The 56,930-nt window shown below is 67.7% G+C and carries 52 protein-coding genes, 3 tRNA genes and 1 other RNA gene; 36 read left to right on the top strand and 20 right to left on the bottom strand.

Annotated elements, in window-relative coordinates; genetic code table 11:
* The first annotated feature begins 87 nt into the window (after positions 1-87).
* A complete protein-coding gene (gene leuA, locus E3T19_RS16870; RefSeq protein ID WP_134409403.1) occupies positions 88-1,854 on the top strand; it encodes a 2-isopropylmalate synthase in 1,767 nt (588 codons plus the stop codon).
* 78 nt (positions 1,855-1,932) lie between these two features.
* Here leuA and E3T19_RS16865 read toward each other — a convergent pair whose 3' ends face one another.
* Complete coding sequence (locus E3T19_RS16865) at positions 1,933-2,553, bottom strand: hypothetical protein (RefSeq protein WP_174776225.1); 621 nt, start codon at positions 2,551-2,553, stop codon at positions 1,933-1,935.
* Positions 2,554-2,751: 198 nt separating this feature from the next.
* Positions 2,752-3,414 (bottom strand): trimeric intracellular cation channel family protein, encoded by a 663-nt coding sequence (locus tag E3T19_RS16860; RefSeq protein WP_134409402.1) that lies wholly within the window; start codon positions 3,412-3,414, stop codon positions 2,752-2,754.
* A gap of 150 nt (positions 3,415-3,564) precedes the next feature.
* On the opposite strand from E3T19_RS16860, the gene recO reads away from it, so the two are divergent.
* The 14 genes from recO (at position 3,565) to E3T19_RS16790 (ending at position 19,158) form a co-directional block, all read left to right on the top strand.
* Positions 3,565-4,287: a DNA repair protein RecO gene (gene recO / locus E3T19_RS16855; protein WP_088457987.1), complete on the top strand. Its 723-nt coding sequence runs from the start codon at positions 3,565-3,567 to the stop codon at positions 4,285-4,287.
* On the top strand, positions 4,284-5,111 hold the full coding sequence (locus E3T19_RS16850; protein WP_134409401.1) for an isoprenyl transferase: 828 nt from the start codon (positions 4,284-4,286) through the stop codon (positions 5,109-5,111). Before recO ends, E3T19_RS16850 begins: the two co-directional genes overlap by 4 nt.
* Before the next feature lie 52 nt (positions 5,112-5,163).
* The gene (locus tag E3T19_RS16845) at positions 5,164-5,844 is read left to right on the top strand and encodes a DsbA family protein (RefSeq protein ID WP_103459745.1); all 681 of its coding nucleotides are present in this window, start codon (positions 5,164-5,166) and stop codon (positions 5,842-5,844) included.
* Positions 5,845-6,053: 209 nt separating this feature from the next.
* Positions 6,054-7,217, top strand: coding sequence for a tRNA dihydrouridine synthase DusB (dusB, locus tag E3T19_RS19445; protein WP_088456120.1), 1,164 nt, complete (start codon positions 6,054-6,056; stop codon positions 7,215-7,217).
* The gene (locus tag E3T19_RS16835; RefSeq protein ID WP_241980331.1) at positions 7,210-8,508 is read left to right on the top strand and encodes a deoxyguanosinetriphosphate triphosphohydrolase; all 1,299 of its coding nucleotides are present in this window, start codon (positions 7,210-7,212) and stop codon (positions 8,506-8,508) included. The genes dusB and E3T19_RS16835 overlap by 8 nt, the downstream gene beginning before the upstream one ends.
* Positions 8,496-10,355 (top strand): DNA primase, encoded by a 1,860-nt coding sequence (gene dnaG / locus E3T19_RS16830; protein ID WP_134409399.1) that lies wholly within the window; start codon positions 8,496-8,498, stop codon positions 10,353-10,355. The genes E3T19_RS16835 and dnaG overlap by 13 nt, the downstream gene beginning before the upstream one ends.
* 157 nt (positions 10,356-10,512) lie before the next feature.
* On the top strand, positions 10,513-12,141 hold the full coding sequence (locus E3T19_RS16825) for an ABC transporter substrate-binding protein (protein WP_088456123.1): 1,629 nt from the start codon (positions 10,513-10,515) through the stop codon (positions 12,139-12,141).
* A 91-nt stretch (positions 12,142-12,232) separates the two neighbouring features.
* On the top strand, positions 12,233-13,336 hold the full coding sequence (locus E3T19_RS16820; RefSeq protein ID WP_088456124.1) for an ABC transporter permease: 1,104 nt from the start codon (positions 12,233-12,235) through the stop codon (positions 13,334-13,336).
* A gap of 2 nt (positions 13,337-13,338) precedes the next feature.
* Positions 13,339-14,406, top strand: a complete 1,068-nt coding sequence (locus tag E3T19_RS16815; RefSeq protein WP_088456125.1) for an ABC transporter permease — start codon at positions 13,339-13,341, stop codon at positions 14,404-14,406.
* Entirely contained in the window at positions 14,403-16,112 is a 1,710-nt protein-coding gene (locus E3T19_RS16810; protein ID WP_134409398.1) for an ABC transporter ATP-binding protein, read from the top strand. The genes E3T19_RS16815 and E3T19_RS16810 overlap by 4 nt, the downstream gene beginning before the upstream one ends.
* Before the next feature lie 5 nt (positions 16,113-16,117).
* Entirely contained in the window at positions 16,118-17,047 is a 930-nt protein-coding gene (locus E3T19_RS16805) for an ATP-binding cassette domain-containing protein (protein ID WP_088456127.1), read from the top strand.
* On the top strand, positions 17,044-18,036 hold the full coding sequence (locus E3T19_RS16800; protein ID WP_134409397.1) for a D-isomer specific 2-hydroxyacid dehydrogenase family protein: 993 nt from the start codon (positions 17,044-17,046) through the stop codon (positions 18,034-18,036). Before E3T19_RS16805 ends, E3T19_RS16800 begins: the two co-directional genes overlap by 4 nt.
* Positions 18,037-18,121: 85 nt before the next feature.
* A tRNA-Asn gene (locus E3T19_RS16795) sits at positions 18,122-18,194 on the top strand.
* Positions 18,195-18,282: 88 nt separating this feature from the next.
* Positions 18,283-19,158 (top strand): sensor histidine kinase, encoded by an 876-nt coding sequence (locus tag E3T19_RS16790; protein ID WP_241980328.1) that lies wholly within the window; start codon positions 18,283-18,285, stop codon positions 19,156-19,158.
* Between the two features lie 21 nt (positions 19,159-19,179).
* Here the strand turns inward: E3T19_RS16790 and def are convergent, their stop codons facing one another.
* Positions 19,180-19,746, bottom strand: coding sequence for a peptide deformylase (def, locus tag E3T19_RS16785; RefSeq protein ID WP_103459751.1), 567 nt, complete (start codon positions 19,744-19,746; stop codon positions 19,180-19,182).
* Between the two features lie 40 nt (positions 19,747-19,786).
* Here def and E3T19_RS16780 point away from each other — a divergent pair, with 40 nt between their 5' ends.
* The 4 genes from E3T19_RS16780 to E3T19_RS16765 all read left to right on the top strand — a co-directional run bounded on the left by E3T19_RS16780 (position 19,787) and on the right by E3T19_RS16765 (position 24,026).
* Positions 19,787-20,701 (top strand): DMT family transporter, encoded by a 915-nt coding sequence (locus E3T19_RS16780; protein ID WP_088456131.1) that lies wholly within the window; start codon positions 19,787-19,789, stop codon positions 20,699-20,701.
* A gap of 201 nt (positions 20,702-20,902) precedes the next feature.
* Positions 20,903-22,153: a glycosyltransferase gene (locus tag E3T19_RS16775; RefSeq protein ID WP_088456132.1), complete on the top strand. Its 1,251-nt coding sequence runs from the start codon at positions 20,903-20,905 to the stop codon at positions 22,151-22,153.
* 34 nt (positions 22,154-22,187) lie between these two features.
* Positions 22,188-22,261: transfer RNA gene (locus E3T19_RS16770), tRNA-Ile, on the top strand.
* Between the two features lie 16 nt (positions 22,262-22,277).
* Entirely contained in the window at positions 22,278-24,026 is a 1,749-nt protein-coding gene (locus E3T19_RS16765; protein ID WP_134409395.1) for a bifunctional 3'-5' exonuclease/DNA polymerase, read from the top strand.
* A 1-nt stretch (position 24,027) separates the two neighbouring features.
* Here the strand turns inward: E3T19_RS16765 and E3T19_RS16760 are convergent, their stop codons facing one another.
* Positions 24,028-24,615, bottom strand: coding sequence for a PadR family transcriptional regulator (locus tag E3T19_RS16760; RefSeq protein ID WP_166788912.1), 588 nt, complete (start codon positions 24,613-24,615; stop codon positions 24,028-24,030).
* A gap of 212 nt (positions 24,616-24,827) precedes the next feature.
* On the opposite strand from E3T19_RS16760, the gene E3T19_RS16755 reads away from it, so the two are divergent.
* On the top strand, positions 24,828-25,349 hold the full coding sequence (locus tag E3T19_RS16755; RefSeq protein ID WP_088456135.1) for a DUF3145 domain-containing protein: 522 nt from the start codon (positions 24,828-24,830) through the stop codon (positions 25,347-25,349).
* 33 nt (positions 25,350-25,382) lie between these two features.
* Here E3T19_RS16755 and E3T19_RS16750 read toward each other — a convergent pair whose 3' ends face one another.
* The 6 genes from E3T19_RS16750 to aceE all read right to left on the bottom strand — a co-directional run bounded on the left by E3T19_RS16750 (position 25,383) and on the right by aceE (position 33,038).
* On the bottom strand, positions 25,383-26,618 hold the full coding sequence (locus E3T19_RS16750) for a beta-ketoacyl synthase (protein ID WP_103459755.1): 1,236 nt from the start codon (positions 26,616-26,618) through the stop codon (positions 25,383-25,385).
* Between the two features lie 126 nt (positions 26,619-26,744).
* A complete protein-coding gene (locus tag E3T19_RS16745) occupies positions 26,745-26,993 on the bottom strand; it encodes an acyl carrier protein (protein ID WP_022883990.1) in 249 nt (82 codons plus the stop codon).
* Between the two features lie 61 nt (positions 26,994-27,054).
* Positions 27,055-28,056, bottom strand: a complete 1,002-nt coding sequence (locus E3T19_RS16740; RefSeq protein ID WP_088456137.1) for a beta-ketoacyl-ACP synthase III — start codon at positions 28,054-28,056, stop codon at positions 27,055-27,057.
* A gap of 30 nt (positions 28,057-28,086) precedes the next feature.
* Entirely contained in the window at positions 28,087-29,007 is a 921-nt protein-coding gene (locus E3T19_RS16735) for an ACP S-malonyltransferase (RefSeq protein ID WP_088456138.1), read from the bottom strand.
* Positions 29,008-29,097: 90 nt separating this feature from the next.
* Positions 29,098-30,240, bottom strand: a complete 1,143-nt coding sequence (locus E3T19_RS16730) for a PucR family transcriptional regulator (RefSeq protein WP_370289680.1) — start codon at positions 30,238-30,240, stop codon at positions 29,098-29,100.
* A gap of 71 nt (positions 30,241-30,311) precedes the next feature.
* Positions 30,312-33,038: a pyruvate dehydrogenase (acetyl-transferring), homodimeric type gene (aceE, locus tag E3T19_RS16725; protein ID WP_088456140.1), complete on the bottom strand. Its 2,727-nt coding sequence runs from the start codon at positions 33,036-33,038 to the stop codon at positions 30,312-30,314.
* 241 nt (positions 33,039-33,279) lie between these two features.
* Here aceE and E3T19_RS16720 point away from each other — a divergent pair, with 241 nt between their 5' ends.
* The 4 genes from E3T19_RS16720 to E3T19_RS16705 all read left to right on the top strand — a co-directional run bounded on the left by E3T19_RS16720 (position 33,280) and on the right by E3T19_RS16705 (position 35,057).
* Positions 33,280-33,747 (top strand): peroxiredoxin, encoded by a 468-nt coding sequence (locus tag E3T19_RS16720; protein ID WP_088456141.1) that lies wholly within the window; start codon positions 33,280-33,282, stop codon positions 33,745-33,747.
* 63 nt (positions 33,748-33,810) lie between these two features.
* Positions 33,811-33,883 (top strand) — tRNA-Val (locus E3T19_RS16715).
* A gap of 45 nt (positions 33,884-33,928) precedes the next feature.
* Positions 33,929-34,639 (top strand): GAF and ANTAR domain-containing protein, encoded by a 711-nt coding sequence (locus E3T19_RS16710; protein WP_088456142.1) that lies wholly within the window; start codon positions 33,929-33,931, stop codon positions 34,637-34,639.
* 79 nt (positions 34,640-34,718) lie between these two features.
* Positions 34,719-35,057: a hypothetical protein gene (locus E3T19_RS16705; protein WP_133159863.1), complete on the top strand. Its 339-nt coding sequence runs from the start codon at positions 34,719-34,721 to the stop codon at positions 35,055-35,057.
* Positions 35,058-35,106: 49 nt separating this feature from the next.
* On the opposite strand, the gene E3T19_RS16700 is transcribed toward E3T19_RS16705, so the two are convergent.
* Both E3T19_RS16700 and E3T19_RS16695 read right to left on the bottom strand, forming a co-directional pair.
* Complete coding sequence (locus tag E3T19_RS16700) at positions 35,107-35,988, bottom strand: universal stress protein (protein WP_088456144.1); 882 nt, start codon at positions 35,986-35,988, stop codon at positions 35,107-35,109.
* Entirely contained in the window at positions 35,985-36,866 is an 882-nt protein-coding gene (locus E3T19_RS16695) for a universal stress protein (protein WP_103459760.1), read from the bottom strand. The genes E3T19_RS16700 and E3T19_RS16695 overlap by 4 nt, the downstream gene beginning before the upstream one ends.
* A gap of 140 nt (positions 36,867-37,006) precedes the next feature.
* On the opposite strand from E3T19_RS16695, the gene E3T19_RS16690 reads away from it, so the two are divergent.
* The 7 genes from E3T19_RS16690 to E3T19_RS16660 all read left to right on the top strand — a co-directional run bounded on the left by E3T19_RS16690 (position 37,007) and on the right by E3T19_RS16660 (position 42,411).
* On the top strand, positions 37,007-38,725 hold the full coding sequence (locus E3T19_RS16690) for a GAF domain-containing protein (protein ID WP_240632454.1): 1,719 nt from the start codon (positions 37,007-37,009) through the stop codon (positions 38,723-38,725).
* Positions 38,725-39,354, top strand: a complete 630-nt coding sequence (locus E3T19_RS16685) for a response regulator transcription factor (protein ID WP_088456147.1) — start codon at positions 38,725-38,727, stop codon at positions 39,352-39,354. Before E3T19_RS16690 ends, E3T19_RS16685 begins: the two co-directional genes overlap by 1 nt.
* A 7-nt stretch (positions 39,355-39,361) precedes the next feature.
* Positions 39,362-39,865 carry a DUF427 domain-containing protein gene (locus E3T19_RS16680; RefSeq protein ID WP_088456148.1) on the top strand — a complete coding sequence of 168 codons (504 nt, stop codon included), beginning with the start codon at positions 39,362-39,364 and terminating at the stop codon, positions 39,863-39,865.
* A 50-nt stretch (positions 39,866-39,915) separates the two neighbouring features.
* Complete coding sequence (locus E3T19_RS16675) at positions 39,916-40,737, top strand: Nif3-like dinuclear metal center hexameric protein (RefSeq protein ID WP_088456149.1); 822 nt, start codon at positions 39,916-39,918, stop codon at positions 40,735-40,737.
* Positions 40,734-41,528: a zinc ribbon domain-containing protein gene (locus E3T19_RS16670; protein ID WP_241980326.1), complete on the top strand. Its 795-nt coding sequence runs from the start codon at positions 40,734-40,736 to the stop codon at positions 41,526-41,528. Before E3T19_RS16675 ends, E3T19_RS16670 begins: the two co-directional genes overlap by 4 nt.
* 64 nt (positions 41,529-41,592) lie before the next feature.
* An RNA gene (gene rnpB, locus E3T19_RS16665) (RNase P RNA component class A) lies at positions 41,593-41,965 on the top strand.
* 77 nt (positions 41,966-42,042) lie between these two features.
* A complete protein-coding gene (locus tag E3T19_RS16660; protein ID WP_088456151.1) occupies positions 42,043-42,411 on the top strand; it encodes a TIGR02611 family protein in 369 nt (122 codons plus the stop codon).
* 25 nt (positions 42,412-42,436) lie between these two features.
* On the opposite strand, the gene ppgK is transcribed toward E3T19_RS16660, so the two are convergent.
* Positions 42,437-43,204 carry a polyphosphate--glucose phosphotransferase gene (gene ppgK, locus E3T19_RS16655; protein ID WP_134409394.1) on the bottom strand — a complete coding sequence of 256 codons (768 nt, stop codon included), beginning with the start codon at positions 43,202-43,204 and terminating at the stop codon, positions 42,437-42,439.
* A 4-nt stretch (positions 43,205-43,208) separates the two neighbouring features.
* Positions 43,209-44,087 (bottom strand): type I methionyl aminopeptidase, encoded by an 879-nt coding sequence (map, locus tag E3T19_RS16650; RefSeq protein WP_088456153.1) that lies wholly within the window; start codon positions 44,085-44,087, stop codon positions 43,209-43,211.
* 12 nt (positions 44,088-44,099) lie between these two features.
* Here map and E3T19_RS16645 point away from each other — a divergent pair, with 12 nt between their 5' ends.
* Positions 44,100-44,288, top strand: a complete 189-nt coding sequence (locus E3T19_RS16645; RefSeq protein ID WP_088456154.1) for an SPOR domain-containing protein — start codon at positions 44,100-44,102, stop codon at positions 44,286-44,288.
* Between the two features lie 22 nt (positions 44,289-44,310).
* On the opposite strand, the gene panB is transcribed toward E3T19_RS16645, so the two are convergent.
* A complete protein-coding gene (gene panB / locus E3T19_RS16640) occupies positions 44,311-45,183 on the bottom strand; it encodes a 3-methyl-2-oxobutanoate hydroxymethyltransferase (RefSeq protein ID WP_134409393.1) in 873 nt (290 codons plus the stop codon).
* Positions 45,184-45,298: 115 nt separating this feature from the next.
* Here panB and glnA (E3T19_RS16635) point away from each other — a divergent pair, with 115 nt between their 5' ends.
* The gene (glnA, locus tag E3T19_RS16635) at positions 45,299-46,636 is read left to right on the top strand and encodes a type I glutamate--ammonia ligase (RefSeq protein WP_066595282.1); all 1,338 of its coding nucleotides are present in this window, start codon (positions 45,299-45,301) and stop codon (positions 46,634-46,636) included.
* A gap of 26 nt (positions 46,637-46,662) precedes the next feature.
* Entirely contained in the window at positions 46,663-49,698 is a 3,036-nt protein-coding gene (locus tag E3T19_RS16630; RefSeq protein ID WP_134409392.1) for a bifunctional [glutamine synthetase] adenylyltransferase/[glutamine synthetase]-adenylyl-L-tyrosine phosphorylase, read from the top strand.
* Positions 49,699-49,768: 70 nt separating this feature from the next.
* Here E3T19_RS16630 and glnA (E3T19_RS16625) read toward each other — a convergent pair whose 3' ends face one another.
* Entirely contained in the window at positions 49,769-51,193 is a 1,425-nt protein-coding gene (gene glnA, locus E3T19_RS16625; protein WP_088456157.1) for a type I glutamate--ammonia ligase, read from the bottom strand.
* Positions 51,194-51,338: 145 nt separating this feature from the next.
* Between glnA (E3T19_RS16625) and E3T19_RS16620 the strand changes: the two genes are divergently transcribed.
* Positions 51,339-51,782: an RDD family protein gene (locus E3T19_RS16620; protein WP_240632456.1), complete on the top strand. Its 444-nt coding sequence runs from the start codon at positions 51,339-51,341 to the stop codon at positions 51,780-51,782.
* A 68-nt stretch (positions 51,783-51,850) separates the two neighbouring features.
* On the opposite strand, the gene E3T19_RS16615 is transcribed toward E3T19_RS16620, so the two are convergent.
* From E3T19_RS16615 to lipB, 3 genes are read right to left on the bottom strand one after another with little or no spacing between them, the layout of a single operon-like run.
* Entirely contained in the window at positions 51,851-52,561 is a 711-nt protein-coding gene (locus E3T19_RS16615; protein ID WP_088456159.1) for a DUF4191 domain-containing protein, read from the bottom strand.
* Positions 52,562-52,609: 48 nt separating this feature from the next.
* Positions 52,610-53,596 (bottom strand): lipoyl synthase, encoded by a 987-nt coding sequence (gene lipA, locus E3T19_RS16610; protein WP_088456160.1) that lies wholly within the window; start codon positions 53,594-53,596, stop codon positions 52,610-52,612.
* Positions 53,593-54,228 carry a lipoyl(octanoyl) transferase LipB gene (gene lipB, locus E3T19_RS16605; protein WP_088456161.1) on the bottom strand — a complete coding sequence of 212 codons (636 nt, stop codon included), beginning with the start codon at positions 54,226-54,228 and terminating at the stop codon, positions 53,593-53,595. The genes lipA and lipB overlap by 4 nt, the downstream gene beginning before the upstream one ends.
* Before the next feature lie 105 nt (positions 54,229-54,333).
* Between lipB and E3T19_RS16600 the strand changes: the two genes are divergently transcribed.
* Positions 54,334-55,884, top strand: coding sequence for a hypothetical protein (locus E3T19_RS16600; protein ID WP_134409391.1), 1,551 nt, complete (start codon positions 54,334-54,336; stop codon positions 55,882-55,884).
* A gap of 22 nt (positions 55,885-55,906) precedes the next feature.
* Here the strand turns inward: E3T19_RS16600 and sucB are convergent.
* Positions 55,907-56,930 (bottom strand): 2-oxoglutarate dehydrogenase, E2 component, dihydrolipoamide succinyltransferase (sucB, locus tag E3T19_RS16595; RefSeq protein WP_134409390.1); only part of this gene is annotated, 1,024 nt, incomplete at its 5' end.

Below are 56,930 nucleotides of genomic sequence, written 5' to 3'. Positions count from 1 at the left end.
AGCTGCCGCGACGAGTCCTAATCTGAGGCCTCACTCGTCGCGGAGTTTGTCGTCGGCTGACCACCACTCGCGAGGAGAGATTAGACCATGAAGAACAATCAGGCCGCATCGACTATGCCGGTACACAAGTACCGCCCGTATCAGGACCAGTTCAACGTCGACCTGCCGGACCGCACCTGGCCGGCCAACCGCATCACCGTCGCACCGCGCTGGTGCGCCGTCGACCTGCGAGACGGCAACCAGGCTCTCATCGACCCGATGAGCCCCGAACGCAAGCGCATCATGTTCGACCTGCTGGTGCGGATGGGCTACAAGGAGATCGAGGTCGGCTTCCCGTCGGCCAGCCAGACCGACTTCGACTTCGTCCGCAGTCTCATCGACGACGGCGCGATCCCCGACGACGTGACCATCCAGGTGCTCACCCAGGCTCGTGAGCACCTGATCCGTCGCACCTACGAGTCCATCGTCGGCGCCAAACAGGCCATCGTGCACCTGTACAACTCCACCAGTGTGCTGCAGCGCGAAGTCGTGTTCCGGGAGGACAAGCAGGGCATCATCGACCTGGCCCTGTTCGGCGCCCGCACCTGCCGGGCCCTCGAGGCCACGGTTCCCGACACCGCCGTGTACTACGAGTACTCGCCGGAGAGCTTCACGGGCACCGAGCTGGAGTTCGCCGTGGACATCTCCAACCAGGTGATCGAGATCTTCGAGCCCACCCCGGAGCGCAAGGTCATCATCAACCTGCCGGCCACCGTCGAGATGGCCACGCCCAACGTCTACGCCGACTCCATCGAGTGGATGAGCCGGCACCTGGCCCACCGCGAGAACGTCATCCTGTCGCTGCACCCGCACAACGACCGCGGCACCGCGATCGCGGCTGCGGAGCTGGGCTACCTCGCCGGCGCCGACCGTATCGAGGGCTGCCTGTTCGGCAACGGCGAACGCACCGGCAACGTCGACCTCGTCGCCCTGGGCATCAACCTGTTCACCCAGGGCATCGACCCGCAGATCGACTTCGGCAACATCGACGAGGTCAAGCGCACAGCGGAGTACTGCAACCAGCTGCCCGTTCCCGAACGCAGCCCCTGGGCGGGCGACCTGGTCTTCACCGCCTTCAGCGGCTCCCACCAGGACGCCATCAAGAAGGGCTTCGAGGCCATGGCCGCCGAAGCCGCCGAGACCGGGGCCAGCGTCGACGACCTGGTCTGGGCCGTACCGTACCTGCCGATCGACCCCAAGGACCTCGGCCGCAGCTACGAAGCGGTCATCAGGGTCAACTCGCAGTCCGGCAAGGGCGGCGTCGCCTACCTGCTCAAGACGGACCACCACCTCGACCTGCCGCGGAAGCTGCAGATCGAGTTCTCCGGCGTCGTGCAGGCCAAGACCGACACCGACGGCGGCGAGGTCACCAGTGATCAGATCTGGGACATTTTCAACGACGAGTACCTGCCCGCCAACCACACCAATCCGGATGCGAAGTGGGGCCGGTTCGAGTTGTTCTCCACCCGCACCTCCAGCGACCTGGCCGGCGCGGTAGACCTCACCGTCGACCTGCGCGATTCGGACGCCGTCGCCCCGGCCACGGCGACAGGCAACGGCCCGATCGCCGCGTTCCTGGGCATCATGGCGGACCGTGGCGTCACGATCACCCTGTACGACTACGTTGAGCACGCCATGGCCGCCGGCGGAGACGCCTCGGCCGCGGCGTACGTCGAGCTCGACGTGAACGGCAAGCGGTTCTGGGGCGTCGGCATCGACCCCGACATCTCGACGGCATCACTGAAGGCCGTCGTGTCGGCGGTCAACCGCGGCATCCGGGCCGAAGCGGGCGATCGGGAATTGGCGACCGTCTGACCTGCACGCGGATGGCCCCGGCTGCGACTCTCGTCGCGGCCGGGGCCATCCTGCGTACTGCGCCGTCCTGTGTCCGGCTCAGACCCGCATGGCCCGTCGGGCCTGGCTGGGTGTGAGCGGCTGAGGAACCGGCACTGGTTCGCCGTCCGGCTTGCCCAGCACCGCCGTGCAGTCATCGATCGCCTGCGCCAACAGTGCGTAGAGACGCTCATCGGTGTCGGGAATGCATGCCTCGGCGATGCCCTGCACCGTGATGCGGATGATCGACTCCGCGGTGCGGTCGGTGAACCGGGTACGAGACCACGACCCGACCGAACCCATGAACTCGCGCGCCCAGCGTTCGGTTTGCGGTGCCTTGTCGAATGCCGCACGTACCTGCTCTGACACATCGATCGGGGTGCCCTCCGACGACCGCGCCAGGTGACGCTGACAGTTGAGGATGCCCACGGCCAGGGCCCGCTGGTGATCGGCGCTGACCACCGGCAGACCGGCCGTCGCGGCCCGCAGGGCCACGACAAGACGGACCCGCTGGTCGTCGCCGCGCAGACCGATCACGGACGGGATCAGCATCATCAGGCGGGATCTGGCGTCATCGGAGGTGCAGTCGTTGACCATGCGTGCCAGCGAGGCCAGGACCGGATGTGTGCACGCTGGATGGTCGCTCCACGCCTCACCGGACAGGTGCGACGCGAATTCCATGAAGCACGCTCCGCTGCGTGGGGACTTGTGTTTGCCCCGGGAAAGGACAGGCAACAGCTCGGGCGCAGTGCCCTCGTATCGTTTCATGGAGTACCTCCCTGCGACGTGGTTGTGCCTCAATACTGACCCCAGATTGGGGGAAAGGCGAGGCCAAAACCGGTCCGGATGACAAATGCTCAGAAAACGCTCCGGAACGCGTCAGCGGTCAGCGGTGACGGTGGGCTCGGGGTGCGCCTGGGTGCGGCGCCGTGGCCAGAACCGCAACGGCTGGATCGAACCCCGCCGGCGCCAGTGCGGCCAACTGCCGATGGCCCGTTGCTGCGGCAGGGTCCAGCCGAATCGGGCTGCGAGGACCCGGATGACCGTGGTCGTGACCACGCAGATCATTGCCGCCGCGGTGATCGGCACCTCGAGCACCACAAGAGTGACCAGGAGCCCGCAGCCCACCAGAGCGGCGACGGCGTACAGCGAGCCGACGTGCATCACGGCGATGGGCACGTTCAGCATCATGTCTCGCAGCACGGACCCGCCCACAGCGGAGACCACCCCGACGAACAGGGCGGGAATCTCCGGCAGGCCGGCGGCGAGCGCCTTGGTGGTGCCGATCACGCCGAACAGGCCGATGGTCACGGCGTCCAGGGTGATGATCAGCGGGCCGAGCCGGTTGAACAGGCTCTGCAACAGCATGCCCAGCAGCGCGAACACCGCCGCGACGGGCAGGTACCAGTTGCTCAGCAGCGCGGCCGGCACCCCGCCGAGCAGGATGTCGCGCAGCAGGCCGCCGCCCAGGCCCACCGTGATGCCGATGATCGAGATGCCCAGCAGATCCATCCGGCGGTCGGTGAACCGGCCCGCGAACATCGCCCCTGGATCGCGCCGATGGCGACGGCGACGAGGTCGATCCAGAGCGGAATGGCGAAGAGGGGAGTGGGCACCGTCAATATCTACCACGGCCCGCATGACCTCCGGCGCGGGCGTCGGCATCCGTCCGCCGGAGTGGGAGAATTGACCGTGCCCGTTTACCGTGATGAAGCCGTCGTGCTGCGTACCCACAAGCTGGGCGAAGCCGACCGCATCATCACCCTGCTCACCCGCCAGCACGGCAAGGTGCGTGCTGTTGCCAAGGGCGTGCGCCGTACGGCGTCGAAATTCGGTGCCAGGCTCGAGCCGTTCATGGTCGTCGACGTGCAGCTCTATATCGGTCGCAGCCTCGACATTGTCAACCAGGCCGAATCGATCGGCTCGTACGGGGCCGTCATCACCGCCGATTACGGCAGCTACACCGCCGCGAGCGCCATGGTCGAAACCGCGGACAAGCTCACCGAATCCGAGGGATCGCTGCAGCAATACCTGCTTCTGGTGGGGGCGCTGCGGTCTCTGTCCAGGCACGAGCACGGCTCCGGCGCCACCCTCAACTCCTACCTGCTCCGGTCACTGTCCATGGCCGGCTGGGCGCCCAGCTTCCACGACTGCGCCCGCTGCGGCGCGCCGGGCCCGCATTCGGCTTTCGTGGCGCAGGTCGGCGGCATCGTCTGCGACAACTGCGCCGCCCCGGGTTCGCCCCGCCTCGACCCCGACACCATCGCCCTGCTCAGCGCACTGCTCACCGGAGACTGGGCCTTCACAGCCGATGCCTCTGACACCACCCACGCCCAGGCCACCGGGGTCGTCGCCGCATACACGCAGTGGCACCTCGGCCGCGGCCTCCGATCACTGGAGCACGTGCGCCCATGACGCCGAATCCCTTCCGTTCCTCCTCGAGCACCCCCTTCACCCACAAGGACGCGGTGCCGTTCAAGCCCGTCGACTGGACCGGGCTCTACCCGCCGGCGCTGCCCGCCAAGGCCGTGCCGGAACACGTGGCCGTGGTGATGGACGGCAACGGCCGTTGGGCCAACGCCAGGGGCCTGTCCAGGGTCGAGGGCCACAAGGCCGGTGAAGCATCACTGCTCGACGTGGTCGCCGGAGCCATCCAGATCGGCGTCAAGCACCTCAGCGTGTACGCGTTCTCCACCGAGAACTGGAAGCGCTCACCCGACGAGGTGCGCTTTCTGATGGGCTTCAACCGGGATGTCCTGCACCGCCGTCGCGACCAGCTCAACGACTGGGGCGTGCGGGTGCGCTGGGCCGGCCGGAAGCCCAAGCTGTGGGCCTCGGTGATCAACGAGCTGCAGTTCGCCGAGAAGCTCACCGCCGGCAACGACGTGCTGACCCTGACCATGTGCGTCAACTACGGCGGCCGCACCGAGATCGCGGATGCCGTGCGGGCCCTGGCCGAGGACGTCGCCGCGGGCCGGCTGAAGCCGTCCGGCATCACCGAGAAGTCCATCCAGCGGCACCTGTACACCGCCGACCTGCCCGACGTCGACCTGTTCGTACGCAGCTCCGGCGAGCAGCGCACCAGCAACTTCCTGCTCTGGCAGACCGCATACGCCGAGATGGTGTTCCTGGACACCCTCTGGCCCGACTTCACCCGCGTCGACCTCTGGCACGCCATCGAGCTGTACGCCGCCCGCAACCGCCGCTACGGCGGCGCCGTGGACACGCCCACCGCCTGACCGTTCCGGGTACGCGGGAATAACTGGAGGGTCTGCTCGAGTTAGCCTCCACGTGAGCGAAACCATCAAAGTAGACATCTGGTCCGACGTGCAGTGCCCCTGGTGCTATATCGGCAAGCGCAAGTTCGAGGCCGGCGTGGCCGCATTCGGCGACGACGTCGAGGTGGAGTACCACTCCTTCGAACTCGCCCCGGACACCCCCGTCGATTTCGCGGGCAGCCCGATCGATTACCTCAGCGAGCGCAAGGGCATCCCGGTGCCGCAGGTGCTCGAGATGCTGGAGCGGGTCACCGGCATCGCCGAGAGTGTCGGCCTGCACTACGACTACGACTCGGTGCACCAGACCAACACCATCAAGGCGCACGAGCTGCTGCACTACGCCAAGGCGCACGGTCTGCAGCTGGAGATGAAGGAGAGCCTGCTCAAGGCGTACTTCGTCGACGGCGGCCACGTCGGCCGCATCGAGGATCTCGCCGACCTCGCCGCCACGGTCGGCCTGGACCGCGCCGACGTGGTGCGCTCCCTCACCGAGAACGAGTACCTGGCCGCGGTCAAGGCCGATGTCGCCCAGGCCACCGAGTACGGCATCCAAGGGGTGCCCTTCTTCGTGATCGACGGCAAATACGGCATCTCCGGCGCACAGGACCCTGATACCTTTGCGCAAGCCCTCCGCCAGGTCCGCAGCGAGCGGACCGACACCGACACCCGCGCAACCGAGGAGACCCACGCATGAGCGAGACCACCACCGCGACCGACACTGCGACCACCCCGGTGCTGCGTCCGATCATCCAGCTGCTCGACCAGCCCGACGCCGGCGGATGCTGCGGCGGCGGGTCCTGCGGCATTTAGCCGTCCGACGTTTCAGCCCGGCCGTCCGACGGTTTTCCACCGTCGAACGAACGTGGCGTCCATGCCCGGCCAGGTCTGGGAGAATTGGATGAGATGAACACTCCCACTTCCACGATCAGCCCGGTGTCCCCGCTACGAATCGGCGACATCGAACTCGATGTGCCCGTGGTGCTGGCACCCATGGCCGGCATCACCAACACGGCGTTCCGCCGGCTCTGCCGCGAATACGGCGCCGGACTCTACGTGAGCGAGATGATCACCTCACGGGCGCTCGTTGAACGCACCCCGGAATCCATGCGGCTGATCACGCACCACGAGAGCGAGAAGACCCGCTCCATCCAGCTCTACGGTGTCGACCCGAAGACGGTCTCGGAGGCCGTCACCATGCTCGTCGCCGAGGACCGCGCCGACCACATCGACCTGAATTTCGGCTGCCCGGTGCCCAAGGTCACCCGCAAGGGCGGGGGAGCGGCGCTGCCGTGGAAGATCACCCTGTTCCGGGAGATCGTCGAGGCCGCCGTGACGGCCGCGGGGACGATCCCGCTGACCGTGAAAATGCGCAAGGGCATCGACTCCGACCACCTCACCTACCTCGAGGCCGGTCGCGTCGCCGAGGGCGCCGGCGTCGCCGCGATCGCGCTGCACGCCCGCACCGCCGCGGATTACTACTCCGGCCACGCCGACTGGGCCGCCATCAAGACCCTCAAGGACACCATCACCAGCGTGCCCGTGCTCGGCAACGGTGACATCTGGTCCGCCGCCGACGCTCTACGCATGATCGAGGAGACCGGGTGCGACGGCGTCGTCGTCGGCCGTGGCTGCCTGGGACGTCCGTGGTTGTTCGGCGACCTCGCGGCGGCCTTCCGCGGTGAAGTGCTCAAGGCCGAACCCTCCCTCGGCCAGGTCGCGGATGCGTTCCGCCGGCACGCCGAACTGCTCACCGAGTTCTTCGACAGCGAAGAACGGGCCTGCCGCGATGTGCGCAAGCACGTGGCCTGGTACTTCAAGGGCTACCCCGTCGGCGGTGACCTGCGCGCCAGCCTGGCCTCCGTCGTGTCGCTCGAGCAGCTGGACGAGCTCCTGGCGACCATGGACCCCGACCAGCCGTATCCCGGCATCGGGGCCGAGGGCCAGCGCGGCCGGGCCGGCAGCCCCAAGAAGACCTCCCTGCCCGAACGCTGGCTCGAGTCTCGCGACATCGTCGGCGCAGAGCGCAGCAATCTCACGGAGGGCGAGGGGGACACCAGCGGTGGTTAATCAGACCGGATACAGCGTTCACGACGAGGCCAGGTTCCGACCTGAAGAGCACGATTCCAGCCGCAGCGACTTCGCCCGCGACAGGGCCAGGCTGCTGCATTCCAGCGCCCTGCGCCGCCTGGCCGCGAAGACCCAGGTGCTCAGCCCTGCCGCCGGTCTGGACTTCGCCCGCAACCGCCTCACCCACTCGCTCGAGGTCGCGCAGATCGGCCGGGAGCTCGCCCTGCGCCTGGCCCTGGACCCCGACATCGTCGATACGGCGTGCCTGGCGCACGACATCGGGCATCCGCCGTTCGGTCACAACGGCGAGAAGGCCCTCAACACCTGGGCCGCCGACATCGGCGGCTTCGAGGGCAACGCGCAAACCCTGCGCCTGCTCAGCCGGCTCGAACCCAAGGTTTTCGGAGACAACGGCGCGAGCTTCGGACTCAACCTCACCCGCGCCAGCCTCGACGCCAGTTGCAAGTACCCGTGGGCAGCCGACTCCTCGGTCGCCGACCCGAGCGGACGCGCCAAATTCGGTTTCTACGAGGACGACCGCGCGGCCTTCGAATGGCTGCGCGACGGCGCACCGGAACGCCAGCTCTGCGTCGAGGCGGAGGTGATGGACCTCTCCGACGACATCGCCTACTCGGTGCACGACTTCGAGGACGCCGTGGTCAGCGGCTACCTCGACGTGGAACTGCTCAGCAGCCGCAGCGATCACGCCGCCCTGGTCACCTCGATGTACGAGTGGACCGGCGGGCAGTTCAGCCACGACGAACTCATCGCCGCCTTCGACAGGCTCGACGCCCTCGACGTGTGGCTGCACGGTTGGAACGCAGGCCGCCGGGACCAGGGCCGTCTGAAGAACCTGACCAGCCAGCTCATCGGCCGGTTCAGCGGCGCGGCCGTCTCGGCCACCAGAGCCGCCTACCCCGACCGACACCTCATCAGGTTCGCCGCCCACGTCGTGGTCCCGCGGGAGGTCCAGGCCGAGATCGGCGTGCTCAAGGGCATCGTCGCCGCGTTCGTCATGTCCACCCACGTGCGCCAGCCGATCTACATCGAGCAACGCGAAACACTCACCTACCTGGCGGACACGCTGTTGGCGACGGGCGACGAGCACCTGGACCCCGGCTTCCGGGAGGACTGGGTAGCTGCCGCGGACGACGCGGCCCGCAAACGCGTGATCGTCGACCAGGTGGCCAGCCTGACCGATCAGAGCGCGATCGCCCTGCAGCGCCGGTTGCACCTGACCCGTGAACCCGCCGGGATCACGCTTCGGACCGGTGCCGCATGGCAGGACTGATCCGGCAGGGCGACGTCGAAGAGGTCAAGTCCCGCACCAACATCGCCGACATCATCAGCGACTATGTCAGCCTCAAATCTGCCGGGGTCGGTTCGATGAAGGGCCTGTGCCCGTTCCACGACGAGCGCAGCCCCAGTTTCCACGTGCGTCCGCAGGTCGGGTTCTACCACTGCTTCGGCTGTGGAGAGAGCGGCGACGTCTACTCCTTCCTGCAGAAGATGGACCATGTCAGTTTCAGCGAGGCTGTGGAACGGTTGGCCGGCCGGGCCGGCATCGAACTGCACTACGAGGGTGGCGGCGCCGAGGCCCCTGACCACACCAACCGGGCGCGGCTGTACGCGGCCAACCAGGCCGCCGCCGAGTTCTTCATCGACAAGCTCGGCAGCCCGGGGGCCCAGGTGGGCCGCACCTTCCTCGGCGACCGTGGCTTTGATGCTCAGGCCGCCGAACGGTTCGGCGTCGGCTTCGCGCCGAAAAGCTGGGACGAGCTGACCAAACACCTGCGCGGCCGTGGTTTCAGCACCGAGGAACTCACCCTCTCCGGCCTGGTGTCAGCCGGGGACCGGGGGATCTACGACAGGTTCCGCGGCCGCCTGGTCTGGCCGATCCGTGACATCACCGGGCAGACCATCGGCTTCGGCGCCCGCAAGCTGCTCGAGGACGACAAAGGCCCCAAATACCTCAACACACCCGAAACCCCGATTTACCACAAGGCCCAGGTGCTGTACGGCCTGGACCTGGCCAAGCGTGACATCTCCCGCAACCACCAGGTGGTGGTCGTCGAGGGCTACACCGACGTCATGGCCTGCCACCTGGCCGGCGTGACCACGGCCGTGGCCACCTGCGGAACCTCGTTCGGTGTGGACCACATCAAGGTGCTGCGCCGGGTACTCGGCGACGACAGCGGTGTCGGGGAGGTCGTCTTCACTTTCGACCCCGATGCCGCGGGGCAGAAAGCCGCCGTGCGGGCCTTCGCCGAGGAGCAACGGTTCAGCGCCCAGACCTTCGTGGCCGTCGCCCCGGAAGGGCTCGACCCGTGCGACCTGCGGCTGCACCGCGGAGACGACGCCGTGCGTCGACTGGTCGACTCCAAAAAGCCGATGTTCGAGTTCATGATCCGCCAGCTTCTGGCCCAGTACAACCTCGACACCGTCGAAGGCCGGGTCTCCGCCCTGCGCGCGGCCGCCCCGGTGGTCAGCGACATCCGGGACCCGTCATTGCGACCGGGCTACACCCACGAACTCTCCCGCATGCTGGGAATGGACCTCGGTGAGGTGTCCCGCGCCGTCAGCTCGGCCCAGGCGCGGTCCCGCACCGCGCCCCTCGAGGCACCTCGCCGGGCGGGAGAACCGGCACCGGCCCCGCGCGAGCGCCCCTTCGCCCTCGCCGACCTGCCCCAGGACCCGGTCACCCGGATCGAGCGCGACGCGCTGATGGCGATGCTGCAGCATCCGACTCTCGTCGGGCTCGACCTCGTGCAGCGGGCGGTGTCGACCGGCATGACCAACAGCACCCTCGCCGTCGTCCGGGACGCCGTGGCCGCCGCCCTGCCGCACGCCGCGGCTCCGGACTGGCTGGAACGGGTCGTCGCAGAGACCCCGGCTCCGCTGGCGAACCTGGTCACCGAACTGGCGATGGCCCCGCTGCCTGAGCGCACCGAGCGCGAGGTCACCCGCTATGTGCGAGACATCACCATCGTGCTGATCGAGAAGGACCTGCTGCGGCAGAAGGCCGAACTGCTCGGCCGCCTGCAACGGGCCGATGCGACCAACCGTGAGGTCTACGTCGCGATTCAGCGCGAGCTCGTGCGGGTCGAAGCCGAACGGCGCAACCTCCGGGTCGAGTAGCCGGCTTATATTGCGGGTCTATTAAGATGCATTGCAGAATGGCCGTCTGACGCGCAGAGTGTGCTAATTCTTGGTTTACAGCAACGCATATCTGCGTCTGAGCGCAGATATTCGGTTTCACCAAGACACCCACACCTTGAGGAAGAGGCATTCGACTATGGCTTTTGAACCCACCAGGCGCGGCCGCGCCGTCGGCGTCACCGCCGGTCTCGCCGCCGCAGCACTCGTGCTCGCCGGCTGTGCAGGCTCCACCGCCGAGGAGGCGGGCGCCGCTCCGCTGACCATCGGCACCACCGACAAGGTCACCACCCTTGACCCGGCCGGCTCGTACGACAACGGCTCGTTCGCCGTGCAGAACCAGGTCTTCCCGTTCCTCATGAACACGCCGTACGGCAGCCCCGACGTCGAACCCGACATCGCGGTCTCCGCCGAGTTCACCGCGCCGACGCAGTACACGGTCACCCTCAAGCCCGACCTGGTCTGGGCCAACGGCAACAAGCTGACCTCGTCTGACGTCAAGTTCACCTTCGACCGTCAGTTGGCGATCGCCGCCGACAACGGCCCCTCCTCGCTGCTGTACAACCTGGAAAGCGTCGACACCCCGGACGACACCACCGTCGTGTTCAACCTGCTCGCCCCCGACGACCAGATCTTCCCCCAGATCCTGTCCAGCCCGGCCGGCCCGATCGTGGACGAAGAGTCATTCTCGGCCACCGAGCTCACCAGCGACGACGACATCGTCAAGGCCAATGCGTTCGCCGGACAGTACGTCATCACCAGCTACGACTTCAACAACCTCATCGGCTACAAGGCCAACCCCGACTATGAGGGTCTCCTGGGTGCGGCGAAGACCGACGTCGTGAACGTCAAGTACTTCGCCGACTCGTCCAACCTCAAGCTCGAGGTCCAGGAGGGCGGCATCGATGTGGCGTTCCGCAGCCTGTCCGCGACAGACATCGAAGACCTTCGCGGCAACGACAACGTCGAGGTCGTCGACGGACCCGGCGGCGAGATCCGCTACATCACCTTCAACTTCGACACCCAGCCGTTCGGCGCCACCACAGCCGACGCCGACGCGGCCAAGTCCCTCGCCGTTCGCCAGGCGGTTGCCGACCTCGTCGACCGTGAAGAGATCGCCGACCAGGTGTACAAGGGCACCTACACCCCGTTGTACTCCTACGTCCCGGCCGGCCTGACCGGTGCGACCGAGTCCCTCAAGGGCCTCTACGGCGACGGCAACGGCGCTCCGGATGCCGACAAGGCCAAGGCGACCCTCACGGCCGCCGGCGTCACCGAGCCCGTCGAGCTCAACCTGCAGTACAGCAACGACCACTACGGCCCCTCGTCCGGTGACGAATACGCGCTGATCAAGGACCAGCTGGAGTCCAGCGGCCTGTTCACGGTGAACCTGCAGACCACCGAGTGGGTGCAGTACTCCAAGGACCGTTCCAGCGACGTGTACCCCGCGTACCAGCTCGGTTGGTTCCCGGACTACTCCGACGCTGACAACTACCTGACGCCGTTCTTCCTCACGGAGAACTTCCTGAAGAACCACTACGTCGACCAGGAGGTCAACGACCTGATCTTGCAGCAGGCCGTGACGGTCGACCCCGCCGCGCGCACCGCGCTCCTCGAACAGATCCAGGACAAGGTCGCGGCCCAGCTGTCGACGGTGCCGCTGCTCCAGGGTGCGCAGGTCGCCGTGACCGGGACGACGGTCACGGGAGCCAGCGACACGCTCGACGCGTCGTTCAAGTTCCGTTACGCAGCCCTGGCCAAGGGCTAGGCTCGCAGGTTTCACCTAGCTAGACGACGGGGGCGTTCAGGCGACTACGCGCCGAACGCCCCCGTCTTTCGTTTGCATAAGTGAGGTAGGAATGACGACTGTAGCGACAACGCCAGCGGCCCCGGCGGCCGGGCGACAGCCCACCACGACGGCACCGAAGAAAAAGGGTTCCGGCGGCGGAATCATCCGCTACATCGTGATCCGCTTCCTGCTGATCTTCCCGACCATCTTCATCCTGGTGTCCATGGTGTTCTGGCTGATGCGCACCACGGGTGACCCGATCACCGCGGCTCTCGGTGGCCGGCTGAGCGCCGACCAGCTCGCCGAGCGGGTCGCCGCGGCCGGCTACGACAGGCCCATCCTGGTGCAGTACGTCGAATACCTCGGCCAGATTTTCACGGGCAACTTCGGCACCACGATCAGCACCAACCGGCCGGTCTCGGAGGTGCTCCTCACCTACGGCGCCGCCACAGCCGAGCTGGCGTTCTACGCCCTGCTGGTGGCCTTCATCGTCGGGATCCCGCTGGGCATGGTCGCCGCGTACTGGCGGGACAAGTCGCCGGATGCGTCCTTGCGAATCTTCGCAATCCTCTGCTACGCCACCCCGGTGTTCTTCTCCGGCCTGCTCTTCAAGCTCATTTTCGCCGTCTGGCTGAAGGTCCTGCCTGTCGCCGGCCGGGCCTCGACGAGCTCGGAGCTGCAGATGCAGCTGCTGCCGGGCAAAACCGGTCTGTACACCATCGACGCCATCCAGACCGGCAACCCGGCGATCCTGGTCGACGTCCTGACCCACGCGGTGCTGCCCGCCCTGGCCCTCGGTCTGCTGACCGCCGGGGTCTTCCTGCGCCTGGTCCGCACCAACGTGATCGGCACCCTGGGCACCGATTACGTGGACGCCGCCCGGTCCCGCGGGGTCAGCGAATTCAGGCTCGTGCGGAAGCACGCGTACCGGCCAGCACTGATTCCGATCATCACGGTGATCGGCCTCCAGATCGCCCTGCTCCTCGGCGGCGCCGTGCTGACCGAGACCACCTTCGAGTGGAAGGGGCTGGGTTTCATGCTTTCCGAATTCCTCCAGGCCAGAGACTTCGTCGCCGTCCAGGGCATCGTCGCCCTGCTCGCCGTCATCGTCGCCCTGTCCAACTTCATCGTGGACATCATCGCCGCGCTGATCGACCCGAGAGTGCGGTACTGATCATGACCCGGATCGATTCCCCGCCGCGCCGGCCCAGCCGCCTGGCCCGCCTGCCCATCATCCACCAGCTCCACCAGAGCGTCGGCCTGCAACGCGGGATGCTCGTGGCCGGCCTGGTCATCACGGCACTGTTCGTGCTCACCGCCATCCTGGCGCCACTCGTCGCGCCGTACGGCTACAGCCAGCTGCGCGGTCCGGACGGGGTCTTCGGCGCCCAGCAGCCGCCAGGTGGCGCACACCTGTTCGGCACCACCGTCGGCGGTTACGACGTGTTGTCCAGGGTGCTCTGGGGTGCCCAGACGGCCCTGTTCGTGATTGTGGTCGCCGTCCTGCTGTCGATCTTCGCCGGCGTGTTCCTGGGCCTGGTGTCCGGGTACTTCGGCGGCTGGCTCGACCGCGTGCTCGTCGTCGTCTGTGACGCCGTGTACGCCTTCCCATCGCTGCTGCTGGCCATCGTGATGTCCATCGTCATCTCCGGCGGCAAATCCGACCTCGTCGGCGGGGTCATGGCGGCAGCCATCTCGATCACCGTGGTGTTCATCCCGCAGTACTTCAGGGTGATCCGGGCCGAGACAGTGAGGATCAAATCCGAGGCCTACGTCGAATCCGCCCGGGTGCTGGGCTCCGGCAACATCCGGATCATGGTGCGGCACGTGTTGCGCAACGCCACCCGAACGCTGCCACTGATCTTCACTCTCAACTCCTCCGAGGCGATCCTCACCCTCGCCGGACTCGGCTTCCTCGGTTTCGGCATCGAACCGACCGCCGCATCCGAATGGGGCTACGACCTCAACAAGGCGATCTCCGACGTGTCCAGCGGCATCTGGTGGACCTCGTTGTTTCCCGGCCTCGCGATCGTGTTGGTGGTGATGGGCATCACCCTGGTCGGCGAGAGTCTCAACGACCTGGCCGACCCACGACTGCGCGGCCGCCGCGCGGTCGGCGCCAACGCCGGCCTGGTCGCCGAGACCTCCGTGGTCCCCGGCGGCACCCTGACCGCCGGCCCCGGCGGGCTCGGCGGGCTCGAAAGCGGCCCCCTCCACACCAACGACGGCGAGGCCACCTCATGAGCGATAACCGCACCGACCAGCAGACCGTCCTCAGGATCGCCGACCTCGGCGTGTCCTTCTCCACCGATGCCGGTGCCGTTCGCGCCGTCGACGGGGTCACCCTCAGCGTGCGTCGCGGCGAGGTCCTCGCCATCGTCGGCGAGAGCGGCAGCGGCAAGACCGTCACCGCCAAGACCATCCTCGGGCTGCTGCCGGAGACCGCGGTCTCCGAGGGCGCCGTGATCCTCACCAGCAGGGATGGGGCGAGTGAGAACAACGTCATCGCGCTCAGCCGCCAGCGCCTGCGCCAGGTGCGTGGCACCGACGTCTCCATGGTGTTCCAGGAGCCGTCCACGGCGCTGAACCCGGTATACACCGTCGGCTGGCAGATCATGGAGGGCATCAGGGCGCACGGCACCGTCAGCCGCGCCGACGCCAGGAAGAAGGCCATCGAGATCCTCGGCAGGGTCGGCATCCCCGACCCCGAGGTGCGGGTCAACTACTACCCGCATCAGTTCTCCGGCGGTCAGAAGCAGCGGGTGGTGATCGCCATGGCCCTGGTCCTCGAACCGGGCCTGATCGTCGCCGACGAACCCACGACCGCGCTCGACGTGACCGTGCAGGCCGAGATCCTCGACCTGCTCCGACGCTGCCGCGACGAGTTCGGGACCGCGATCGTGCTGATCACCCACAACATGGGTGTCGTGGCCGACCTCGCCGACAGGGTCGCGGTGATGTACCAGGGCAAGGTCGTCGAGGAAGCCGACGCTCAGACCCTCTTCAGCTCACCCCAGGATCCGTACACGCAGAAGCTCCTCGCAGCGGTGCCGTATGTGGGCCAGGGGGTCGTGCGGGCGGCGGAGCGGGCCGAGGCCCGTTCCCCGGAATGGGCCGCACAAACCCCCGTCGTCGTCGCGGACAACCTGCGCATCCAATACCCCGGCAGGCTCGGCCGGCCGGGCTTTGTGGCCGTGGACGGAGTGAGCTTCTCGATCCGCCCGGGCGAGGTGCTCGGCCTGGTGGGGGAGAGCGGGTCGGGTAAGACCACCATCGGCCGGGCCATCGCCGGCCTCACCAGGGTCACCGACGGGTCCCTCACCGTTCTCGGACACGAGATGAACGGATTCAAGGAGCGCCGGTTCAAGCACCTTCGCAGCGATATCGGCTTCGTGTTCCAGGACCCGGCCTCCAGCTTCAACCCGCTGCTCACCATTGCGGACTGCGTCGCCGAACCCCTCGTGGTACACGGCAGGGCCGCCAACCCCCGGTCCGCGCGAGCACGGGTCGACGAACTGCTCGAGGCCGTCCAGCTGCCGCGTGCCTTCGGTGACCGCTTCCCGCACGAGCTCAGCGGGGGTCAGCGCCAGCGGGCCAGCCTGGCCAGGGCCCTGGCGCTCGAACCTGCCCTGCTGATCGCGGACGAACCGACCTCAGCGCTGGACGTGTCTGTGCAGGCCAGGGTGCTGGAACTCTTCGCGGAGCTGCAGCGCGAATTCGGCTTCGCGGCCCTTTTCATCAGCCACGACCTCGCCGTTGTGGACATCCTCGCCGACCGGATCGCCGTGCTCTACCACGGTCGCCTGGTCGAGGAGGGCACCGGCGCCCAGGTGCTCGGATCGCCCCGGGACCCGTACACCCAGCGGCTTCTCGCGTCGCTGCCGGTGCCCGATCCGGCCGCCCAGGCGAAGCGGCGGGACGAACTCCGGAGGCTGCGTGCGGCAGGATAGAAGTCATGAGACGCGTCGAAGCAGATCCGTATCCGATCGTTGCCAGTGACCTGACCATCGAATACCCGGGCCACGGCGCCAGCCCCGCGTTCGTGGCGCTGCGCGGACTGACCCTGACCCTCGGCCGGGGGGAAGTCCTCGGACTGCTGGGCGAGAGCGGGTCGGGCAAGAGCACGATCGCCCGGGTGCTCTCCGGGGCGGACTCCGGGACCGGCCACGGTGACGTGCGCGCGCAGATCACCGGCGGGCAGGCGACGGTGCTCGGCTACCCGCTGCGGCGCATCGGCCGACGCAAACTCGCCAGGCTCACCCTCGGCGTGGGGATGCTCGCCCAGAACGCCGCGAGCACCCTCCCCGCCAGCCTCACCGTGGCGGACATCGTCGCCGAACCCGTCCTCGAACGCGATCGGCGCTACGACAGAGCGGCGTTGGAGACCCTCGTCGCGACGATGATCGACGCCGTGCGCCTGCCGCTCTCGGTGCTGGGCAAGTACCCCTATGAGCTCAGCAGCGGCCAACGCCAGCGTGTTGCACTGGCCAAGGCCCTGGTCTTCGGGCCGACGCTGCTCATCGCCGATGAACCCACCGCGGGCGTGGATGCCCTGGTGCGCGACGATGTCATCGACCTGATCGGCGAGCTGCAACGAGAACGTGCCTTTTCGGCCGTGCTGATCAGCAACGACCTGAGCGTGCTCCGTCGGGTCGCCGACCGGATCGGGGTCATGCACCAGGGCGTCCTGGTCGGGCTGGGCACCATCGACGAGGTCTTCGACAACCCGTGGCATCCCTACGTCGTCGAACTCGCGGCGGCGCTGACGCTGGACGGCGCAGCTCTGGATTCCACCGTGCTGGATTCCACAGCTTCGGATTCCACCGTGCTGGATTCCGCGGCGCACGATGTCGGGGCCGACACCGACCGGAGCCCGGAGGCATGACCGGGCAGCACCGCGCGGTCCTCTCCGACGAACCCGAGCGCGACCCGGGCGGATGGCGGCCGACGGCCGGTCCGGTAGCCATCCTGCCCGAGGACAACGCTCTCTTCGCCGGCGCCGTCGCGTCGGCCGGGGGAGTCGTCGCCCCGCTGTCACCGGACACCCGGGGACTCATCTGGCTGTCATACGCCCGCGCCGCGGAACTCGAGGAGGTGCTGGCGGAAAACCCCCAGATCGGCTGGGTGCAGCTGCCCTGGGCCGGTGTCGACGCTTTCGCCGACATTCTCTCCCGGCATCAGCGGCACGACCTGCTCGTGACCAGCGCCAAGGGCGCCTACGCCCAACCGGTGGCCGAACACGCGTTGGCCTTGATCCTGGCGTCGCTGAGGGTGCTCCCCGTGCGAGCCAGGGCGCGGTCCTGGAATTCGGTGCCCGCCGGAGCATCGCTCTATGGCCGATCGGTGCTGATCATCGGGGCCGGCGGCATCGCCCGTGAACTGATCCGGCTGCTCGAACCGTTCGGCACCCGCATCGTGGTGGCGCGTCGCAGCTCGGAGCCCGTGCCGGGAGCCGCCCGCACCGTGCCGGTGGGGCAGTTGAACACAGAGCTGCCCCTGGCCGACATCGTGGTGGTCGCTGCCGCGTTGACCGGAGACACCCGGCACCTGCTCGGCGGGGCCGAACTCGCCCTGATGGCGTCGACCGCCCACCTGGTGAACATCGCCAGAGGCCCCCTGGTCGACACCGACGCGCTCGTGGCCGCTCTGGCCGCCGGCACGCTCGCGGGCGCGGCCATCGACGTCACCGACCCGGAACCGCTGCCGGACGGGCATCCGCTCTGGAGTGAGCCCCGGTGCCTCATCACGCCGCACATGGCCGACACGCCCGAGATGACCGCGCCGCTTCTGGCCGAGAGAATTCGGCTCAATGTGGCCGCTTTGCTGGGAAACGGGCCGTTTGTCGGGGTTGTCGACCCCGCTGCGGGGTACTGAGCGTCCACTCGGATTTGGTGCACGGCGAACTTTTGGTAAAGTAACTACGCCGTTCAAGCGAGGGAAACTTTCGCTGAGCATGCATTCCTCGATAGCTCAATTGGCAGAGCAGCGCACTGTTAATGCGCAGGTTCTTGGTTCGAGTCCAAGTCGGGGAGCGAAAAGGCCACTAGGGGCTCCACCCCCGGTGGCCTTTTTTGTGCGTGCCGCTAGTCTGATCCCGAAAAGATGCGAAAGGTGGCGGTTGTGTTCCCCTGGCAGACCCTCAGCGCTGTACTGGCCGTGCTCACCGTGGCCGTGGTCATTCTCTGGTTGCTTGCCGTGGCGCAGCAACGCCGCAGCCGCTTCGCCAGATCGGCGGCCGAACGCGTGCGCATCGACCTGGAGCTGTCCCTCGCCGAGCAGCACGGGCGTCTCGCGATCATCCGCGAGTTGCAGGACATCGCCGTGCTGTCTCTCGCACGCCTCATCACCCGGGCCGAGGGGGCCCGGTACACGGCCGAGAGCGACCCATCCACGGCCGTGCGCGCGGCGACGGCCCTGGTCGAGGACGGCAGGGTCGCTCTCGCCGACCTGCGCCGGGTCCTGACCATCGCCAGGGAGGGCGAGGCCATCGCGACCAGCGCACCGGGCCTGCAATCGGCCCGCAGCCTCTTCGGCGTGATGCGCGACGCCGGCCTGGCCGTCGCCTTCACCGAGTCTGGTGACAGGTTCCCGCTCAAACCCGGGGCGGAGCTCGCCATCTACCGCATCCTGCAGAGCGCCCTCGCGAACGCGCTCAAGCACGGCGGGCCCGGCACCGAGGCCAGAGTGTCGTTCACCTGGACCCAGGACGGCCTGCAGCTCCTCATCGACGACGACGGCATCCGCGCGGCGGCCAAGCGGGAAAGCGCCTCGCCCTCGGATTTCGCCGCCAAGACCGCCTACACGATCGACGACGACCTCAAGGCCCTGAGCGAGAGCGTCTCGGGCGCCGGGATCACCCAGATGCGCGAACGAGCACAGCTCTTCGGCGGGATCTTCAACGCCGGAACCGTGCCGGGGGTCGGCTTCTCGGTCTCAGCCGTCTTCCCGTCGCTGCGGTTCCACAACGGTGTGCACGGCGTCAACCTGACCCGCTGACCCGCACGGCGTCTCAGCAGCTCAGCTTTCGAGGTCGTCCACACCGGGCAGCCAGGTCACGCCGGGCACACCCCAGCCGCGCTTCCGGCTGACCTTGGCGGCGATCTTGGCGTAAAAGTGTTCGAGCCGGTCCACGTAGAGGGTGCCGTCGAGGTGGTCGAACTCGTGCTGGAAAATCCGTGCCAGCCAGCCGTCGGCCCGGATCTCGAAGGGCTTCTGGTCAAGGTCCACGGCGCGCAACACGGCAGAGCCGGCCCGCTGCAGCGGAAACCGCTCGCCGGGAAACGACAGGCACCCCTCGACGTCTTCGTCCTCATCGGCCTCACCGGCGGGGACCGGCGTGATCCAGAGCTCCGGATTGATCGCGACCCCCCTGGTCTCGACCTCGTCGTCGTCGAGGTAGCTGAACGTGAACAGCCGCAGCCCGACCCCCACCTGGGGTCCGGCGAGACCGACACCGGGAGCGGCATCCATCGTCTCGAACATGTCCTGCACCAGCGTGCGCAACTCGTCGTCGAACTCGACGACGGGAGCGGCGGGGGAGTGCAGGACGGGGTCACCTGAAATTACTATCGGTCGAACGGCCATTCACCAAGGATATCGGCATGGATCTCGATAGTCTCGTTGAGTGACTCCCGACCTGACAGACCTGGCTGGAGAGATCGCGATTGATCCACGCCAGGCAATCGGCATCCCGCTCGCGTTGATCGGCGCTGTCTTCCTCTCCCTTGGCGCACAATTCCAGCACCGCGGTGTGACCAAGGTGGAAGCCCACACGAGGGAAATCACCGGCGGACTGAATACCCGGCAGCTGGTGCTCTTGCTCTCCCGGCCCTCCTGGGTGTTCGGCACCGTGATGCTCGGTCTGGCCATCGCCTTCCAGCTCACCAGCCTCGCCTTCGCGCCCCTCATCGTCGTGCAGCCCCTCGGGGCGGTGGCTCTGGTGATCACGGCGATTCTGAACGCCAGGGTCAGCCACGTCAAGCTGAACCGAGCCTCGGTCATCGCGATCGCGATGTGTGTCGGCGGGGTCGGACTCTTCGTCACCGTCGCCGCGTTCACGGCGGTCGACAAGCCCGTGACGGATGCGAACCTGATCACCATCCTGGTGGTCCTCGCTGTGGTCCTGGCCGCCTTCGCCGTCGCGTTCGTGCTGCTGCGCAGCCGGTTCAAGGCGATTTTTTACATCATCGGCGCCGGCGTGCTGTACGGATTCGTGGCCACCCTCGCCAAGGTGATCATCAACCGCATCCAGAACGGCAACGTCGAGTGGCTCACCGTCGTCTGCGTCGTCGGCCTGCTCCTCGCTGCTGCGTCGGGCGCCTACTTCGTGCAGAACGCATACTCGTCGGGTCCGCCCGACCTCGTCATCGCGGGTCTGACCGTGATCGACCCGATGATCGCCGTCGGCATCGGCGTCATCGTGCTCGGCGAAGCCTCTCAGGCGCCGACCTGGGCCGCCGTTCTTTTCGCGGTCGCCGGCGCCGTGGCGATGTGGGGCGTCTTCAGACTCGCGAAGTATCACCCGCAAACCCAGAGCTGACCGGTGCTTTTTCGTGAACGCGCCGCGTCTGGGGGGCTGCCATGGGTCAAGCGGTTTAGAATAGGGTGCTAACACACCTCGACGGCGAGAATCGTTGAGACCCAGACTTCGCGCCGGACGCTGATCCCCGGCCCACCTACGTAGGGACTATCCCACTTGAGCGCTTCATCTGATTTACCGGGCAGCTCGTCCGACCCGGCCATGCCGGGCACCACCCGACCCATCCGGGTTCTCATCGCCGCAGACACCTTCGCGCCCGATGTGAACGGCGCGGCCCGGTTCGCGGAACGGCTCGCCGCCGGCCTGGTCGGACGCGGCCACGTGGTGCAGATCATGGCTCCGGCTCCGACGCGCAAGCACGGCACCTGGACCGAGGTACACGAGGGCGAATCGATGACCGTGCACCGTCTGCACAGCTGGCGGTGGCGCCCGCACGACTGGCTCCGCTTCGCGCTGCCGTGGATCGTGCGCAAACAGAGCCGTGCCATCCTCGACTCGTTCCAGCCCGACGTCGTGCACTTCCAGTCCCACATCGTGGTGGGTCGCGGTGTGTCGATCGAGGCACAGAAACGCGGGATCCGCATCATCGGCACCAACCACTTCATGCCGGAGAACATGCTGCAGTTCTCCCTCGTTCCCAAGGGTTTCCAGGACCAGCTCGTCAAGGCACTCTGGAAGGACGCTGAACATACCTTCAAGCGTGCAGAGGCCGTCACCACGCCGACCCGCCGGGCGGCGGAGTTCCTGGAGAAGTACACGGGGCTCGCGGGGGTGCAGGCCATCTCCTGCGGAATCGACGCCGACAACTATTCCCCCAGCTTCGCTCCGCGCACCGAGAACCGGATTCTCTTCGTCGGCCGGGTCACCGGTGAGAAGCAGATCGACGTCCTGGTGCAGGCCGTCGCCCTGTTGGATCCGAACCTGTGTGCCCAGGTTGAAATCGTCGGCGGTGGCGACCAGCGCCGCAACCTGGAACACCTCGTGGAATCGCTCGGACTGAGCGCACAGTTCACGTTCACGGGTTATGTCACCGACGAGGAGCTGCGCGAGGCCTACACGCGTGCCACGGTGTTCGCGATGCCGTCCATTGCGGAACTGCAGAGCATTGCGACCATGGAAGCGATGGCGTCGGGTCTCCCGATCGTGGCGGCGAACGCAATGGCGCTGCCGCACCTGGTCCACGACGGGCAAAACGGCTACCTGTTCGAGCCGGGCAGCGCCCAGGACCTTGCGGACAAGCTGACCCGCGTGTTCACGACGTCGCCCGACGAACTGGACGCCCTCAAGAACGAGTCGCTGAAGCTGATCGAGGCACACGACATCAAGCGCACCCTGACGACATTCGAACGCCTCTACCGCGGCGTATCCACGGCGGACACGAACTCCAGCGTCCAGCCGGATCCGGCCGCGGCCCACCCTCCGGTCCTGGACGTCACGCCTCGGCGCGACTGAAGGGCGGCGCCTGGCCGATACTATGGTCAGGCACGGGGTGGTAGCTCAGCTGGTTAGAGCACGCGGCTCATAACCGCACGGTCACGGGTTCAAGTCCCGTCCACCCTACGAGAAAGCACGGTTTGTGTACATCCTGGTGACCCGATCGAGTTCGGAACGGCTCCGGGTCAGGGAGCTCGACGCCGCCGGCGTTCCCGAGGGTGCCGACACAACGCTCACGACCGACGAGTTCCGTGCGGTGGTGCGGGAACGCGATCAAGACGCGGTGCGCTGGGTCTGGGAGGACACCGCGCGGAGCTATCCCGTCCTGCTGCGGGGGAGTGTCACTGTCCAGCGCTGCCACGATCTACGGCTGTGTCACGCCATCCTGCGCAACTCGGCGCTGACCGGCGGAAGCGCGCTGGCGAACGCCCCGGCAAGCCGGTGGGATGCGCCTGCTGCGACCGTCCCCGTCGAATCCCCGGGGACGACCCTGTTCGAGATGGATCTGGGTCTGGCCGACGACGCCGGACCGGAGCCGGCCGACGACGACGTCCTGGCGGAGTTCCAGGCCCAGCTTCAGGCGGTCCACGCCTCGGCCGACCCCGGCCGGTTGCGTCTGCTCCTGGCGGCAGAATCCGTTGGCGCCCTCATCGCGGCCGAAATGCAGTTCGCCGGACTGCCGTGGCGGAGCGCGATCCATGACAGCCTGCTCACCGCAGAACTGGGCCCGCGGGCAGCCTCGGGCATCCGGCCGGCACGGTTGGAAGAACTCGCGGGGCGTATCCGCACCGAACTCGGCGACCTGGAGGTCAACCCGGATTCCCCGCCAGACCTGCTCCGGGCGCTCAACCGGGCTGGGCTGGCCGTGGCGACCACGCGGGCATGGGAGTTGGAGAAGCTCGAACACCCCGTCATCGAGCCCCTCCTGCGCTACAAGAAGCTGTCCAGGCTGCTCGCCGCCAACGGATGGTTCTGGATGGAGAGTTGGATCATCAACGACCGCTTCCACCCTGAGTACCTGCCGGGCGGGGTGGTGACCGGTCGATGGGCGACCCGCGGCGGCGGTGCCCTGCAGCTGCCCAAGCAGATTCGCGGCGCGGTCGTGGCCGACCCCGGCTGGAGCTTCGTGGTGGCGGACGCAGCCCAATTGGAGCCTCGCATCCTGGCCGCATTGTCCACCGACACCGCCATGGCCGCCGCCGGACGGGGCACTGACCTCTATGCCGGAATCGTGGCGAGCGGAGTGGTGGACACCCGCGCTCACGCCAAGGTCGCCATGCTCGGCGCCATGTACGGCGCCACATCCGGGGAAAGCGGGCGCCTGCTGCCTCGACTGGCGCGCGCATATCCGCGGGCGATCGCCCTGACCGAGGCTGCGGCGAGGGCGGGGGAGCGCGGCGACGTGGTCAGCACCCGGCTGGGCCGGTCCTCGCCGCGGCCAGGGGGCGGCTGGCAGGACGACCAGGCCCGCGGGTCAGAGGCCGGGGCGACACCGGCCGACGAACGCCGGGCCAGGAGCCAGGCCAGGGACTGGGGCCGGTTCACCCGCAATTTCATCGTGCAGGGAAGCGCCGCGGAGTGGGCGCTGTGCTGGATGGCCGAGATCAGGAAAGGGCTTCGGGCCCTGCCGGTCCCGCCACAGCCGCCCACCGTGTTCGCGCGCGGTCAGGTGCCGGCCCGGACGCCCCCCAGCCCGTTCGCGGACATCCCTCATCTGGTCTTCTTCCTGCACGATGAGGTCATCGTGCACACCCCTGCGGCACTGGCCGGCGAGGTGTCGCGAATCGTCACCGAGGCGGCCTCGACGGCGGGCCGACTGCTGTTCGGCGATTTCCCGGTGGACTTCCCGTTGACCTGCGTTGTAGTGGACAGTTACGCGGAGGCAAAATAGGTCACGACGATGTGCCGGGCCGACGGCCCCGTTTGGGTCGCTGCAGGCTCAGCTCGCGGTGCAGTCGAGGTTCCTCCTCCGCTGGAGGACGATCGGCGACAGCGGCCACGGTATCGAGCCAGGCAAGCGCGGCCCGGGCCTGGACGAGCTGGGCCTCGGTGGCCAACCGTTCCTGACCGGACTCCCAGGGACGCCCGCTCCCGTCTCCGCCGCGGTTCAGCCTCAGCTGCCAGGCGGATCGGTAGCCGGCCAGCAGCGGCGCAAGATCGACGTGCGGCAGGGACGAGGCGATCAGCACCCTGTCCAGCATGTCGGTCCAGTCGGCTCCGGAGTCGCTGTCGGTCTCCCGCAGCCAGGCCAGAGCCTCGGCGTGGCCGCCCCCGGTCAGCCTGTACAGCGGAAGACCATCCTCGGTGCTGCCCGCCGCCTCGACGGAGCCCTGGCGGACCAGACGCTCCAGGGTGCTGTAGATCTGTCCGACGTTCACCGTGCGCCGGCCGGCGGTGCGGGTCGCCAACTCGCCGTGCAGCTGGAAGCCGTATGCCGGGCCCATGGTGAGGATGGCGAGAAGCGAATTGCGTACCGACACGATGTCTCCAGCCTGCGGCTGCGACGGTCGCGGTCGACCTCTAAAGCCATACCGAATATACATTAGAGAACGACCGGCTGTTGGGATTTCCCGGCCGGGTGGGGCATAATTCAGCTAGCCGCCGAAATGTGTTCCGCGGGTCCTGGTTGAAAGTCGTTTGAGATCGTTGGGGAAGACGCACCTCGAACACCATCCAGGGAACGGAGAACACTATGACGGCACCCCGCACTCGTCAGTCACCGGCTGCACGGGGAGTTTTGTATGTGCACTCGTCGCCGCGCGCCCTGTGCCCCCACGTGGAGTGGGCCGCCGGCAGCGCGCTAGATGAGGCGGTCAGCTTCGACTGGAGCGAACAGCCTGCCCTCCCGGGCGCCCAGCGTGCGGAGTTCTTCTGGGAGGGTGCTGCGGGCGGCGGCGCGGCCATAGCGTCCGCCCTGCTCGGCTGGGATCAGCTGCGCTTCGAGGTGACCGAGGACCCGGGGCCCGGCCGCGATGGTGGCCGCTGGCTGCACACGCCGGCTCTGGGCATCCACTTCGCCCAGACCGACACGGCCGGGAACGTCGTCCTGCCGGAGGACCGTCTGCGTGCGGCCATCCACGCGGCGGGTACCGACTCCGTGCACCTGCACCGTGAGCTGCGGCGCGCCTTGGGCCAGGCCTGGGATGACGAACTGGAGCCGTACCGGCACGCCAGCGACTTCTCCAGCGTGGTCTGGCTGCACAATGTCGGCTGAGTGCGGGCGAGGCCGGGGCCCCGCCCGCGACGGCTAGACCGAGCGGAACGCGACGACGGCGTTGTGGCCGCCGAAACCGAACGAGTTGCTGATGGCCAGGAGATCGCCGGTGCCCAGGGCACGCGGCGAGGTGACCACGTCGAGCGGGATGGCGGGGTCCTGCTGGGTCAGGTTGATGGTCGGCGGAAGGATCCGTTCGGCCAGGGCCTTCACCGTGAACAGCGCCTCGATCGCGCCGGCTCCGCCGAGCAGGTGCCCGGTGGACGCCTTGGTTGCCGAGACCGGGATTCCGTCGAGGAGGTCCCCGAACACGCGGCGGAGCGCGTTGTACTCAGCGATGTCGCCCACCGGGGTGCTCGTGGCGTGGGCATTGATGTGCATCACGTCGGACAGGTCGGCCCCGGCGTTGTGGATCGTCGCGATCATGGCCCGCGCGGCGGCCGATCCCTCGGGATCCGGCGCGGTGATGTGGTAGGCGTCGCTCGTGATGGAGCCGCCGAGCAGTTCGGCGTAGATGTGCGCACCACGGGCGAGGGCGTGCTCTTCGGTTTCGATCACGAGGGCCGCAGCGCCTTCGCCGAGCACGAAGCCGTCGCGGCTGACGTCATACGGGCGGGACGCGGTGGCGGGGGAGTCGTTCCGCTTGGAGAGCGCCTGCATCGCCGCGAAGGATGCGATCGGCAGCGGGTGGATGGCCGCCTCCGAGCCACCGGCGATGACGACGTCGGCCAGTCCGGCCTGCAGACGGTTGTACGCGTTGACGAGAGATTCGGTGCTGGACGCACACGCCGACACGACCGTCGTGATGCCGGCGCGGGCGTGCAGGTCCATGCCGATCGCTGCTCCGGGACCGTTGGGCATCAGCATGGGCACGGTCATCGGCAGGACCCGACGGGGTCCACGCTCGCGCAGGGTGTCCCAGGCGTCGAGCAGGGTCCACACTCCGCCGATGCCGGTGGCCCAGTCGACGGCGAGACGTTCGGGGTCGACCTCAGGCATCCCGGCATCGGCCCAGGCCTCGCGGCCGGCGATCAGGGCGAACTGGCTGGACGGGTCGAGGCGTTTGGTTTCCTGACGGGCCAGAACGTCGACGGGGCGCACCCTGGCCTGGGCGGCGAAGGTGATGGGGAGCGCGGTGCGCTCAACCCACTCGTAGTCCAGAGTGGATGCGCCGGACTCGCCGGCGAGGAGGGCGTTCCAGGTGTCGGTGGCGTTCCCGCCGAGGGGCGAGGTGGCACCGAGGCCGGTGACAACGATTTTTTTGGTCATAACAACGACTCTCCGTCAGAACGTGCTCGAGTGAGAACGTGTGCGAAACGAGGTGGAAACCCCGGTTGGAGCGTCCCTGGAGAACGGACCGGCTGGCAGAGCCAACCGGCCCGTTCGGGCGTGGACCTAGTCCTGGGCCTTGACGATGAACTCGACGGCGTCGCCGACGGTCTTGAGGTTCTTGACCTCTTCGTCGGGGATCTTGACGTCGAACTTTTCTTCAGCGTTGACGACGATGGTCATCATCGAGATGGAATCGATGTCCAGGTCGTCGGTGAACGACTTGTCCAGCTCAACCGTGTCGGTTGCGATGCCCGTCTCGTCGTTGATGAGCTCGGCCAGGCCGGCAAGAACTTCTTCGGTGGACAATGCCATGTTGTTTCTCCTTGGGGGTGTCTCGTTTGACCGAGATTCAGTTTAGTTGGACAGAGGGGAGCTACGGCAGCACAACCACCTGCGCGCCGTAAACCAGGCCGGCTCCGAAGCCGATCTGGAGGGCAAGACCTCCGCTGAGTTCGGGGTGTTCCTCGAGCAAGCGGTGGGTGGCTAGGGGGATCGACGCGGCCGAGGTGTTCCCGGTCGTGGCGATGTCGCGGGCGATGACGACGGACTCCGGCAGCTTGAGCTGCTTGGCGAACTCGTCGACGATGCGCATGTTCGCCTGGTGCGGGATGAAGGCGGCGAGTTGGTCGGCGGTGATGCCGGCGGCGGCCAGGGTCTGCTTGGCGATCTTCGCCATGTCCCAGACGGCCCAGCGGAAGACGGTCTGGCCCTCCTGGCGCAGGGTCGGCCATTCCTTCTCGCCCCGTCGGTATTCCTGCAGGGTGCCGTTCATCCCCACGGCGTCAGCGCGCCCGTCCGAGCCCCACACCGAGGCGGAGATGCCGGGGTAGTCGCTCGGGCCGATGACAACGGCGCCTGCACCGTCACCGAGCAGGAACGAGATGCTCCGGTCGGTGGGGTCGACCATGTCGGAGAGTTTCTCCGCACCGATGACCAGGGCATAGTGGGCGGCGCCGGACCGGATGAGGGCATCCGCCTGGGCGACACCGTAGGCGTAGCCGGCGCAGGCGGCGTTGAGGTCGAAGGCGGCGGCGGGAACCGCACCGATACGCTCGGCGACGACGGCGGCCATCGACGGCGTCTGGCGGCCGTTGCTGATGGTGGCGATGATGATGGCGTCGATGAGCTCAGGGGCGATGCCGGAGCGTTCGATGGCCTCGAGTGCGGCGGTCGTTGCGAGGTCGACGGCCAGCACATCCTGGCTGGCCCTGGTGCGGGTGATGATTCCGGTGCGCTGCTGAATCCACTCGTCGGACGAGTCGATCGGGCCGACGATGTCGTCGTTGGGAACAATGAGGTCGCCGCGGGCGGCGCCGACGGCGAGGATGCGGGTGTACTGGGCGCCCTGCGACTGCAGGAGTTGTGGCTGGGTCATTCGTCTCTTCCGGTGGCGACTCTGGCTGATTCAGGCCTGGCGGTCGATCAGGTCGTACGCAGCGGGCAGGTCGTCGGGGGTCTTGATGGCCACGCTCGGGATGCCCCGCAGGGCGCGCTTGGCCAGTCCGACGAGTGCGCCGGCCGGTGCGACCTCGATGATTCCGGTCACTCCAGCGTCGGCAAACGACTGCATACACAGGTCCCACCGTACCGGCGACGACACCTGACCGACGAGCAGGTCGACGAAACGCGACCCGTCGGCCACGGTGCTGCCGTCATGATTCGTCCACAGCGGCAGGGTCGGGGTCTGCGGGTTCAGGCCTGTCGCCACGTCGGCGAGGTGCGCGACGGCGGGACGCATGTGGCGGGTGTGGAAGGCGCCGGCGACCTGGAGCGGGATGACGCGGCTCTTGGCGGGCGGATCAGCGGCGAGGGCGGCGAGGGCGTCGAGGTCACCGGCGACCACGATCTGGCCGCCGCCGTTGAAATTGGCCGGTTCCAGGCCGAGGTCTGCGAGTCGGGCCAGGAGTTCGGCCTCGTCCCCGCCGAGGACGGCGCTCATGCCGGTGGGCGTGACGGCGGCTGCGGCCTTCATGGCACGCCCGCGCTCCCCGACGAAGGTGAGAGCGTCCGAGGAGCTGAGGACTCCGGCGCCGGCCGCGGCGGTGATCTCCCCGACGGAGTGCCCGGCGATACCGCCGATGGCGTCGCGCCGGCCGTCGGCGAACAGGGCGGTGAGGGCGAGGAGCCCGGCGGCCACGATGAGCGGCTGGGCGATCGCGGTGTCGCGGATCGTGTCGGCATCAGCGACAGTTCCCGCCGTCACGAGGTCGGTCGAGGACTGCTCCGACATGGCGCGGAGCTGTTCGGCATAGGCCGGATCCTGCAGCCAGGGTTCGAGGAATCCGGGCGTTTGCGAGCCCTGACCGGGACAGACGACAACAATCATTTCCTTAGTCTCCCAATTCGAAACGGACGGAGGGTGTGGGCAATCTACCGACTATCCGCGGAACGTTTGTCAGATACCGCAAACGGGGGTTCAGCGGCGCCGAGTCGAGCCGTCGTGGTCACTGATCGAACCGATGATCAGCGCCGACTGCAGGATGAGCGCCTCTCTGGCCCCCGTCGCGTCATAGCCGATCACGTCGGACACCCGCTTGAGGCGGTAACGCACGGTGTTGGGATGCACGAACAGTTCACGCGCCGTCGCCTCGAGCGAGCGGCCGTTGTCCAGGTAGCACCACAGCGTGGTGAGGAGTTCGGTGGAGTGCGCCTGCAACGGGCGATAGATCCGGTGGATGAGCGTGGCGCGCGCGAGCGGATCACCGGCCAGGGCCCGCTCGGGAAGCAGGTCGTCGGCCTGCACCGGCCTGGGAGCGTTCCGCCAGGAGCGGGCGACGGCGAACCCGGCCAGGGCCGCCTTGGCGCTTTTGGAGGCATCGACGAGGTTGGGCACCTCGTGACCGAGGACGAGGTGGCCGGGGCCGAAGCTGGGCTCGAGCTGCATGGCGATCTCCATGAAACTGAGTGAGGACGGTCCTCCGGCGGCTTCGTCGGCCTCGGGGTTGGCCGGGTGGGCCCGGCCGATGACCAACACCAGCCGGTTGCCCTGCACGCCGATCAGCACGTCGGCGGTCATGTGCCGCGCCGCCCGGCGTAGCTGGTCGACGTCGAGCATCTTCGGTGTGGTGCCCACGAGCACACAGACCTCGCCGTGGCCGTGCCAGCCGAGGGCCGCGATCCTGCTGGGCAGTTCGTCGTCGTACTCGCCGCTGAGGATGGAGTCGACGACCAGGGCCTCGAGCCTGGCGTCCCAGAGCCCCCGGGCCTCCGCGGCGCGGGCGTAGACATCCGCGGCACCGAAGGCGATTTCGCGGGAGTACAGCAGGATCGCCTCGCGGAGGGTCTCCGAGCCGTCCTTGACCCGCTCTTCGACGACCTCGACGGTCACCCTGATCAGCTGCAGGGTCTGCTGCAGGCTCACCGAGCGGAGCAGTTCCCGGGGAGCGGCGCCGAAGACATCCGCCGCGATCCACGGTGTGGACCGTGGGTCGTCGTACCAGGAGATGAAGGAGGTGATGCCGGCCTGGGCCACCAGGCCGACGGCGGACCGCCGCCCTGGTGGCATGTCGCCATACCAGGGCAGCGTGTCCTCGAGTCGTTTCAGAGTCGCCGTAGACAACTCACCCGAAATTGTGCGCAACCAGGTGAGGGTCTGTTCCTTTGTCTTCGGCGCCGGTGACACGGTCCGGGTTAGCTCTCGCCACCGGCCGAGCCGGTGTTGCCGGCCAGGACATCGTGAAGGCGGTACTTGTCGATCGCCTGCTGGATGAGGCTGCGGTCGATTTCACCGCTGTTGGCGAGCTGCTGCAGCGTGCGGACCACCATGGACGGGCCGTCGATCTTGAAGAACCGGCGAGCCGCGGGGCGGGTGTCGGAGAACCCGAAGTCGTCGGCACCCAGGGTGGCGAAGTCGCCGGGGATGAACTGGCGGATCTGATCCGGAACGGCGTGCATGAAGTCGGACACCGCCACGAACGGACCGGCCGTGTTGGCGAGCTTGTCCGTCACATACGCGGTACGCGGCTCCTCGTTCGGGAAGAGGAAGTTGTGCTCCTCCGCCGCGAGGCCGTCCCGGCGCAGTTCCGACCAGGACGTGACCGACCAGACATCGGCGGACACCCCCCAGTCCTCGGCGAGCAGGGTCTGCGCTTCGAGTGCCCACGGCACCGCAACGCCGGAGGCCAGCAGCTGGGCCTTCGGGCCGGCCACGGTGGACTCCGACACGCGGTGGATGCCGCGGATGATGCCGTCGACGTCGACATCGGCCGGCTCGACGGGCTGCACCTGCGGCTCGTTGTACACGGTGATGTAGTACATGACGTTCGGGTCGGTGTGGGTGCCGCCGTACATCCGCTCGAGGCCGGACCGGACGATGTGCCCGATCTCGTACCCGAAGGCGGGGTCGTACGACACGACGGCCGGGTTGGTCGACGCGAGCAACGGCGAGTGGCCGTCGGCGTGCTGCAGGCCTTCACCGGTGAGGGTGGTCCGGCCGGCGGTGGCGCCGATCATGAAGCCGCGGGCCATCTGGTCGCCGGCGGCCCACATGGCGTCGCCGGTGCGCTGGAAGCCGAACATCGAGTAGAACACGTACACCGGGATGAGCGGCTCACCCTGGGTGGCGTACGACGTTCCGACGTTCGTGAAGGCGGCGAGGGCGCCGGCCTCGTTGATGCCGACGTGGATGATCTGGCCCTGCGGGCTTTCCTTGTAGGCCAGCAGCTGCGCGTGGTCCACCGACGTGTAGTGCTGACCGTTGGGGTTGTAGATCTTCGCGTTCGGGAAGAACGCGTCGATGCCGAAGGTGCGAGCCTCGTCGGGGATGATCGGCACGATGCGGTGGCCGAAGTCCTTCGAGCGCAGCAGCTCCTTGAGCAGCCGGACGAACGCCATGGTGGTGGCGATCTCCTGGGTGCCGGAGCCCTTCTTGGTCACGGCGTAGGTCGAGTCGTCCGGCAGGTTCACCTGGGTGTACTTGCTGCGACGCTCGGGCAGGTAGCCGCCGAGCGCGCGGCGGCGCTCGTGCATGTACTGGATCGCCTCGTCGTTCTCACCGGGGGTGTAGTACGGCGGCTGGTACGGGTTGGCCTCGAGCTGCGCATCCGTGATCGGCACGTGCATGCTGTCGCGGAAGGTCTTGAGGTTGTCCAGCGTCATTTTCTTCATCTGGTGGGTCGCGTTGCGCCCCTCGAAGCTCGGGCCCAGGCCGTAGCCCTTGACCGTCTTCGCCAGGATGACCGTCGGTTGGCCCTTGTGCTCCGATGCGGCCTTGAACGCGGCGTAGACCTTGCGGTAGTCGTGGCCACCACGCTTGAGGTTCCAGACCTCGTCGTCGGTGTAACCCTCGACGAGCTTGAGCGCGCGCGGGTCGCGACCGAAGAAGTTCTCGCGCACGTAGGCGCCACTCTCGGCCTTGTAGGTCTGGTAGTCACCGTCGGTGGTGACGTTCATCAGGTTCAGCAGGGCACCGTCGGTGTCACGGGAGAGCAGGTCGTCCCACTCGCGGCCCCACACCACCTTGATGACGTTCCAGCCGGCGCCGCGGAAGAAGCTCTCCAGCTCCTGGATGATCTTGCCGTTACCGCGCACCGGACCGTCGAGTCGCTGCAGGTTGCAGTTGACGATGAAGTTGAGGTTGTCGAGACCCTCATTGGCGGCGACCTGGAGCTGTCCGCGGCTTTCGACCTCGTCCATCTCGCCGTCGCCGAGGAAGGCCCAGACCTGCTGGTCGCTGGCGTCCTTGATGCCCCGGTTGGTCAGGTACCGGTTCAACTGCGCCTGGTAGATCGCGTTGATCGGGCCCAGGCCCATCGAGACCGTCGGGAACTGCCAGAAGTCCGGCATCAACCGGGGGTGCGGGTACGACGAGATGCCGTCGGGCGCGTGCGACTTCTCCTGACGGAAACCGTCGAGCTGGTTGGCACTCAGACGGCCCTCCAGGAAGGCGCGGGCGTAGGTGCCGGGGGAGGCGTGGCCCTGGATGAAGATCTGGTCTCCACCGCCCGGGTGGTCCTGGCCGCGGAAGAAGTGGTTGAAGCCGGTCTCGTAGAGAGCAGCTGAGGAGGCGTACGTCGAGATGTGGCCGCCGACCGCGATGCCGGGGCGCTGGGCGCGGTGCACGAGCACGGCGGCGTTCCAACGGATCCAGGCGCGGTAGCGGCGCTCGATGTCTTCATCGCCGGGGAAGTCAGGCTCGTTCGACGAGGCGATGGTGTTGATGTAGTCCGTGGTGGGCACCATCGGAACGTTCAGGTGCAATTCCTTGGACCGCTTGAGCAGGCTGAGCATGATCTCGCGGGCCCGGCCGGGGCCGTTGGCCGCGACCAGCGCGTCGAGGGATTGCGACCATTCGGACGTCTCATCCGGATCGGCGTCCGAGTTGTCCATTGAATACGGGTCTTGGTCGTTGACAGTCACACTCGACCTCTTTCTGTAGGGCAGATCGTGTGGGGGAAGATCATGCCTGGTTAGGCGTGCCGGACAGAACTAGGTCGGGTCACGACCGAAAGGCACCCCGTCAGCCTAGTGATTCTTACTGGGAAGCGCGTACGGCGGCGCCGCAGTATGCCGGGTCAGTGTTGGTGAAGCCTCCTGGGGCGGCTAGGCTTGCCCCCCGTATTCAGCCATCGTCCCCCGATGGCCGGAAAGGACACGCACCATGGCGCTGGAGAATGACACCCAGGCACCCGACTTCGAGCTCGTCAGCCAGTACGGCGAGCGAATCCAGCTCAGCCGGTACCGGGGTGAGAAGTCCGTGGCGCTGGTGTTCTTCCCCCTGGCCTTCTCCGGAATCTGCAGCGGCGAACTCTGCGAGCTGCGCGACAACCTCGCGCTCTTCGCCGACAACAGTGTCGAGCTGATCGGTATCTCCGTGGACTCCCGGCACACCCTGCGGGCCTGGGGAGACCAGGAGGGCTACGGGTTCACCCTGCTCGCCGACTTCTGGCCGCACGGCGCCGTCGCCAAGGAGTACGGGGTCTTCCTCGAAGACAAGGGCTTCGCCAACCGGGCGACCTTCCTGATCGATCCGGACGGCATCATCCGGGCGAGTTTCATCACCGCTCCGGGGGAGGCCCGCTCGCTCGCGGCGTATCGGGCAGCCCTCGACGAGCTGCAGCCGGCCTAGTTTTCCTCCCGGCCGGAATGTCGCTAAGCTCGTGCCATCCTGTTATCCGAAAATCTTCGGTCGGGGCCTTTAGCTCAGTTGGTAGAGCGCCACGTTTACACCGTGGATGTCATCGGTTCGAGCCCGGTAGGGCCCACACACTTCTGATCGTCGGTAGCCACGCGTGATTTATGATGGGGTGATGGCGACACAGACACGCGAGGGCCAACTCGTCGAGGCCTTCGTGACTCTCGCCGACACTCTGGTGGTCGGCTACGATCTCGTCGATCTCTTGCACACCCTCGTCACCCAGTGCGTGCCGCTCTTCGACGCCTCGGCCGCGGGCATCATCCTCACCGACGATGAGGAGTTCGAGGTCGTCGCTTCCACCAACGAGCGCAGCCGCCTCATCGAGATCCTCCAGCTGCGCAGCGGTTCCGGTCCGTGCGTGGAAAGTGTCATCACCGGGCACGCCGTCTCCGTTCCCGACATCGAGGCCTCCGGTCCGAAGTGGCCCCGATTCCGTGCCGGCGCCGTCGAGCAAGGCTTCAGGTCGATGTTCTCGGTGCCGATGCGCCTGCGGACGACCACGATCGGGTCGCTGAACCTGTTCTGGGACCGCACCGGTGGGCTGCCGGGTTCCGACGCGCCGACGGTGCAGGCCCTCGCCGACGTGGCCACGATCGGGATCCTTCAGGAACGGGCGTTGCGGGAAAGTGACGTCGCCCGGCAGCAGTTGCAGTACGCGTTGAGCAGCCGAGTCGTGATCGAACAGGCCAAGGGCGTCGTGGCCTACACCCGGAGCGCCACCATGGACGAGGCCTTCGCTCTGATGCGCCAGCACGCGCGGTCGAACGGGCTGCCGCTGGCCGAGGTGGCCGCGCAGATTGTCAGCGGAGACCTCGCGCTTTAGTCCGCACGGACGTAGTATTTGCCTATAGCCCCAGACCCTGGCTGCACGTGTCTTTTTCCGTGACAAGCAGGGAAGCATCATGAAACGCATTTTTCATCCGGGTGGCTCGATAGTCACCGGTACCGCACTGGCTGACGCTGTGATGCTCTATGCCGAAGCGCTGAGCAACCGTCGGGAAACCGATGTCGTCGACATCCCGGTGATAACCGCTGACGGCAGTCACGGTCGGGCGCAGTTCCTGATCGGGTCGTCCAGCCAACTGGTCTGCGTGACCAGCACCGAAAGCGACTGGGAACTGACCGAGATCGCGACGACCCAAGCGCTGCAGGACAAGGTGCGGGTGGGTACGATGGCCGCGTCGCTGGCGTGGGCGGGTGCGCCGCAGGGGTCGCCACAGTTCGACGAATTCGACTACTGACCGCGCCCGGCAGCATCACCGTGCGGGAAAGCAGCGGGTTCGGATGCCCTCAGGCGCTGGCCGACGATGCGAGCGACGTCGTGTCGCTCGTGGTGGGGAGCCCGCGTGCGATGAGAACGGGGACGTTGATGTTCATCAGGACGTCGTGGGTGACCGAACCGATCAGCGTGTTCTCGCCGTGCCGGGTCGATACTCCCAGGATCAACAGTGCGGCGTCGAAACTGGCGTCGAGGAGGGCCTCGGCCGGGTCCCGGTGCGCGACACGCCGTCGCACCGTGATCCGGGACGCCATGGTGGCGGCCTCGGTGGCGGCGTCCTGCAGCATACGCGCGGCCTGCGGGCTACGGTCCTCAACAGGGTCCGAGCGCGACGACTCGGATCGAGGCGAGCCCGGAGGAGCGTAAACCAGGAGCAGATCCTGGTCGAGTCTGGCCGCCTCCTGCGCGCCCAGCCGCACCGCGGACAGGGCGCCGTCGGTGCCGTCAACGCCGACGACGACGTCGTGGCGGGAATCGAGAGTCGTGTCTGGCACGATGGCCACCGAGCAGCGCGCCGCAGAGGCGATCTGTACGCTCCGCGAGCCGAGCACCCGGCCGCGCAGGAAGCCGGTCTTGTGGGTGCCGACGATCAGAAGGTCCTCGGGGCTGGGCAGTGTGGCGAGCGCCCACGCCGTGCCGCCGTGCACGATCCGCGTTGTCAGGGTCACCCCGGAGTGCAGCGCTGTGACCCGGGCGGACTCCTCGATCAGAAGTTCTTTGGCCTGACGCTCCGCATCGGCGGCAGCGTCCCGGCCGACCAGACCCCATTCGTCGTCGACCGTGTTGACGAGTACCACGTCGGCGTTCCGCTCTGCGGCGCGGCGGACCCCCCAGCGCAACGCGGCTCGGCTCGGGCCGGAACCGTCGACACCGATGTAGTAGGTGGCGCTCATTCTGACGCCCCCGATCGCTGCGGCTCGGCGGCGGGCCGGCTGCGCGGCACGACGACGACCGGGCAGGGCATGTTCAGGAGCACGTCGTGACTGACGGAGCCGAGAATCAGTCCAGCCACGGCACCGCGGCCGTGTGTTCCTACGACGAGAAGCGCCGCGTGCCCGGCTGCTTCGACCAGGGCAGGCGCCGCGGCGCCCTGTACCAGGGTCCCGGATGCGTCGACCGCCGGGTGTTGGGCCCTGACCCGTTCGAGGGCACGGGCCAGGATGTCCTCGTGCGCCTCGATCAGGGCGTCGAACGGCACAGCGGCGCCGTAGTCCACACCGAGAGTCGCCGGGATCGACCAGGCATGCACGAGTACGAGCGGTACGGCGCGGCGGGCGGCCTCGGCCGCCGCGACGTCGAGGGGGGCATCCATGGTGCCGTCATCCTCGATGCCGACCACGACCCTGTCGCCGCCGGCGACCCAGCCGGCCGGAACGACCACGACGGCCGAGTGCGCGTGAGCGGCGAGCCGAAGCGGCAACGTGCCGTGCACGGCGCCGGCCAGCGCGCTGGTCTTGTTGGTCCCGATCACGAGCAGGTCGGCCGCGGACGAAGCCCGCACCAACTCGTCGACGGGAACACCACGGCGCACGACACCTGTCGCCTTGACCGCGGGGACGTTCTGCGCCACAAAACGGGTGGCCTCGGCCAGGGCGCGTTCGTAGACGGGCTGAAAATCATCCTCGGGGCCGCCGACCGGCGACCAGCCGAGTTCAACGACGGTGGTCAGCTCCAGACTCAGCGGCACGTCCTCGGCCCTGGCCAACGCCCAGTCCAGGGCGGCCCGGCTCGCCGGCCCCCCGTCAACGGCTACGATCACTCTCTCAACCATGAGTTGATCTCCAGTTCTTCCCGGGGTGCTTCGGGAGATGACACATCTCCAGAATGGGCCGGAGTGCGAATCCGGGGAAGGGCCGAAGGTCCCAGTCAGGTACACTTTGGGCTAGCTCCGACCGAAAGGGGACGCATTCCGTGACCGTTCCTGAGACCAGGCTTTCGTTTCCCGACGGACCGCGGTCCGCTCTTGACCAGGCGCTGTCCGAACTCGTCCTGAACGCCCAGAAGGTGCTCGCCACCCAGGGGCGGCTGCGCAGCCTGCTTCAGGCGAGCCAGGCCGTCGTCGAAGAACTCGACCTCGCGGCCGTGCTCCGCCGCATCGTGGACGTCGCCGTCGACCTCGTCGGAGCCCGGTACGGCGCGCTGGGTGTCATCGCACCCAACGGCAATCTGGAGCAGTTCATCCACGTCGGCATCCCGGACGAGCTGGCCACGTCGATCGGCCACTTACCGGCCGGGCACGGTCTACTGGGCGCCCTCATCGACGACCCGCACGCCATCCGCCTGACGCACCTGGGCGAGGATCCCCGATCTTCGGGCTTTCCGGCGCACCACCCGCCGATGGACAGCTTCCTCGGCGTGCCCGTGCGGGTGCGCGGCGAGGTGTACGGCAACCTCTACCTGTCCAATCAGGTGTCCGGCGCGTTCAGCGAAGAAGACGAGGAACTGCTGACCGCCCTGGCCGCCACGGCGGGCATCGCGATCGACAACGCCCGTCTCTTCGACGAGACCCGCCGCCGGCAGCGCTGGTCGGCGGCATCGGCCGAGATCAGCGCCGCGCTGCTCTCCGACCGGGCGGATGCCTCCCTCGAACTCCTCGCCGATCGTTTCGCGTCACTGGCCGACGCCGATCTGGTCTGTGTGGTCCTCGCCGCAGGCGAAAGCACGCTCATCGTCGACACCGCCAGGGGAAAACTCGCCAAGCAAGTGAAGGGACTCGTCATCCCGTCCGCCGGAACCACCGTCGGGCGGGCCTTCGAAAGCGGTCAGCCGATCCTCACGGCCGACGGCGGTGCCAGCCTCGACCAGCCGGACGCCCAGCTGGTGCTCGGCCCGACAATGGTGATCCCGCTTCTGGCCTCCGGCCGCACCCACGGTGTCATGACGGTGTCCCGCTCCTCCGGCCGACCCCGTTTCACCACCTCCGACCTCGAGATGGCAGCGGACTTCGCCGGCCAGGCCAGTGTTGCGCTCGAACTTGCCCGCGGTCGGTCCGCCGGCCAGAAACTGGCGCTGCTGGAAGACCGAAGCCGGATCGCCCGCGATCTGCACGACAACGTCATCCAGCGGGTGTTCGCGGCCGGCATCGGGCTGCAGGCCATCAGCGGGTCGGTTGACGACCCCAACGTCCGGGAGCGCATCATCGAGGAGGTCGTGGCGCTCGACGTGGCGATCGTCGAGATCCGCACGGCCATCTTCGCCCTGACCGCCGAGACCAGCCGCGACCGCGGCTCGATCCGTCACCGTGTGATCGACCTGCTCAGTGAGCTCGCGTCGCTCTTCGACCAGACCCCCCGCCTGGTCTTCACCGGCCCGATCGACCTGCTGACCCCGCCGGAGATGTCCGATGACATCGCCGCGGTCATCCGGGAGGGGCTGATGAACGTGATCCGTCATGCCGACGCCACCGAAACCGTCGTCAACCTCAGTGTCGCGGACGACCTGGTGGTGATCGAGGTGGTCGACAACGGCATCGGCGTCGTGGAATCCGACCGGCGCAGCGGACTGGCCAACCTCTCCGCCAGGGCGCAGCAGTGGGGCGGCGACCTCGTCCTCGAGAACCGTGCCAGGGGCGGCAGCCGACTGCGCTGGACCGCCCTCATCGAACCTGAACCTGTACGAAAGGAATCGTGATGATCCGAGTCTTCCTGGTGGATGACCACGAAGTGGTGCGCCGCGGAATCGCGGACATGATCAACGCAGAGCCCGACCTCGAGGTCGTCGGTGAAGCGTCGACGGCTCGGCAGGCGGTCGCCAGGGTCGCGGCAACGGTACCCGACGTGGCGGTCCTCGACGTGCGGCTGCCCGACGGCAGCGGTATCGACGTGTGCCGCACCATCCGCTCGGCCAACCCCGGGGTGCAGTGCCTCATGCTCACCGCATACGACGACGACGAGGCCAGCTACTCGGCTGTCCTCGCCGGCGCATCCGGCTACGTCCTCAAGGACATCCGCGGGCAGCACCTGGTCGAGTCCATCCGTCGGGTCGCCCGCGGCGAGTCCCTCGTGCAGAAGGCCGTGACCCGCAAGGTGGTCACCGAGCTCACCGGCACCGCCGCGGATTCGCCGGCCTCCAATCTCACGACGAGGGAGCGCCAGGTGCTCGAGCTGATCGCGGAGGGACTGACGAACCGGCAGATCGGTGACCAGCTCGACCTGGCCGAGAAGACCGTGAAGAACTATGTGTCGGGCCTGCTCGCCAAGCTCGGCATGGCCAGGCGCACCCAGGCAGCCGTGTACGGCGCCGGGTTGCGCCCGCGGTAGTCAGCCGATGAGCGCCACGAACCGGCACCCGGCGATACCGGGTCCCGGCCAGGAGTCGGTCTGGGACTACCCGCGCCCGCCGCGGGTGGAACCGAGTCTGGAGCATGTTGTGCTCCGGTTCAACGGCACAGTGATCGCCGATACCAGGGACAGCGTTCGCGTGCTGGAGACCAGCCATCCGCCCACCTACTACCTGCCGAGGGACGCGTTCTCGGCCGGTGTGCTCGCCCCGGTCAACGGGCACAGCTTCTGCGAGTACAAAGGGCTGGCGTCCTACCTCAGCATCGTCGTCGGCGACCGACGGGCCGATGCGGTTGCCTGGCACTATCCCCATCCGGAGGCCGGCTTCGAATCGCTGGCCGGCCGGGTGGCCGTCTACCCCGGCCGGCTCGACGAGTGCACGGTGGACGGCGAACTCGTGCGCGCTCAGCCGGGCGACTTCTACGGCGGGTGGATCACCGACCGGATCGTCGGCCCGTTCAAGGGTGCGCCGGGCACACTGGGCTGGTGAGCGTCGGCACGTCGCCGGTTGTCGCGGCCGCCGGATAGTAGGCTGACAGGGTGTCATTCTCGCTCGCTGAAGTCGCCCGGGTCTCCCATGAACTGTGGCCCCTGTCCGGCGCCGAGGAATGGGATGCGCCGGGTCTGATCAGTGGCGACCCCGCGCGTCGGGTCGATTCCATTCTGCTGGCCGTCGATGTCGTCTCCGAGACCGTCGCGGAAGCGATCACCTCCGGGGCCGACCTGTTGCTGGCCCATCACCCGCTGCTGCTGCGCGGGGTCACCAGCGTCGCCGAAGACCGCTACAAGGGTGCCCTGCTCGCTCGGCTGATCCGTGCCGATTGCGGTCTCCTGGCCGCCCACACCAATGCCGACGTCGTCGAAGACGGGGTCTCCGATGTCATCGCCTCCAGTCTGGGCCTGGTCGACACGCGCCCGATCACGGGTGGACTGGTCCCTGGCACGGGCATCGGTCGGGTCGGCCGGCTCCCGGAGCCCACGACGCTCGGTCTTCTCGCCCGCCGCCTGGCGGCGCTGATCCCCCCGACGGCGACGGGTGTGCGTGTGGCCGGCGGCTATGCCGACACGATCCAGACCGTCGCCCTGTGCGGGGGAGCCGGTGACTCGCTGCTGCGCGAACCTGCCGTGCGCTCCGCCGACGTGTTCATCACCTCCGACCTCCGGCATCACCCGGCGTCGGAGTCCAGGGAACAGTCGATCCTGGCGGGGGTTGGCCCCGCCCTCATCGACGTGTCACACTGGGCCAGCGAATGGCTCTGGCTGGACGTCGCCGCGTCGGCGCTGCGGCAGAGGCTGCCCGGCATCCGCATCGAGGTCAGCGACGTGCGGACCGACCCCTGGGACTTCGCCGTCACCCAGTGAGCCTGGCTCACCCCCGTTCATTTCAACTCCATAATCATGAAGGTCAGGACATTGTGAAGGCATCTCCCACCGAGCAGAAGGAGCTTCTGCGGCTCCAGGCCCTCGATATCAAATTGCAGCAGGTCGAGCATCAGGCCAAGGCGTTGCCGCAACACGCCGAGCTTGCAGAGCTGGGCCGCGGACTCGATGCGTCCAAGACGGTCCTGACCGGTCGCGTCGGCGAGGTCGAGGACGCCCAGATCGAATTGCGCCGCATCGAGTCTGATGTCGAGGTGGTCGAGAAGCGCATCGCCCGCGATACCGAGCGCGCCCAGCACACCTCCTCGATGAAGGATGTTCACGCACTGGAGAGCGAACTCACCGCCCTGGGCGCGCGCCTGGCCGCGCTCGAGGAGATCGAACTCGCGGTGATGGAACGTCTCGAGGAGAAGGAAGCGGCCGTCGCTGAGACCGAATCCGAACGCGCCGACGTCGCGGGCCGGGTCGCCGGAATTGAAGCCGACCGCGACGCGCTTCTGGTCGATCTGAACCGCCAGCTGGGCGAGTTGGCCCGGGACCGGGTCGCGATCGTCTCCGCCATCGGCGAGGACCTGTCGGGGCTGTACGAGAAGCGGCGCGTGGCCGGGCGGGGCAACGCGGCGTCCCTGCTCCGCGCCCGCACCTGCAGCGGATGCACCATGACCCTGACGGGCAACGACCTCGAAGAGGTGCGGGCAGCGCCCGCCGACGACATCGTCTTCTGCCCGGACTGCGGCGCCATCCTCGTCCGCACCGAGGAATCCGGCATCTAGAGCAGGCCGCCGCCAGGGCCCGGTTCGGCAACAGGGCCGGGGCGCTGTAGGCTCGACGACGGAATGGGTCGACAAGACGGTCGCGTCATCCGGGCTTTTCACAGCTCGTGATGCCGAGGAACGTCCGGGCTCCACAGAGCAGGACGGTGGGTAACACCCACCCGGGGCAACCCGCGAGACAGTGCCACAGAAAGTAGACCGCCACCGGCGCAAGCCGGGGGTAAGGGTGAAACGGTGGTGTAAGAGACCACCAGGGGCCAGGGTGACCTGGCCGGCTAGGTAAACCTCGTCCGGAGCAAGGTCGAACAGGAAACGCCAAGGCGGCTCGCCGAGTTTCCGGGTAGACCGCTAGAGGGCTGCGGCAACGTAGTCCCGAGATAGATGGCCGTCCATGGTGAAAACCGGGACAAAACCCGGCGTAATAGTCGGCCCATTCCCCTCTCGAACCTGTGAGTTGCGCGGGACCGTGCCGCGGGGGTGGTGCATTCCCAGCCTGTGCTCCTACGCTGGGGCCATGAGCACCCCCGGGTCCACGTCCGATGCCGTCACCACGCACCGCCCGGCCACGGCCTCGTCCGGGGTCTGGCTGCGGTTCAGGGCGCTGCTCGGCCGGTCCAGGACCTGGATCCACGCTCACCCGCGCCTGCGGGCGCCGTATCGGCTGCTCGTCGCCCTCGCCGGGCTGACGGTCATGGTCGTCGGTCTCATCCTGGTTCCCCTGCCGGGACCGGGCTGGCTGATCGTCTTCGTGGGCGTCGCCGTGCTCGGCACGGAGTTCCCCGCTGCCCACCGGGTCACCACGGTCGTCCGACGGCTCGCGCACCGGGTGCGACTCTGGTGGCGGGCGCGTCAGCAGCGCCAGAGCACCCGGGCGTACAGCTAAGCGGAGTCGGCGAGGCCGGAGTCCGCTATGCGGAAACTGGCGCGTGCTTGACGGCCAGGGCGGCTGCGCCCAGGATGCCGGCATTGTTGCGGTGGACGGCCGGGATGATCCGGGTGTTCAGGTCCAGCAGGGGAAGGAAGTTCTCGTGGTGTTTCGATACGCCGCCGCCGACGATGAACAGGTCGGGAGTAAACAGGGACTCCAGCTTGGAGTAATACTTCTGCAGGCGTGACGCCCACTTCTCCCAGCTGAGGTTGTCCCGTTCCTTGGCCGAGAAGGCCGCGCGGGTCTCGTAGTCCACGCCGTCGATCTCCAGATGACCGAACTCGGTGTTGGGCACCAGGGCCCCGTCGTTGATCAGGGCCGTGCCGATGCCGGTGCCCAGCGTGGTGAGCAGCACGACACCGTCGACACCCTTGGCCGCGCCGAACGTCGACTCCGCGTATCCGGCCGCGTCAGCGTCGTTGACGAAGTGGATGGGCACGCCCAGGCCCTTCTCGAAAAGTTTTTCCGCGGCGAGGCCGATCCACTTGTCGGACACATTGGCCGCCGACATCGTGTGACCGTGCTTGACGACGGCGGGGAAACACACGCCGATGGGCATCTCGCCCGTTCCGGCGGACACCGTTGCCAGGAGCTGACGGGTGGTCTCGATGATGTCCTGGGGCCGGCCGCCCTTGGGAGTGGGCAGCTTGACGCGGTCGGAGAGCAGGGCCCCGGTGGACAGGTCCACCACAGCCCCCTTGATGCCGGTTCCGCCGATATCGATGCCGATGGCAGTGGTTGAACTCATGATGTCAATCTACCGGCTGCGGCAGCGTCAGGATTTCGGCGCCACGTTCGGTGACCACCAGGGTGTGCTCGAACTGCGCGGTGATGCTGCGATCACGGGTCAGAACCGTCCAGTCATCCGCCCACATGTCCCAGTCACTGGTGCCGAGGGTCAGCATCGGCTCGATGGTGAACACCATGCCTACCTCCATGACGGTGTCGTATTGCGGTGCGGAGTCATAGTGCGGAATGATCAGGCCCGAGTGGAACGCGTCCCCCACCCCGTGACCGGTGAAGTCGCGAACGACCCCGTAGCCGAACCGCTTGGCGTACGACTCGATGGTGCGGCCGATCACGTTCACCTGCCGTCCGGGTGCCACGGCCTTGATTCCGCGCGCCAGGGCCTCCCGGGTGCGGTCGACGAGCAGGGTGACCTCCTCGGTGGCCTCGCCGACGATGAAGGTGACGTTGGAATCACCGTGCACCCCGTTCTTGTACGCGGTGATGTCGATATTGACGATGTCACCGTTTTCGAGCACGGTGTCGTCAGGAATTCCATGGCAGATGACCTCGTTGACCGAGGAGCACAGCGACTTCGGGTAGCCGCGGTAGCCGAGCGTGGACGGGTAGGCGTCGTTCCGGATCAGGAACTCGTGGCCGACCCTGTCCAGTTCCTCGGTCGTGACCCCGGGGCGCACCGCACGCCCGACCGCCTGGATCGCGTTCGCGGCGATGCGGCCGGACTCCCGGATCAGTGCGATGCGTTCGGGGGAGTAGACATCGGATCCGGTGAACCGGGCCGGCGCGGTGTGCCCGACATACTCGGGCCGAACGATGTGGGAGGGAACGGAGCGGTGGCTGGACACGGCTCCCGGAACGAGGTGACCGATTGAATCCTTAGGCATAGGATCAACCTTATGGCCGAAGATGCTGATCACCAGTTCTGGTACAACATGCGCACTGGCGCCGTCGAGAAGGGCATGCTGTCGCCGTCCGTCGACAGGGTAGGCCCGTTCTCGACATTCGACGAGGCGACGAACGCCCTCGACAAGCTCCGCGCCAACAGCGCCAAATGGGCCGAAGACGACGAGGCCGAGGACCGCTGAGGCGCACCCGCTCCGGCAGTGTTTACTCGTAGCTGTGCTCGGGGCCCGGATAGGCGCCGGAATCGACGTCGTTCTTGAACGAGTGCACCGCATCGGTGAGGACCGAACGCAGGTTCGCGTACTGCCGCACGAACCGGGGCACGCGTCCCCCGGTCAGGCCGGCGAAATCTGTCCAGACCATCAGCTGACCGTCGACGCCGGGCCCGGCCCCGACGCCGATGGTGGGGATCTCCAGGCGTTCGGTGACCTCTGCGGCGACGCCTGACGGCACCATCTCCAGAACGACCGCGAAAGCGCCGGCGTCCTGCACGGCGAGAGCATCCGTGATCAGCTGTTCGGCGCCCGCGCCGCGTCCCTGTATCATGTGCCCGCCCAAACCGTGTTCGCTCTGGGGGGTGAAGCCGATGTGCCCCATGACCGGGATGCCGGCAGACACGATCCGCGAGATCTGCTTGCGACTGCGCACCCCGCCCTCCAGCTTCACGGCGTGAGCCTGGGCTTCCTTCATGAAACGCACCGCGGTGTGCAGGGCCTCAGACGGGCCGGTCTCGTAGCTGCCGAACGGCATGTCGGCAACGACCAGCGCCCGGGTCACGGCCCTGGCCACGGCGCGGGTCAGTGGGATCAACTCGTCGACGGTGACGGGGAGGGTGGTCTCGTAACCGAAGACGTTGTTCCCGGCGGAATCTCCCACCAGTAGGAAGTCGATGCCGGCCTGGTCGAAAATCTGGGCGGTGAGCATGTCGTAGCTGGTCAGGCCCGTGATCGGGATACCCTGCTGCTTCGCGTTCTGAAAATGCCTGGTGCGCACGCGCTTGGGCCCTGCGGTGGCACTGACGTATGGATTCTGCACCTCGACGGCGTTGGCGGCGTCTGGCGTGGGGATCTCTGGCATGTGCCCAAGTGTACTCAGCGGTCGATTCTGAGAGTCATTCGCAGGTGCGATCAGCCGGTTTTCGCCCGCGCGCCGTCGGCAGCCGGTAGCCTAGGGGCAACAAGAAAGGGCGTGGATGGACAAGCAGCGCGACTTCGTTCTTCGGACCATCGAGGAACGGGGCATCAAGTTCATTCGACTATGGTTCACCGATGTGGTCGGCACCCTCAAGTCGGTTGCCATCGCGCCGGCCGAGGTGGAGGGTGCGTTCGCCGAGGGACTGGGCTTCGACGGGTCAGCGATCGAGGGCCTGACGCGCTCGTTCGAGGCGGACGTGCTGGCCCACCCGGACCCCACCACGTTCCAGATCCTGCCCTGGCGGGGCGAGGTCGACCCCACCGCCCGCATGTTCTGCGACATCACCACTCCGGATGGACAGCCCGCCGTCGCCGACCCCCGGAACGTGCTCAAGCGCACCCTGGCGAAGGCCGCCGAGCGAGGCTTCACGTTCTACACGCACCCGGAGATCGAGTTCTATCTCCTGAAATCGTCCAAGTTCGGCAAGAACGGACCGGTCCCGGTCGATTCTGCCGGGTACTTCGACAACGTTCCCGGCGGCACGGCGCACGACTTCCGGCGCCGGTCGGTGCGGATGCTCGAGGATCTCGGCATCTCGGTGGAGTTCAGTCACCACGAGGCCGGCCCCGGCCAGAACGAGATCGACCTGCGTTACGCGGATGCTCTCACCACCGCCGACAACATCATGACCTTCCGCACCGTCATCAAGGAGGTGGCGATCGAGCAGGGCGTCTACGCGACGTTCATGCCCAAGCCGCTCTCCGACCAGCCCGGCTCCGGAATGCACACCCACCTCTCCCTCTTCGAGGGCGACACCAACGCGTTCTACGAAGCCGGCGCGCAGTACCAGCTGTCGACGACCGGGCGTCAGTTCATTGCCGGTCTGCTGCGGCACGCGCCGGAGATCACGGCGGTGACCAACCAGTTCGTGAACTCGTACAAGCGCCTGTGGGGTGGCGACGAGGCCCCCAGCTTCGTGTGCTGGGGTCACAACAACCGGTCCGCGCTGATTCGCGTTCCGCTCTACAAGCCCAACAAGGGCCAGAGCTCGCGCATCGAGTACCGGGCGATCGACTCGGCAGCCAACCCGTACCTCGCGTACTCGCTGATGCTCGCCGCCGGGCTCAAGGGCATCGAGGAGGGCTACGAGCTTCCGCCGGAGGCCGAGGACAACGTGTGGGGACTCAGCGACACCGAGCGTCGCGCGCTGGGCTACCACCAGCTGCCCGCCAGCCTCGACCATGCCATCCAGTACATGGAGGAGTCCGAGCTGGTCGCCGAGACGCTGGGGGAGCACGTGTTCAACTATGTGCTGCTGAACAAGCGTCAGGAATGGCGAGAGTACCGCTCGCAGGTCACCCCATTCGAACTCAATAAGAACCTCGAGATGCTCTAGGGACTCACCTCAGACAGGTACAGGACATGGCGAGAGAACAGTTGACTCTGACGGACCTCGCTCGGGTGGGCTTCGCCGATCTCGGCGAGGCCCGCGCGCGTCTCGACGAGGTCGGTGAACTCGGCGGGCCTGACCCGTCGGATCTGTTCCCGCTGCTCACCCGGGCTGCGAATCCCGATGCGGCCCTCTTCGCCGTGCTGTCGTTGGTGCGCCAGGCCCCGACCGAGTTCGTGGCGCTCCGGCGGCATCCCGGCGCCCTGCAGCGCCTGGTGCTCGTGTCCGGGGCTTCGACCGGGTTGACCGATTTTTTCCTCCGGCATCCGGCAGAACTCGCGGTGTTGCACGAGAAGACCACCGCCGTGGCCGGGCTCCGTGAGCTGACAGACGACCTGCTCGACGCCGTCCAGTCGAAGGATGGCTTCGCCGAACTCATCGACGACGACGGGTGGGTGGCCCTGCGGGTGCGGTACCGCCGCCGGCTCGCCGAACTGGCAGCCTTCGACCTCGAACAGGCCGACCCCGTGGCCGGACTCGACCGGATCGCCAGGACCCTGGCGCACCTGGCCGCGGCGGCGCTGGAAGCCTCCCTCGCGGTCGCGAGGGGGATGTGCAGCGGCACCGTGGCCGCGCACGGCGTCTATCCCGTTGACGAGGTGCGGCTGACCAAGCTCGCCGTGATCGGAATGGGTAAGGCGGGGGCGGGGGAGCTGAACTACGTCAGTGACGTTGACGTCATCTTCGTCGCAGAGGGCAACGACGACGCCGGGCTCAGCGCCGCCAGGGCGGTGGACATCGCCACCCGGCTCGCGGTCCTGATGATGCGTGGGCTCAACCAGCCCAGCATGGAGCCCGAGCTGTGGGAGGTCGATCCCAACCTGCGCCCCGAGGGCAAGTCCGGCGCCCTGGTGCGTTCCCTCGACTCCCACATCGCGTACTACGACCGCTGGGCCAAGAGCTGGGAGTTCCAGGCGCTGCTGAAGGCACACCCCCTGGCCGGCGACCTGGAGCTCGGCTCCCGCTACGTCGCCGCGGTGGCCCCCAAGGTATGGACCAGCGCCAGCCGGGAGAACTTCGTCGACTCCGTGCAGCGGATGCGCGAACGGGTGACCAGTAACATCCCCGCCGACGAGGTCGCCGTGCAACTCAAGCTGGGCCCCGGCGGTCTGCGGGACATTGAATTCACCGTGCAACTGCTTCAGCTCGTGCACGGCCAGACCGATCCCGACATCCGTCAGCCCGGCACCCTGCCGGCCCTGGCCGCCCTGGCCGATGCCGGCTACGTCGGTCGCGCCGAGGCCGCCGAGTTCGCCCAGGACTACCGGATGCTGCGCCTGATGGAACACCGGCTGCAACTGGACCGGCTGCGCCGAACACACCTGCTGCCCCGGGACGAGTCCGGGCTGCGGGTCCTGGCACGGGCGACGGGCCTGGCCACGAGCGCGGCGGCGCTGACAACCCGGTGGGAGGCCACCAAACACCGGGTGCGCGGCCTGCACGAACGGCTGTTCTATCGGCCGTTGCTCTCCGCGGTCGCCGCCCTGCCCGCTGAGGGCCTGAACCTCACCAGCGCGCAGGCCGAGGCCCGGCTGGCGGCGATCGGCTTCCGCAACACCACGGGCGCCCTGGCCCACATCGCCGCGCTGACCAGCGGTGTGTCCCGGCGGGCGACCATTCAGCAACACCTGTTGCCGGTGCTGCTGCAGTGGCTGTCCGATGGCGCCGACCCCGACTACGGGCTGCTGGCCTTCCGGCGGCTGAGCGACAGCCTCGGTTCCACCTACTGGTTCCTGCGGATGCTCCGGGACTCGTCGGGGGCCGCCGAACGTCTCACCCGGGTGCTCTCGGCGTCGCGGTACGTCGGCGAACTCCTGGAGACCATTCCCGAGGCCGTCGCCTGGCTGGAACACGACAATGACCTGCGCCCCCGCCCGCTCAGCGTGTTGCAGGACGAGGCGCGTGCCGTGCTGGCCAGGCACGGCAGTCCCGACGCCGCCGCGTCCGTGCTCCGCACCAGCCGGCGACGCGAGATGCTTCGCCTGGCGCTGTCGGCCATCCTCGGTCGCATCAGCATTGACGAGCTCGCCGCGGGCCTGACGGATATCTCCACCGTCATCATCCAGGGAATCCTCGGCGCCATCCGTGGTGCCGGTCTCACCGGGGACGACGGTCCGTTCGCTCCGGATGGCATCGAGTTCGCTGTGATCGCCATGGGCCGGTTCGGGGGAGCCGAACTCGGTTTCGGTTCCGACGCTGACGTCATGTACGTCTTCAGGCCCGCTGCCCTCGAGGGCGGTGCGGCCCACGACCGGGCCACCTTCATCGTCCGGGAGCTGAACCGACTCACCGAGGACAACCGGCTGCCGTTCGACCTGGATATCGGCCTGCGCCCCGAGGGCAAGAACGGTGCGGTGGTGCGGTCCATCGATTCCTACCAGGCCTACTACCGCCGGTGGTCGCTCACCTGGGAGGCCCAGGCGCTGTTGCGCGCCCGCGGTGTCGCGGGCGATCCCGCGCTCCTGGAGTCCTTCCACGCCGTGATGGACACTGTGCGGTACCCGGAACAGATCAGTGACCAGGACGTCCGTGAGATCAAGCGCATCAAGGCCCGCGTCGAGAACGAACGTCTCCCGCAGGGAGCCGACCCGAACCGGCACCTCAAGCTGGGCCGCGGCTCGCTGAGCGATGTGGAGTGGTTCGTCCAGTTGCTGCAGCTCCAGCACGCCGCGAGCGTCCCCGCCCTGCGCACGACGTCAACCCTCGAAGCACTCGAGGAGGCCACTCGCGCCGGTTTGGTCACCGAACCGGATGCCGCCGTCCTCCGCGCCGCGTGGCTGTTCGCGTCACGGTGCCGCTCGGCGATCACCCTGTGGACGAACAAGACCGCGGATGTGCTGCCCACTGACAGGATGCAGCTCGACGGCGTCGCCCGCATGATGGAGTACCCGCCGGGTTCGGCGAATCAGCTCGAGGAAGACTACCTCGCGGTGACCCGGCGCGCCCGTGCGGTCTTCGAACGCCGGTTCTATGGACCGGTCGAACGGCCGGGGCCGTTCTCCGGCTGACCTCGACACCGTCGACGACGAAGGGGCCGCAACCTGACGGTTGCGGCCCCTTCGTCGTGCGTTGGGGAGATTAGACCCCGTAGTACAGTTCGAACTCGAACGGGTGCGGGCGCTGCGCGAGGGGCTTGATTTCCTTCTCGCGCTTGTAGTCGATCCAGGTCTCGATCAGCTCGGGGGTGAAGACGTTGCCGGCGAGCAGGAAGTCATGGTCGGCCTCCAGCGCCTGCAGGGCCTCTTCCAGCGATGCGGGAACCTGCGGGATGTTCTTCGCTTCTTCCGGCGGCAGCTCGTAGAGGTCCTTGTCGACGGGCTCGTGCGGCTCGATGCGGTTCTTGATCCCGTCGAGGCCGGCCATCAGCTGGGCGGCGAAGGCGAGGTACGGGTTGCCGGAGGCATCGGGGGCGCGGAACTCGAGGCGCTTGGCCTTGGGGTTGGTGCCGGTGATCGGGATACGGATCGAGGCCGAGCGGTTACCGGCCGAGTAGACCAGGTTGACCGGAGCTTCGAAGCCCGGAACCAGGCGGTGGTACGAGTTGACCGTCGGGTTGGTGAAGGCGAGCACAGCCGGGGCGTGCTTGAGCAGGCCACCGATGTACCAGCGTGCAACGTCGGACAGGCCGCCGTAGCCGGCCTCGTCGTAGAACAGCGGCTTGCCGTCGGCCCAGAGGGACTGGTGGGTGTGCATGCCGGAGCCGTTGTCGCCGAACAGCGGCTTGGGCATGAACGTGGCGGTCTTGCCCCACTCGTGCGCGGTGTTCTTGACGATGTACTTGAACTTCAGCAGGTCGTCGGCCGCGTGCACCATGGTGTCGAACTTGTAGTTGATCTCGCCCTGGCCGCCGGTGCCCACCTCGTGGTGGCTGCGCTCGAGGATGAGGCCGGCGTCCATCAGCTTGAGGCAGATGTCGTCGCGCATGTCGGCGTGCTGGTCGACCGGGCTGACCGGGAAGTAGCCGCCCTTGAACGGGGTCTTGTTGGCGAGGTTGCCGCCCTCTTCCTTGCGGCCGGAGTTCCAGGCACCCTCGCTGGAGTCGACGGAGTAGAAGCTGGTGTGCTGGTTGACCTCGTAGCGCACGTCGTCGAAGATGTAGAACTCGGCCTCTGAGCCGAAGTACGCGGTGTCGCCGATGCCGGTGGAGGCGAGGTACTTCTCGGCCTTCTTGGCCACCTGGCGGGGGTCCTTGGAGTAGATCTCGCCGTTGCGGGGGTTGTAGATGTCGAAGAGCATGATCAGGGTGCGTTCGGCGCGGAACGCGTCGATGTACGCGCTGGTGACGTCGGGGATGAGCTGCATGTCGGATTCGTGGATCGACGCGAAACCGCGGATCGACGAGCCGTCGAACATCTGGCCGACGGTGAAGAAGTCCTCGTCAACGGTCGACGCGGGGATGTTGAAGTGCTGCTGCACACCCGGCAGGTCGGTAAAACGGAGGTCAAGGAACTTGACATCGGTGTCCTTGATGAACGAGAGGACTTCGGACGAATCGCGGAACATGCGGGTTGACTCCAAACGACGTAGGCGTGGGTGACTAGAAATGTCGCACACTGCGGCTTCCCCGACACTATTACGGACGGGTTACTTAAGAATGACGCTTATGTTTCCTCCATGTTACAGAGGGCTCGGTCGGTACACTGATCGGGTGAATTCGACGCCGTCAAGACCCACCACCTTCGGGCAGTTACCGCCCAGCACCTGGCCGGGGGAGCGACTCGGCCTGCCTCGGACCGGACCGCATTCCGTGGGGCGGGTCGGCAGGCGCATCGCGGCGCTGGCCATCGACTGGGCCGTCGCCGTGGCCCTGACCTGCCTGATCTGGGGGTACACCTGGCTCAACTATGACGGCTTCGTGGTCCTGATGGTCTTCGTGGGCCTCCAAGCCCTGCAAGTCGCCGTGTTCGGGGGGAGCGTCGGCCACCGCCTGCTCGGCCTGCGTGTGATCGCCCTCACCGGAGGCCGTGCGGGCCTGTGGCGCCCGATCGTCCGGTCGGTGCTGCTGGGTCTGGCCGTTCCCGCCCTGGTCTGGGACTCGGACCAGCGGGGCTTCCACGACAAGATCGCCGGCACCGTCCTGATCAGGCGCTAGTCTCCGGCACGCAGAGAAGGGCACGGGGTTGACCCCGTGCCCTTCGTTGTTCTGGTGGATGCGTGTGGCTAGTTGCCGCGCTGCGGACGGGCCTTGGTGGGGTCGACACCCTTGGGAATCGGCAGTTTCTTGGTCATGGAGTTGAGGCGGTTGTTGACCGCCAGCACTTCGGCCTTGGTCAGGGTCGGCTTGATCTTGGTCAGCCGCCGGGCGAGCTTGTGCAGCGGAACGGCGTCGGCGTCTGGGCCCACGGTGATGACGGTGACCGCGACGTTGCCGCCGACCTTGGCCACCGAACGCTTTTCCTCGTCCAACATGCGGGCGGTGCGGGTGCGCGGTCCCTCGCTGATGAGCACAACTCCACCGCGGCCGACGGCGCGATAGATGGCGTCCTGGGTCTTACCGTTGACGGCGACGGGCATTTCGCTCCCCACCCAGCCGCGCTTCAACGAACTGCGCAGAACCGCGCCGACGGCGCCGGGCTGGCCCTCGATCTGCGAGTACGCGGCCTTCTCTGCACGCCGACCCAGGATGATCAGCATCGCCAGGACGCCGGCGAGCACGCCGGCGACGATCCAGAGGGCGATGGTGAAACCGTTGTCGGGGGTCAGCAGCAGCGCAAGGGCCAAGCCGACAACAACAGGGATCAGGAAACCCAAGATCATGAACAGAACGATGTTCGAGTCGTAGCGCCGGGTCATCTGGAAGACCTGCCACATTTGCTTCAAGCGGCCAGGTTCTTTGGGGGTGCGGGGACTCTTGTCCTTGCTTCGTGCCATGGTTCTAAGACTACCCAGTCGGTCGATATCCGCGGAACGGATTTAGGGTCAAACGGCCTGGCTGAAGGCCACGGTCGCGTCGGCGAGGTGCTGCAGGTGGGCGGGCACCGGGCGTCCGGTGGCCGTCATCGACTGTGCCCAGAGCCGACCGGCCCGGTAGGAGGAACGCACCAACGGTCCGGCGAGCACGCCGAGGAAACCGATCTGCTCCGCTTCGGCCTTGAGGTCAACGAACTCCTCCGGTCGCACCCACCTGGCCACCGGCAGGTGCCGGGGGCTCGGCCGCAGGTACTGCGTGATGGTGATGATGTCGGTCCCGGCATCGTGCAGGTCCTGCAGCGCTTGGGACACCTCGGCGCGTTCCTCGCCCATGCCGAGAATCAGGTTCGACTTGGTGATCAGTCCCGCGGCCCGCCCCTGGCTGAGCACGTCGAGGGACCTGTCATAACGGAAGGCGGGACGAATGCGTTTGAAGATCCGCGGGACCGTCTCGACGTTGTGCGCGAAGACCTCAGGGCTGGCAGAGAACACCTCGGCCAGGTGGATTGGGTTGCCCGTGAAATCGGGGACGAGGATCTCGACCCCGGTCCCCGGGCTTTGGAGGTGGATCTGCCGGATCGTCTCGGCGTAGAGCCAGGCGCCCTCATCGGGCAGGTCGTCGCGGGCGACCCCGGTCACCGTCGCGTAACGCAGGTTCATCGCCACCACCGACTCGGCGACTCGGCGCGGCTCGTCGGTGTCGTAGTCTGCGGGCTTGCCCGTGTCGATCTGACAGAAGTCGCAGCGCCTGGTGCACTGGGAGCCGCCGATCAGGAAGGTGGCCTCGCGGTCTTCCCAGCACTCGTAGATGTTCGGGCAGGCGGCCTCCTGGCACACCGTGTGCAGGTTCTCGCTCTTCACCAGATCCTGCAGGTGGCGGTATTCGGGGCCCATCCTGGCGCGAGTCTTGATCCAGTCGGGCTTCCGCTCGATGGGCGTCTCGGCGTTGCGGATTTCCAGTCGCAGCATCCGGCGTCCGTCGGGCGCGGCGGTCATACGGACACCGCCAGCCGGCTGCGGAAACGGGTTGTGATGGAGTCGACGACGTCCTCGGTGCTGACGTCTCGGCCGAGTACCTGAGACATGGTGGTGACGCCCGCATCGACGATGCCGCAGGCGACAATACGGTCGTACGGTTCGAGCGAGTTGTTGCAGTTGAGGGCGAACCCGTGCATGGTCACACCGTCGGCGACCCGGATGCCGATGGCGGCGATCTTGTCCTCGGCCCCGGCGGGCCCGACCCAGACACCGCTGCGTCCGGGAACCCGTCTGCCGTCGATCCCGAAATCGGCCAGCGCGTCGATGAGGATGTCCTCGAGCAGACGCACGTAGCCGACCACGTCGAGAGGTTCGGGCAGGCGCAGGATCGGGTAGCCGATCAGCTGACCGGGCCCGTGCCAGGTGATCCGGCCGCCGCGGTCGACGTCCACGACCGGCGTGCCGTCGGTGGGACGGTCCTCCGGCTGGGTGCGTTTGCCGGCCGTGTACACGGCGGGGTGTTCGAGGAGCAGGACGGTGTTCGGTCGTTGACCGGATACCACCGTGCGATGGACGGCGCGCTGGAGCTCAAGGCCCTCGAAATACGGCACGGAGTTGGCGCTTAGCCCCGCGACGACAAAGTCGAGCATGCGGTAAGTCTAGGGGGTCTCCTCCCCAGCCTGAGCACCGCTCGAGTTTCCGCCAGATTCCCACCGAGGGGAGGGGGCCGCCGGTCCGAACGGCACGGTGGAGTGATGGAGCACAGGCAGATTCCCGCCCGAGAGGAGACCCTGGCCGGGTTCCGGCTGATACGCCGGATCGGCACGGGGAGCCGTTCGATCATCTACCTCGGCCGGGCGCCCGGAGAGCAGGGCCAGGCCCTGAATGTGGCACTGAAGGTGTTCGGGCCGGAGGCTGACAGGCCGGCGCTCGACCGGCAGGTGCGAGCCATGCTCACAGTGCCGCCGGCGATGCTCGCGCCGTTGCGGGACGTGGCGACGGCACCCGACGGCCGGCTCTGCCTCGTGCTGGACCGCCTGACCGGTTCGTCGTTGGACCGGCTGCTGGCCGAGCGGGGCACCCTCGGTGCCGGTGAGGTCGTGACCATTGCCGCGACGATCACGGCAGCACTGCAGGCGCTGCACGACGCCGGATTCAGCCACTCCATGATCGGACCTGCCTGCGTACGGTTCGACGGCTGTGGCCGACCGGTGCTTCTCGGGCTGGGCGCGCTGGAGGATCTGCCCGCCGGGGGAGCCGGTGTCGCGCGGCGGCGGGACGACCTCGTGCGCCTGGCGGGCTGTGTGAGATCCATCCGGGACCACCTGGACCCTCAGGCTCCGGAGGCGGCGACGGCGGAGTCGGTCGTGGCCGAGTTCGAAGCCGCGGCCACGGCGCGACCCGTCCCGCCGGATTTGTCCGGCGTGGAATCCGTTCTGTTCGACTGGGCGGCAGCGACAGCCGTCCGGGGTGCGGTACCGGGCACCGTGCCGGCAGATCCCGAGGGACCGGAGGATACCCACGGCCTGGCCGCACCGTCGAGCCGACTGACCAGACCGGCCCGCCCGGCCGGGGCGCGTGAGCCGGCCATCCGAGCCGGCGGGCGACTGGCGGGTGCAGAGCGTGGAAGCGCGGCGAAGCCGACAGGACGGTTGGAGCGGCAGGTGCGGCGTGGGCTGGCCGGATGCCGGTCAGGGCTGCGAATCGTGAATGCTCGGTCGCGGGTGGGCGCTCGGTGGCTGCAGGCGCTGCGGCGGAACCGGAGTCGAGCACGGCCGGTCATCGTCGGTGTCTGCCTCGCGGTGGCGCTGGCCGCCGGAGGCCTTGCGGCGCTGTCCCCAGCCGAGTCCCCGGTGGTCGCCGGGGACGCCGGCGACCTGTCGGCGCCCGCGACGCGGTCCTCGTCACCGGGTGCCGAAGCGACCGCGGGGCCGGGAGACGACGGGCCGGCAGGCGCCGACGGATCCGCAGCGACTCTCGTGTCCGACGATCCGGCGGCGGCGACCCTGGTCCTGCTCGAGCTGCGCGAGGGGTGTTTGGCGGAGGCGTCTGTGCTGTGTCTGGAAAGTGTCGACCAGGCCGGTTCCGTGGCCATGGCCGCCGACTCGTATCGGGCACTTCAGATGGAACCGAGCGCCGACCGCACTGCTGCGGGTTTCACGGCCACCGTGCAGGAGCGCCGCGGCAACGCCGCGCTGATTGTTCTGACGCCGGCGGCCGGCGGTCCCGCGAACACACAACCGGCCTCAGTCCTGGTGATCAAGGGCGAGGCCGGCTGGCGGTTACGCGAACTCTTCGACTACTGACCCGTCTGGCGGGTCTGTGACACTAGATTCCGAGGTTGGCCTCGAATGCGCCGGCTTCCAGACGTGCCTTCATGGTGGTGAGGAAGCGCGAGGCGTCCGCTCCATCGATGATGCGGTGGTCGTAGGACAGCGCCAGGAACACCGTCGAACGAATCGCAATGGAGTCCAGACCCTTGTCGGTCACGACGACGGGCTTCTTGTAGACAACGCCGGTGCCGAGAATGGCGCTCTGCGGGAGGAAGACCACCGGGGTGTCGAACAAAGCGCCGCGTGAACCCGTATTGGTGAGGGTGAACGTGCCACCGGACAGCTCGTCGGGCTTGAGCTTGTTGTCGCGGGTGCGGGCAGCCAGGTCAGCGATCTGGGCGGCGAAACCGGCCAGATCGAGGTCACCGGCGTCGCGGATGACGGGAGTCAGCAGTCCGCGTTCGGTGTCCACGGCGATGCTCATGTTCTCCTGGCCCGGGTACACGATCGACGTGCCGTCGACGGTCGCGTTGATGATCGGGTTCGCCTTCAGTGCCTCGGCCGCGGCCAGGGCGAAGAACGGCAGGAAGGACAGCTTGTTGCCGGTCTTCTCGTGGAAGGAGACCTTGACCTTGTCGCGGAGCATGGCGACACGGGTGACGTCAACCTCCACGACAGTGGTGAGCTGGGCCGTCTGCTGCATCGACGCTACAGCGCGCTCGGCGACGACCTTGCGCAGGCGCGACATCGGCACGGTGGTTCCGCGCAGCGGAGACACCTCGACCTCGGCGGCGGCCGGAGTCGCGGGCGCAGCCGTGGCGGAGGCGGAGACGATGTCCTGCTTGCGGATGCGTCCGCCGACACCGGTGCCGGTGATGGTGGACAGGTCGACGCCGGCCTCGTTCGCGAGCTTGCGGACGATGGGCGTGACGTAACCGCTGGTGCCGGCGTGGGCGCCACGGGTCGGCTCGGCAGCGGATGCTGCCGGGGCGGCGGCGGGTGCTGCTGCTACCGGTGCCGGGGCCGCCGGTGCGGGGGCGGGTGCTGCCGCCACGGGTGCCGGGGCTGCGGGTGCAGCA

This window comes from Cryobacterium sp. TMT4-31 (assembly GCF_004403385.1).
GTDB lineage: Bacteria > Actinomycetota > Actinomycetes > Actinomycetales > Microbacteriaceae > Cryobacterium > Cryobacterium zongtaii.
Note: the sequence above shows the minus strand (reverse complement) of the source record. Positions and strands in the feature narration are given on the sequence as shown.

Bases quoted from the DNA above. Each gene is read 5' to 3' on its own strand.
- leuA (WP_134409403.1), top strand. From the start codon at position 88: ATGAAGAACAATCAGGCCGCATCGACTATGCCGGTACACAAGTACCGC.
- E3T19_RS16865 (WP_174776225.1), bottom strand. From the start codon at position 2,553: ATGGAATTCGCGTCGCACCTGTCCGGTGAGGCGTGGAGCGACCATCCA.
- E3T19_RS16860 (WP_134409402.1), bottom strand. From the start codon at position 3,414: ATGTTCGCGGGCCGGTTCACCGACCGCCGGATGGATCTGCTGGGCATC.
- E3T19_RS16850 (WP_134409401.1), top strand. From the start codon at position 4,284: ATGACGCCGAATCCCTTCCGTTCCTCCTCGAGCACCCCCTTCACCCAC.
- dusB (WP_088456120.1), top strand. From the start codon at position 6,054: ATGAACACTCCCACTTCCACGATCAGCCCGGTGTCCCCGCTACGAATC.
- dnaG (WP_134409399.1), top strand. From the start codon at position 8,496: ATGGCAGGACTGATCCGGCAGGGCGACGTCGAAGAGGTCAAGTCCCGC.
- E3T19_RS16825 (WP_088456123.1), top strand. From the start codon at position 10,513: ATGGCTTTTGAACCCACCAGGCGCGGCCGCGCCGTCGGCGTCACCGCC.
- E3T19_RS16820 (WP_088456124.1), top strand. From the start codon at position 12,233: ATGACGACTGTAGCGACAACGCCAGCGGCCCCGGCGGCCGGGCGACAG.
- E3T19_RS16815 (WP_088456125.1), top strand. From the start codon at position 13,339: ATGACCCGGATCGATTCCCCGCCGCGCCGGCCCAGCCGCCTGGCCCGC.
- E3T19_RS16810 (WP_134409398.1), top strand. From the start codon at position 14,403: ATGAGCGATAACCGCACCGACCAGCAGACCGTCCTCAGGATCGCCGAC.
- E3T19_RS16805 (WP_088456127.1), top strand. From the start codon at position 16,118: ATGAGACGCGTCGAAGCAGATCCGTATCCGATCGTTGCCAGTGACCTG.
- E3T19_RS16800 (WP_134409397.1), top strand. From the start codon at position 17,044: ATGACCGGGCAGCACCGCGCGGTCCTCTCCGACGAACCCGAGCGCGAC.
- def (WP_103459751.1), bottom strand. From the start codon at position 19,746: ATGGCCGTTCGACCGATAGTAATTTCAGGTGACCCCGTCCTGCACTCC.
- E3T19_RS16775 (WP_088456132.1), top strand. From the start codon at position 20,903: ATGCCGGGCACCACCCGACCCATCCGGGTTCTCATCGCCGCAGACACC.
- E3T19_RS16755 (WP_088456135.1), top strand. From the start codon at position 24,828: ATGACGGCACCCCGCACTCGTCAGTCACCGGCTGCACGGGGAGTTTTG.
- E3T19_RS16750 (WP_103459755.1), bottom strand. From the start codon at position 26,618: ATGACCAAAAAAATCGTTGTCACCGGCCTCGGTGCCACCTCGCCCCTC.
- E3T19_RS16745 (WP_022883990.1), bottom strand. From the start codon at position 26,993: ATGGCATTGTCCACCGAAGAAGTTCTTGCCGGCCTGGCCGAGCTCATC.
- E3T19_RS16740 (WP_088456137.1), bottom strand. From the start codon at position 28,056: ATGACCCAGCCACAACTCCTGCAGTCGCAGGGCGCCCAGTACACCCGC.
- E3T19_RS16735 (WP_088456138.1), bottom strand. From the start codon at position 29,007: ATGATTGTTGTCGTCTGTCCCGGTCAGGGCTCGCAAACGCCCGGATTC.
- E3T19_RS16720 (WP_088456141.1), top strand. From the start codon at position 33,280: ATGGCGCTGGAGAATGACACCCAGGCACCCGACTTCGAGCTCGTCAGC.
- E3T19_RS16710 (WP_088456142.1), top strand. From the start codon at position 33,929: ATGGCGACACAGACACGCGAGGGCCAACTCGTCGAGGCCTTCGTGACT.
- E3T19_RS16705 (WP_133159863.1), top strand. From the start codon at position 34,719: ATGAAACGCATTTTTCATCCGGGTGGCTCGATAGTCACCGGTACCGCA.
- E3T19_RS16700 (WP_088456144.1), bottom strand. From the start codon at position 35,988: ATGAGCGCCACCTACTACATCGGTGTCGACGGTTCCGGCCCGAGCCGA.
- E3T19_RS16695 (WP_103459760.1), bottom strand. From the start codon at position 36,866: ATGGTTGAGAGAGTGATCGTAGCCGTTGACGGGGGGCCGGCGAGCCGG.
- E3T19_RS16685 (WP_088456147.1), top strand. From the start codon at position 38,725: ATGATCCGAGTCTTCCTGGTGGATGACCACGAAGTGGTGCGCCGCGGA.
- E3T19_RS16680 (WP_088456148.1), top strand. From the start codon at position 39,362: ATGAGCGCCACGAACCGGCACCCGGCGATACCGGGTCCCGGCCAGGAG.
- E3T19_RS16660 (WP_088456151.1), top strand. From the start codon at position 42,043: ATGAGCACCCCCGGGTCCACGTCCGATGCCGTCACCACGCACCGCCCG.
- ppgK (WP_134409394.1), bottom strand. From the start codon at position 43,204: ATGAGTTCAACCACTGCCATCGGCATCGATATCGGCGGAACCGGCATC.
- map (WP_088456153.1), bottom strand. From the start codon at position 44,087: ATGCCTAAGGATTCAATCGGTCACCTCGTTCCGGGAGCCGTGTCCAGC.
- E3T19_RS16645 (WP_088456154.1), top strand. From the start codon at position 44,100: ATGGCCGAAGATGCTGATCACCAGTTCTGGTACAACATGCGCACTGGC.
- panB (WP_134409393.1), bottom strand. From the start codon at position 45,183: ATGCCAGAGATCCCCACGCCAGACGCCGCCAACGCCGTCGAGGTGCAG.
- glnA (WP_066595282.1), top strand. From the start codon at position 45,299: ATGGACAAGCAGCGCGACTTCGTTCTTCGGACCATCGAGGAACGGGGC.
- E3T19_RS16630 (WP_134409392.1), top strand. From the start codon at position 46,663: ATGGCGAGAGAACAGTTGACTCTGACGGACCTCGCTCGGGTGGGCTTC.
- glnA (WP_088456157.1), bottom strand. From the start codon at position 51,193: ATGTTCCGCGATTCGTCCGAAGTCCTCTCGTTCATCAAGGACACCGAT.
- E3T19_RS16615 (WP_088456159.1), bottom strand. From the start codon at position 52,561: ATGGCACGAAGCAAGGACAAGAGTCCCCGCACCCCCAAAGAACCTGGC.
- lipA (WP_088456160.1), bottom strand. From the start codon at position 53,596: ATGACCGCCGCGCCCGACGGACGCCGGATGCTGCGACTGGAAATCCGC.
- lipB (WP_088456161.1), bottom strand. From the start codon at position 54,228: ATGCTCGACTTTGTCGTCGCGGGGCTAAGCGCCAACTCCGTGCCGTAT.
- E3T19_RS16600 (WP_134409391.1), top strand. From the start codon at position 54,334: ATGGAGCACAGGCAGATTCCCGCCCGAGAGGAGACCCTGGCCGGGTTC.